Origin of the sequence: Bradyrhizobium sp. HKCCYLRH2047 (assembly GCF_051168175.1) — a bacterium.
Taxonomy (GTDB): domain Bacteria; phylum Pseudomonadota; class Alphaproteobacteria; order Rhizobiales; family Xanthobacteraceae; genus Bradyrhizobium.
Map to the genome: position 1 here is coordinate 1 of NZ_JBNPUM010000022.1, position 54,858 is coordinate 54,858.

Here is a 54,858-nt window from a genome sequence, read left to right on the forward strand (position 1 = left end):
AGCTCTCAACCCCGAGATCCGCAAGGACTCCGCCGTCCACGTTTCTCTTTCTTCATCTTTACTTGTCAAACAGCCCGCACTTGTTAGTTCGCTCGAACTACTTAGTGCATCATCTTCGATCGTCTGTTTCGCCGAAGAAGTCCCGATGTCCGGGGCGCTTCACATAGCCGATTTTCAGAGACCGTCAAGAGCATTTCTTGAAGAAAAACTCAGGAGCCAGTCAGACGAAAAGCAACGTCGGTCCCGAAAGTCGGGTGCCTCAGTCATCAGTGATGTCCGGCTGGCGTGGTGGTGAGATAGTGCGATGCCGCATCCCGCGCAAGAACTTTTTGCGACGGCTGTGCAGAAATGTGGATAGCGCTGTCGCCCCCACGCTCGAACCCCTCACACGCGGTTTCCGTTCCATTTTGGAACGGTGGGCGCGCGCAGCGTCGGGAATTGCCCGCCTTCGGTTGCACCGGCGCACGATACGAGCGCGGCATGGGCATGCAGGACGACATCCTTCCGCCGGACAAGGTTGGTCGAACAGACGCTGAGATTGCGGGTGTCGATTTCGACGGTCGCGATCCCCTCCCCGCCTGCGACGATCGCGGCGCGGACGCGGAAACGCCAATGGTTCCGCACCGAACACGCCGCTGAGCCCGGGATCGAAATTCGCGGCGTCGCACACATTCGCGAATGCGAACTGGCATTGCTCTCGCCACCGCGAACACCGAAGTGACGCCGGTGATACGGATCGGCGATATCCGCAAAGCCTGGCGGTGACGCGGCCGGGAATTGGCTCGCCGTCTCGGCCGGATTCGGTCAGCCCTATTGCCGCAAGCTCCGGAAATACCACCAGCCCGGCGCTCTCGCCTTCGCGGCCGCAGCCAGATCAGCGATGCGCGCGACGACGCCGGACGGAGCCGGTCGAGAGCACCCCCAACGCGACACGTCGTCCGTCCCGCGTCCCAAAAAAACGCCCGTCGGCCGTGAAGCCGAGGGCGCCCTCGCCACCAGCCAAACATGCTTCAATCCGCGCGGCCTTGGAAATGGTGTGATCGTGCTCGCGTCTCTGGACTGCCTTGCGCAACGCATGGTCGTTGCGGTCGCTCAGGACGTCGATCCTGTCGAGCGCGTCGCTGCAGCGATGCCTGCATCAATTCGGGTCCGCATGCCGCAAAAGCAGCCGCGGCATTGTTGCTCGGTCAACATTCGTTGCTCGGTCGACATTGCTGCTTGGTGACCTGCTGCGTGGTGACCTCCGCGGCGTCGCGCCACGTCGTCCGAGGCCGGCGCGAGACGGCGTCAACGCGACCGCGGCGGCGTGCTGCGTGCTGGGGCCGTCAGGAAGCGATCGAGCTCGACGATCGCTTCGGCCTCGCGGGCGCGCCGCAGCTGCCTGGCCTGTTCGATGCCCGGGGGCAGACGTTTCGCCCTGTCTCGCGCCTCGCGCGCCATCTCCAGCAACCGCTCACCCAGCGACATCGTCTGCTTGACACGCCGGCGCCGCTTCTTTTGACCTTCTACTTCCATGCGGGATTGCATCCAGTTTCATTGATGCGCATCGACAACTCTAGATCAGGCGATGCCGCGCGCATCAACATAGGTGAATCGGCCGTGACCAACGTCGTCCGGACGGCAGACCAGCAGCGGCCGGCCGCGCCGGGATCATCGACGGTAGCCGCGGCGCCGGCCCGCTCTCGGATCATTTGATATGCAGCGGCCCAGGTTTTCCGGCAGCTCTCTCAGGAACCAATCGAGCCGGTGTATGGTTCAAGGCATTCGACGAAAGGGGGTCACATGAAGCACAAGCAATTTGCGGCCCTGCCCTTTCGTATCGAGGCCGCGCAGCTCAGCATCCTGCTGATCACCACCCGGCGCAAGCAGCGCTGGTCGGTGCCGAAGGGCTCGCCGATCCTCCGCAAGGGTCCGCATCGGGTCGCGGCGATCGAGGCGTATGAAGAGGCAGGCTTGCGCGGCAAGATCGGCCGCCAGCCGCTCGGCCGTTTCAAGCACAGCAAGCGCAAGGGCAAGCGGAAGATCCCGTGCGAGGTCAAGCTCTACCCGCTGAAGGTGACCAAGCAGCATGGACGCTATCCCGAACGCGGGCAGCGGAAGCTGGCCTGGCTGCCCGCCGCGGAAGCCGCACGTCGCGTGCACCGGGCCAAGCTGCGGCGCCTCATCGAGAGCTTTGCCAGCGGGCACGCCAAGCAGCGTTGATCAAGCCGCTCGATCGCTTGAGCGCTCCAGATCCGAGACCAACGCCGCCGCTCAGGATTGCGTGAACTTGATGGTCGACACCGGCCAGCGCCCGTCATGACCGCTGAGGGCGATGCGCAACCCATGCAGCTCGTCGAGATACACCTGCTCGACGGTTCCCGCCTTGCCGTCGCTCAAGGCCACGCATTTCCCGATCAGCTCGGTCTGGGCGTGCTCGAACTCGCACAGAATGGTGAAGGCTCGCGTCTTGACGGCAACCATGATTGAACAGTCTGAGGGCTGATGGGAGCCGCAACGCTGCGGAGACAGGCCGGCGCTGGCGGATAGATCGGCTCGTCCCCGTCCCGGGTCAACCGCTCATCAAGTGATCGTGCACCGTGCAGACGGCATGCACGACCGGCTCAGCGGCACTCGAAATTCGCCGCGTCCTCGAGGCTGCCGCTGCCCTTGTAGGTCAGCACCTTCGGGAACGCGCAGAGATCGCGTGTGCGTCCGGGCCATGGCACATCGGGCGCGCGCCGCGCGGTGGCCCGGATCGCCTCGGGCGCCGCGGCCGTGCCCTCCACCCATCGGTCCAGCGCGCTCAGCAAGTCGAACTGATCGGTGGCGGGTCCGCCGCCGCAATGGTTCATGCCGGGAACCAGGAACAGCCGCGCGAAGCCGTCGGCATCAGGGCCGTATCTGGTCTTGAGCTGATCAAGATAGTCGACGGTGTCGAGCGCCGAGAAGATCGGGTCGGCCGTGCCGTGATAGAACAGCATCTTGCCGCCCTTCGCCTTGAAGGCGTCGAGATCGGTCGAGATCGCGGCCTCATATTCCATGCCGGCGTCGAAGCCGCCGGCGCCCTTCATCACCTTCCGCGGATCGCGGTCGAGATCGAAATTGCGCACCCAGGCGACGAGATCCTCCGGCGTCTCCGGCGGGCTCATGAAATCATAGGCGACGCCGCCGGGAATGAGCGTGAGGTTGCGCGCATTGGGCGGACTCGCTTTGGGCGTACCGAGCTTCCAGGCGCGCCAGCCGGGCGCGGCAAGGCCGGGATCATACGGCCAGCGCGCATAGATCAATCCGCCCATGGAATTGCGGCTGCCGTCGAACATCAGCCTGACGGCCTTCAGCTTTGGAGCGGACAGGCATTGCGCGCTCTCGCCCTCCTTGCAGGCGAGCACGGCCGGATCGAAGCGGCAGGCCATGACATCCTGCACCATGCCGTCCTTGGCACCGTCGGCGCCGTCGCAAGAGGCGGTCACGGCATCGGCGACGAGCTTCAGGTCGTCGTCGGTCAGCGCGCTGCCCACATCGGCCTTGCCGTCAGGTCCCGGAGGCGCGATCGCCAGCAGCGCCTGCTCCTGCGCGATCACGTCGATGCCGGCCAGCGGCACGCGATAGGCCGGGGCGCCGGCGATGACGCCGTCGAACAGCTCCGGGAAGCGCTGCGTCACCGCCATCGCCTGTCGGCCGCCGTTTGAGCAGCCGGCGAAGTAGGACCGGCGCGGCGCCTTGCCGTACAGCTTCTCGGCCGCGGCCTTGGCGGCGGCAGCCACCGGCGGGATCGAGCTGTAGCCCTTGTCCCGCCGCGCCTGCGGATCGAGGCCGAACAGATACGGCCCGAGCGGCCCCGGCTCCTCGAGATGGCCCGAGTCGGTCGAGGCGACGGCATAGCCGTTCGAGAGTCCGTTGGGCGGCGTCGCGCCGGTGAGCAGGCCGAGTGCCGGGCGCAGCACGCCGTCGACGCCGCCGCCGCCCTGAAAGACGAACTTGCCATTCCACGTCGCGGGCAATCGCAGCTCGTAGCCAACAGCATAGGGCTTGCCGTCGATGCCGGTACGCTCGTTGATCTTGCCCCGGATCAGGCAGTGATCCGGCGCGGGTGCGGTCGCGCCCGCAGGCGCGGGCGGCGCCAGTTGCACGCCGCCTGCAGCGACGAATTCCGCCGTGACGATGCGGCCGCTGCCGGAGAAGCCTTGCGCCAGCGTGGCGCAGCTCGCCTTGAACTCCTCCGCCTGCGCGGCCGCCATGGCGGACGTCGTCAGCAAGACCGCGGTCAGCGCCGTCACACGGATCGTCATCACGGTCGTCCTCACGATCGTCCTCACAGTCGTCCCCACACCTGCGGGCCAAAGCCCGTCACGCATCGTCGTTGCTTCGCGGCGCGCTCGATCGCTTCCGACCATAGCCAAGCCTGCGCCCGCCGCAAGCGGCCGTGCGCAGGGGTGCGATTGAAAACGTCGGCCGAAGCGTGCCATCTGATGGGCGTCGAGGAAGCGCCGAGGGACATCATGGCTGCGGACATCAGGTTGAATGCGTTTGCGATGAACTGCGTGGGGCACCAGTCGCCCGGCCTGTGGCGGCATCCGCGCGACCGGTCCTCCGACTACAATCGCCTGCCCTATTGGCTCGACCTCGCCAAGACCTTGGAGCGCGGCCGCTTCGACGGACTGTTTCTCGCCGATGTGCTCGGCGTCTACGATGTCTATGGCGGCAACCCCGACGCGGCGCTCCGTCACGCCATCCAGGTGCCGGTGAACGATCCGATGATGCTGATCTCGGCCATGGCCGCCGTGACCGAGCATCTCGGCTTCGGCGTCACCTGCACGCTGTCCTATGAGCCGCCCTACCCGTTCGCGCGGCGGATGTCGACGCTCGATCATCTGACCGAAGGCCGCATCGGCTGGAACATCGTCACCGGCTATCTCGACAGTGCCGCGCGTGGCATGGGCAAGGACCGCCAGACCGCGCATGACGACCGCTACGATGTCGCCGACGAATACATGGAGGTCGTCTACAAATTGTGGGAAGGCAGCTGGGAGGACGACGCCGTCAAGCGCGACCGGGCCAGCGGCGTGTTCACCGATCCCACGAAGGTCCACCGCGTCAGCCATCACGGCGAGAACTACCAGCTCGACGCCATCCATCTCTGTGAGCCGTCGCCGCAGCGGACGCCGGTGCTGTATCAGGCCGGCACCTCGCCGCGCGGCCGCGTGTTCGCCGGCCGCCATGCCGAATGCGTGTTCATGTCCGGCCCGTCGGCCAAGATCATCGCGCCGCGCGTCGCCGCGATCCGCCAGGCCGCCGCCGACGCGGGGCGCGCGGGCAGCGACATCGTCATCTTCAGCATCGCCACCGTCGTGCTCGGCGAAACCGATGCGGCGGCCGAGGCGAAGTTCGCCGACTATCGCCGCTACATCGACCACGAGGCGTCGCTGACCCTGATGTCGGGCTGGACCGGCGTCGACTTCTCGACCTACGAGCTCGACCAGCAGGTCCGCCACGTGCTCAACGATGCCGGCCGCAGCGCGATGGACAACGTCACGCGGGCCGATCCGGACCGGGTGTGGACCGTGCGCGAGGTTGCCGAGCATGTCGGCATCGGCGGCATCGGCCCGGTGTTCGTCGGCGGGCCTGCGAAGGTCGCCGATCTCATCGAGAGTTGGATCGAGCAGACCGGGGTCGACGGCCTCAACCTCGCCTTTGCGCTGTCACCAGAGAGTTTTGCCGATGTCGCCGACATGCTGGTGCCGGAGCTGACCAGACGCGGCCGCTACAAGAAGGCCTACCAGCCGGGGACGCTGCGCGAAAAGCTGTTCGGCCGTGCCCGGCTCGCGGCCCCGCATCCCGCGGCGGGCTACCGGCCATAGCACAGCGCGTTTGGCCTCACGCGGACAGCCGCTGCAGCAATTGCGAAACCGCTGCCGCGATCGGCTTGATGATCGGCACGGCGAATTGCGGCTGCAGCTGATCGGCCGCCTGCGCCAGCGGTCCGCCGCCGATGATCACGGCCTGCGCACCGTCCTCCGCGATGCAGGCGCGCGTGGCTGCGGCCAGAGCCGACGCAAGCCGCGCCGGATCGGCGGCGAGCGCAGCCGGGTCGCCCTCGGTCAGCCGCGTCCCGGTGAACTGCGCCGACAGCCCGAGTCTCTCTGCGAGACCTGCGATGCTCGCGACCAGCGCCGGCGTCACCGTGGCGACGCCGAAGCGCCGCCCGCTTTGCGCAGCCTCGCGCATCGACGCCTCGCCGATCCCGGCCACCGGCATCGGGCAGAGCCCGCGCAGCTCCGCGGCGCCGGGATCGCCGAACGCCGCAACGATGATGCCATCGCAAGCATCGCGATGCGCGCAGCCGATGTCGACCACCTCCGCAGCCGATGCCGCCAGCGCCTCGGCATCGACGATCATGGCCGGCGCCCGCATCGCGGTCGCGCCGACCACCTCTGCCCGGCCGGCGCAGCAGGCGGCCGCAATCGACACCATCATCGCGGTGGTCGCGGCCGAGCTGTTGGGATTGATCAGGAGGATACGAAGCATGCAGGTCGGTCGCTCACGATGAGGGGACTTCCTCGTGACCAATCGCCGGTGGAACGTCAACTCCCGATCCCCTCGTTTTTGAGGACGACAGGCATCGCCGTTCGTCGCGCGCCGCTCACCCGATCCGCATCGACAGCTCGACATCGTCGCCGAACGGCACCGAGAGGTAGCCGTTGGCCGGCGAACGGATGTAGGCGAGATAATCCGGGCTGTCGTCGGCGTTGTCGGCCATGATGAACGCGCCCGCCCTGAGCCGGCTCTCGAGCAGCGCCAGGATATCGCCGTACAGCGGCTTGGCACCGTCGAGCAGCACCAGATCGATCGTCTCCGGAAGATCGGTGCTGAGCGTCCGCAGCGCGTCGCCTTCGCGGATCTCGACGAGATCGAGCAGACCGCCGGCGGCCAGATTGCCGCGCGCACGCGCGATCTTCGACGGCTCGAACTCGGTGGTGATCAGCCGGCCGCCGCCATTGTCGCGCAGCGCCGCGGCGAGGAACAGGGTCGAGATGCCGAACGAGGTGCCGAACTCGACGACGGTGCGGACCTCGAAGCTGCGCGCCAGCATGTAAAGCAGCACGCCGGTCTCGCGCGAGACAGGAAGCGGAAAGTCCTTCAGCTGCGTGTACAGCTCGACATGGCCGGACTTGCTGCGCATCAGCTGCTCGCCGCGTTCGGTCATGCCGGCAAACATCGGGCTCGTCTCCGGCCGCAGCAGCGTGGCCTCGGCGAGCAGGCGATCCAGCAGCGATGCCACTGGTTGGGTGGTGAGGGTGATCATGTTCGTTCTCCGTCCTCTGAGGTGGGTCGTTTGCGTCCAGGGCAAAATACGACTAATCATTCGCATTCGCTAATCGCATTCCGGACCACGCCATGGCCCCTGCTCGAAAAGCCCAGATTTCCGCGAGAAAACAGCCGCAACAGGCGCGCTCGGCCGACCTCGTCGCGGCCATTCTGCAGGCCGCCGTTCAGGTTTTGACAACCGAGGGCGCGCAGCGCTTTACCACCGCGCGCGTCGCCGAGAAGGCCGGCGTCAGCATCGGCTCGCTGTATCAGTATTTCCCGAACAAGGCGGCGATCCTGTTCCGGCTGCAGAGCGACGAGTGGCAGCAGACGACGCAGCTGCTGCACGGCATTCTGGAGGACACCAGCCGTCCGCCCTTGACGCGATTGCGCGCCCTCATTCACGCGTTCCTGCAATCGGAGTGCGACGAAGCCGCGGTGCGTGGCGCGCTCGACGACGCCGCCCCGCTCTATCGCGATGCGCCCGAGGCGCGCCGGGCCAGGACAAGCGGCCACCGCGCCATGCTCGCTTTCATGCGCGAGGTGCTGCCCGATTCCGGCCAGGCGGAACGCGTGCGGGCCGCCGACCTGATCAAGACGACGCTCAGCCAGGTGGGCAAGCACTTCTCGGAAACGCCGCGCAGCCGGGCCGAGATATCAGCCTATGCCGATGCGATGGCGGACATGTTCTGTGCGTATCTTTCCACCGCGAATAAGCCTCCCAGACGTAAGGCCGGGTAGTCCCGCAGCCGGCGCGTCTCCGCCTCTCCTTAGCGAAACTGAGTACCTCTGCACGACCACGGGCTGCCGCGACGCGACGTTGACGTGATGCCGCCGTATCCCAGATACGCCGCTGACTTGATGCAGCGCCGCAAGTCGGCAGCCGCAGCCAACGACAGACCTCCAGAGTCCGGGAGTGCCTGTAAAGGAGATCTCGGGACATGACAGAGGCACCCGACCGTGTCGCGAAATACCTAACCGGAAAGTCGCGCAAAACAAGAGAATGGGGTGATCTCGTGCAATGTGTTCATATACCGATCCCGGACCTGCAAGTTCAGTTCGATAGTCGGCTCGCAATCTTCACGAGGGCATCGGCCGTCGTGTTCTTGTAAGGCTGCGCGTACGCGATCTGCATGGCCTCGGCGAAGCTCGCCAGAGCATCGGCCATGAGGCCCGCCTTCGCCTGCGCGCCGCCGATTGACGCCAGGGCTTCGACCTGATCGGGCCCCCAGGTGACGTGTTGCGCCACCTGCTTCGCCTGGTCGACCCGGCCGGCTTCAGCCCGGGCCTTGGCAATCGATGCGAGCAGCTCGGAGCGACGATAGAGATTGTCCTCGGCCGAGGCAGCATCGATCGCTTCGGCGATCCGTCCGGCCTCGGCCAGCCCCTCGGCGACGACGCCGAGCCCTGGGGACATGATATCAGGACCCAGCCTGAGCGCCGACGCGTTCAGAAGGGCGTCCAGCGTCCTGCCCGCTCTCGCTTGCGCCTTGGCGATCGCGCGCAGTGCAACGCGACGGTCATAGTCGGTGCTGACGAGCTTGCCATCGCTCACGACCTTTGCGACATATCCCGCGGTAGCCATGGTCCCGCCGATCAGTCGGGTGACATGGAGGGCTTCGTCGATCTGACCGGCATCCGCTTGTGAGACGGCTATTTTCGACAGAAGCCCGTCGTTCGGTTGGAACGACAACGCAGCCTGGACGGCCCGGTCGAAGGACGCGATCGATTGTGTGGCCATGCCGGCCTTCGCTTGCGCCTTGGCAATGGCGTGCCAAGAGAAGGCGCGTGGTTTGTCCTGATCGATGGGCTCCGCGAGCGCGATGGCTTCGTCCAGGCGGCCGTTGTTCGCCCATGTCATCGCGATAAGACAGAGCACGGTGGCGCGCTGCTCGCGATCCGTGAAGGCGGCGACGAAATCCTGGACCTTGTTAGGGAGCTCGACTTTCACAGGCGAACCGGGCATCGTCGCCTCATCGGCGATGAGATCGGGCGTTAGCCGAGGCTCGAGAATGTGCCCGAGCACGATGCCGCGCTCCCAGCGGTCGTCGATCGAGCGCGCAACTTCCAAGGCCGAACCGATCGCACCGGCCCGTGCTAGCGCGACGCCAATGGCTGCATACGTCTGGGCTCGCTCCAACGAGCGCGAGACCAGTCTCGCAACCCGCATGGCGTCGGCGACTTTTCCCGCGCGGGCCTGCGCTTGTGCGATGATGGTGAGCGCCGGAATGAATTCCGAGGGATGATGAACTCCAGTCATCACTATGGGCGGCGGATACCGCTGTTCGACCGCCAGCACGGTTTGAAGCGCGGCCACGATCTTTTCGTCCTCTCCTCGCGCCACTGCGCTGGCGCGCAGGTCCCAGGTCACCCGGCGCATGATGAGGGCACGGTCCGGCAAGTCCTTGATCGCCTGCACCCGTCGAAGCGCATCGTCCAGCCGGCCGGCGTTCCCCTCTGCAATCGCGATCGCCCCGAACGCCGCGGCCTGTACGTGGCGGTTCTCGATCGATTTGGCGGTCTTCAGTGCGTCGGCGAGCGTGCCGGCCTGCGCCTGAGCCTGCGTGATGGCCTCGAATGCGTCGTCGCGACGATAGCTATCCTTCGCGATTGACTTCGCGGCCTGCACGGCCAGATCGATCGTCGTGGTGGCCTCAGTGAACAGGCCGGCCTTCAACTGTGCCTTGGCAATCTCGCCTAGCTTGTGCGCAGACAAATCCGGGTCGTCGATGGTGCCGGCGACCTTTGTGGCCTCACGTAGGACGCAGGCCCGTCTCGGGGCTATGCGGCATTCAGCCCAACTGGCGTCGGACGCGTTCGCGACCGATTGAGCGGCTGCACCGCATGCCAAGGCGAGGATAAACGGGCGGATGATGATCGTCCAGATCATGACGTTCCTGACTCCTGCCGCACTTTTGCACCATCGTGCTGTGGCCGGGAAATGGCAATGACTGGATGAGTTCCTGATGTCCGGTCAGTCGGTGTGCTCGACTTCTCCTTTGGGCTGAATCGGACGCCGCTGACTCGGTCGCTGAGGTTTGCTTTAGTCACGGCTGTCCTCCGAATGCGCCTGCTCCGCGGCTACTGCCCCCAATGGCTGCCGGTTTGCTGCACGGAGCAAGTCGCAGACGTCAGGCCAAATCCGCTCATGAGCTCCCGCGCTTCATTTCGGCCGGCAGTTGTAGGGACGTTCGATCGGACAACCCGCCCAAACCTCCGCGGAGAGTTACCAAAGATGGCCGGGACGACGCCCGGCCATGACGTGGAGGCAGAGGGGCACAAGCCGATTGTCATACGCCGAAGCTCCAGATCTTGCGTGACGAGCCTATTGCTTCTCCTCGCGCTTGCGCGAAAAAACGAAATTCGCCCGCGTTCTCAAGCTGATTTGCCCTGTCCAGTCCCCCAACAGAAAATATTCTTGTTTCTTTTTTTCGGAATTCATGGTTGTATCACCCCATCCCGCCCGATCGAGAGGGGCGCTTCGCGAACGTCACGAAACGTTGGTGTGGGATGCGATGGCCGGTTCTCGTCGCAGCGTGCGTCAAGCGCGCGGACGAACGAGGGGAGCCGGACGGCGAAATCGCGTGGTCCTGATACTCCGACGCTAGTATCAAGTTCGCGAAGATGCTTGCGTGTCTCGCGGATGACGGTGGCCAGAAAGCCCGGCGCACCGGGGAGATCGCGTATAAGCCGTAAGCCCATTGCGCAGGGAAGGCCGGATGTCCGGCTGATCCTGTGGTAACCGCCGCGTGCTTCCTTTTTGCACGCGGGCCATGGGTGTCAGTCGACGCCCGGCCTTCCCTGTGCCCTCTCATCGAAAGAGGGACAAACGGCAGACACATCTCGGACGCCATGCGCGCCGCGAGGATGCGAGCGGCTGTCCACCGGGTCTCTCACGCGCCAAGAAAACAAACTTCTCGCGACGCGGCCACATGAAGAACTTTCCTCTCCATCCGAATCGATCTGCAAAATTGCGCAACACTCCCGATCCTGCGAATGATCCGGGACAAGTGCACGCCATCGCCTGTTTGGGAGATCTCCGAATGACCCCGTCCTTCAGCGGACTGCGCCGCGCGCGATCCTCGCATCTCGCCCGCCGCGGCGTCCTGGTGATGGCGCTCGCCCTGCTCGGCGCGCTCGCTACGCCGCGAGCCGACGCCGCCGAGACGCTGCGCATCGGCTATCAGAAGTCCTCGACCCTGATTGCTCTCCTCAAGAGCAATGGCGAGCTGGAGAAGGTGCTGGCGCCGCTCGGCATCAAGGTGTCCTGGCACGAATTCTCCAGCGGCCTGCCGCTGCTGGAAGCGATCAACATCGGCAGCATCGATTTCGGCGCCGATGTTGCCGACACCGTCCCGGTGTTCGCGCAGGCCGCGGGCGCGAAGCTCGCTTATGTCGCGGAGGAAGCCGCCTCGCCGTCGGCGCAGGCGATCCTCGTGGCGACGGCATCGCCGACCAGGACGCTGGCCGACCTGAAAGGCAAGAAGATCGCGGTGACCAAGGGCGCGGGGAGCCACTATTTGCTGCTGTCGGCGCTCGCCAAGGCTGGTCTGACCTTCAAGGACATCACCCCGGCCTATCTGCCACCCGCCGACGGCCGCACCGCTTTCGTCAGCAACAATGTGGATGCCTGGGTGGCGTGGGATCCGTTCCTGACCAGCACCATCCGCCAGTCCGGGGCGCGCGTGCTCGCCGACGGCAGCGACGGGCTTGCCAGCTACAAGCGCTATTATCTCGCCGCCGCCGACTATGCCGCGGGGCATCGCGACGCGCTCGACGTCATCTACGGCAAGCTGGTCGAGACCGGCAAATGGGTGAAGGCCAATCCGGCCGCCGCGGCCGGCCAGCTCGCGGCGCTCTGGGGCATCGATGCCGCCACCGTGGAGGAGGCCAACAGCCACCGCTCCTACCAGGTCGGCGCGGTCACCGCGGCCGGCCTCTCGGAGCAGCAGAAGATCGCGGACGCTTTCCTTGCCGAGCGCGTGCTGCCGGTCAAGGTGGACACATCTGCGTTGGCGATCTGGACTCCCAAGGCGCCGTGAGCCACACAGGGGCCGAGGATTGTGCTCCGCAGCGAGGCGCGGCACGAGGCCCGACGACGGGCCTGAACGAAGGAGACCACCGTGACTGCCCATCTTCCCCCGCCGACCGATCGCACCACCGAGCATCCGGCGCATCGTATCTTCGTCGATCGCTGGTCGCCGCGCGGCTTCAGCGACGAGGCGCTGCCCGAGACGGAGCTCCTGACCTTCATCGAGGCGGCGCGCTGGGCCCCCTCCTCGTACAACTCGCAGCCCTGGCGCTTCCTCTACGCGCTGCGCGGCTCGGCCGAGTTCGACACCTTCCTGGCGCCGCTGGTCGAGTTCAATCGCGGCTGGGCGCAGCATGCCGCGGCGATCGTCTACGTGCTGTCGAAGAAGACCTTCATCCCGGCGGGGAAGACCGAGCCGGCACCGACGCGGACGCATTCCTTCGATGCCGGAGCGGCCTGGGCCAATTTCGCCAACCAGGCGGCGGTGTCCGGCTGGGTCACCCACGGCATGAGCGGCTTCGATGTCGCCGCCGCGCAGACGGCGCTCGGCGTCCCCGACGGTTTCGCCGTGGAGATCGCGATCGCGGTCGGCCGCAAGGGCGATGGCGACAAGCTGCCGGCCATGCTCAAGGAGCGCGAGAAGCCGAGCGCACGTCTCTCCATCGCCGAGATTGCCTCGGCCGGCCTTTTCCCCCAGCGCTTCGCCGGCTGATCGATGCGTGAGGGGCGGCACACCGCGCCGCCCCTGACGGACGGCGAAATCTGTGGCAGAAGACGCGTTCTGCTTGAGGAGAGTTGATCCGCATGCCGCCGCCGAAACCGCCCGCCTTCGAGACCCTGAGCCTGCACGCGGGCCAGCACCCGGATCCCGCAACCGGCGCCCGCGCAGTGCCGATCTACCAGACCACGTCCTATGTGTTCGACGACACCGAGCACGCCGCGGCGCTGTTCAATCTCGAGCGCGCCGGCCACATCTATACCCGCATCTCCAACCCGACCACCGCCGTGCTCGAGGAGCGGCTTGCCGCGCTCGAGGGCGGCGTGGGCGCCGTCTGCACCGCGAGCGGCCAGGCGGCGCTGCATCTCGCCATTGCCACGCTCTTGAATGCGGGCGATCACATCGTCGCCTCCTCCTCGCTCTATGGCGGCACCATCAATCTGCTCGCCCACACGCTGCCGCGCTTCGGCATCACCACGAGCTTCGTCAAGCCCAGGGATCACGACGGTTTCCGCGCCGCGATCAAGCCGAACACGCGGCTGCTGATCGGCGAGACATTGGGCAACCCCGGCCTCGAGGTACTGGACATTCCCAAGGTCTCGGCGATCGCGCACGCGTCCGGCGTGCCGCTCCTGATCGACAACACCTTCGCGACGCCCTTTCTCAGCCAGCCGATCACCCAAGGCGCCGACATCGTGATGCACTCCGCCACCAAATGGCTCGGCGGCCATGGCATCGCGATCGGCGGCGCGATCATCGATGGCGGCCGGTTCGACTGGCGCGCCTCGGCCAAGTTCCCGCAGCTCACCGAGCCCTATGCCGGCTATCACGGCATCGTCTTCGACGAGCAGTTCGGCGCAGCCGCCTTCATCATGCGCGCGCGCACCGAGGGCCTGCGCGATTTCGGCGCCTGCCTGTCGCCGACCAACGCGTTCCACCTGCTTCAGGGCGTCGAGACCTTGCATCTGCGCATGGAGCGGCATGTTGCCAACACCGCCGCGGTGCTGGCGGCGCTGACGGCCAACAAGGCCGTCGACTGGGTGCTGCATCCCTCGCTGGAGACGCATCCGGACCATGCGCTCGCCAAGGCGCTGTTGCCGCGCGGCGCCGGCTCGATCATCTCGTTCGGCATCAAGGGCGGACGTCCGGCGGGGCGGAAATTCATCGAGAGCCTGAAGCTGATCAGCCATCTCGCCAATGTCGGCGACGCCAAGACGCTGGTGATCCACCCCGCCTCGACCACGCATCAGCAGATGGACGCAGCCCAGCTCGCCGCGGCAGGGATCGGCGAGGAGCTGATCCGGCTCTCCGTCGGCATCGAGGCGGCCGGCGACATCATCGACGATCTCGGACAGGCGCTGCGCGCCTCGCAGAAGGTGTGAGCCATGCAGCTGTCGATCGGAGATCATGAGGTCTTCGCCGCCACGGGCGGCCGCGAGTTCGATTCGTCCTTGCCCGCCGTCGTCTTCATCCATGGCGCCGGCTTCGATCATTCGGTCTGGGCGCTGCACAGCCGCTGGTTCGCCCATCACGGCTTTGCCGTGCTGGCGCCCGACCTGCCGGGCCACGGCCGCTCGGCCGGCCCGGCGCTGCCGACCATTGCTGCGATGGCCGACTGGATCGTCGCGCTCTTGCAGGCGGTGCACGCCAAGCCTGCGCACCTGATCGGCCACTCGATGGGCTCGCTGATCGCGCTCGATGCCGCGGCCCGCCATCCCGATCGCGTGTCGGCGCTGAGCCTGATCGGCACCGCGGCCACGATGACAGTCGGGCCTGACCTCCTGAACGCCGCCGAAGCCAATGATCACGCCGCCATCGACATGGTCTCGATCTGGGGCCTCGGTTTTGCCGCCGAGCTCGGCGGCAGCCGCGCGCCGGGGCTGTGGATGCATGGCGGCGCGCAGGCGACCCTGGAGCGCTGCGCGCCAGGCGTGCTGTTCAACGATCTCTCCGCCTGCAACGCCTATCAGGATGCGCTGGCGGCGGCGGCCAAGATCAAGGTGCCGGCGCGGCTGATCCTCGGCGAGAAGGACATGATGACGCCGCTGAAGGCGGGCAAGGCGCTGGCGGCTGCGATCGCGCAATCGCGCACCATCGTGCTGCCCGGTGCGGGGCATACGATGATGACAGAATGTCCGGATGCGCTGCTCGATGCGCTGATCGCGTAGCTTGCGGTCACGGTTCCCCTCTGGGATGCGACCTCGTGCCGCCGACATGCTCCGTCGCGGCGCGGAACGGAGGACGGCGGCGAGCCGTTGCCCTCCGCATAACGAACAGAAAGGAGCACGCAGATGGATCTGCGCAAACTTTTCACGGTCGCCACCATCGGAACGATGACGCTCGCGACCGCATCGCCGCTCGCCGCCGCGCCGTTGCTGCCGAACCATCCGGCGCCGGCCGCCGCCACGCAGAACGCGACCGAGCTGCAGCAGGTGCAGTATCGCCACTGGCGCGGCGGCTACGGTCATCACCACGGCTATTACGGCCATCGCTATGGCGGGCACGGCTACGGTGCGGGTGCCGCGGCCCTGGGCGGTCTGGCGGCCGGCGCGATCATCGGTGGCGCGATCGCCAACAGCCGCGCCGAGGCCGCCAATGCCCAGGCCTATTGCGCCCAGCGCTTCCGGTCCTACGACCCGGGCTCCGGCACCTATCTCGGCAATGACGGCCTGCGCCATTCCTGCCCGTAACGACACCAGGGTCGATGCCGGTCTCCGGCATCGACCGCCACCTGGACCAATGGCGCGCGACAAAACGTCCGTCGCGACGACTGCAACGAAGATCGTCTCTTCCGGTTGAGCATGACCCAGAATCAACGGGAGACACCAGGATGGTCACCTTCAAAGCCGCCGCGACGCTCGCCATCGCCGGCGCACTTTCTCTGTCCACGCTGCACTCGGTCTCGGCTGCGCCGCTGACGTCGCTGTCAGCAGCCGCCAAACCGGGCGCCGAAAGCTCGCATGCCGTCCAGGTCCGCTACGGCGGCTGGCATGGCGGCTGGGGCGGCGGTGCCGCGATCGGCGCGGGGCTGCTGGCGGGGGCCGTGATCGGATCAGCGATCGCCGCGCCCTCCTATTATGGCGGCTACGCGCCCTATCCCTATTACGGCGGGTATCGCTACGCCGCCTATCCCTACGGCTATGGCGGCTACTACCCGGCCTACCGCCCCTATTACGGCGGCTATGGCTACAGCTACGCGCCGCGCCCGGTCTATCGCAGCTACGGCTATTCCTATGGCCCGCGGCCGTGGCGGCACAGCTACGGCTATTACCGCGGTCCGGGTTGGGGCCATCATCATGGCTGGCACGGCGGCCGTCATTTCGGACACCGCCACGGCCATGGCGTGATCCGCACCCATCATCGCTGGTGACGTGAGTTCGCCGGTGCGTGGGGATCGCCCGACGCACCGGCACGTCAATGCGCAACCTCCGCCGCGCGGATGACGGACTCGTCATGATCGCGCCACGGCAAATGCTGCCAACGCCTCATTGCGCCGAGCGCCATCACCCACCAGATCTGCGCGAGACCCATGACCGTGGCGACGAAGGCGCAGACGACTCCAGTGCGAAATTCCTCGGCAGCTCGGCGTCCTGATCATCCTCTTCCCGCAGATGGAGCTGCTGAGCTTTCGCGTTTTCCTTGATCCGCCCATTCCCATCCCGCCGACCGCAATCGGTGCCGCTGTCTCAGCGCAGGTAACTGGCGAGGTTCAGGCTCTGGATCTTGGAGATGGCGGTATAGCTCGCCGTGAGCTGGGCCTGATATGTCGAGAGCTGGGCGGTGACCGCAGCGACGTCGACGCTGGTCAGGTCGGTCGCCAGGCTCTCGGCATAGCTCTTGTAATCGGTCTGCTGCGACTTCGCGCTCTCGATCCGGGACGCCGCATCGGAGAGCTTGGCCTGCACCGTCGCGACGTCGTCCACCGCCTGATCGGCAAGCGTCAATGCGGAGGTGACGTCGGTTCCGGAGAGGGGCGAGCTGTTGGCGACGAACTTCAGGACCCGCATGACCTCCTCGAACGCCGGGTTGTCGGCGGTGACGCCATAGGTGACCGACTGCCCATCGGAAACCCGGACCGAGGCCAGCTCGCCGTCGCCCCGATAGTAGCTGCTATCCGTCGTGGTCAGCGATCCCGTGCCGGAGGCGAAGCTCGACGTGTCGACCGCCGCCGTCGCGGTTCGTCCGCCGCCGAACAGATACTGCCCGTCATACTGGGTGTTCAGGATGCCCGCCATCTGCTGCAGCAACTGCTGCGCGCTGCTGATCGCGGACGTGGTTCCCGTGCTGCTGCCGGAGCTCGCAGCACTCAGCGCCGTGCGCAGCTGACTGACGATGTCCGACACCTGTCCCACGGCGGAATACATCACCTGCACCTTGCTGTCGGCCAGGGTCGCGGCATCGATATAGGACTGCGCCCGCGTGACCGACACCTGCAGATTGACGACGTGCTGGGTGTCGGCGCCATAACCGGCGAGATACTCGGTCTTCAGCCCCGAGGCCTCCTGCACCTGGAGGTTGGCCATGGTCGCCTGCGTCCGCAGCGCGCTCGCGATCATCTGGTCGGAGTTCGAGAATGTCGCAATCCGCATCGTCATGATAGGCGCTCCGGACTAGGTCGACTGCACGGCAGTGAGCAACGACGAGAACATGCTGTTGATCACGGAGATCAGCTGCGAGGCGGCAGCGTATTTGTTCTGCAGCGAGCTCAGCCGCGCCGTCTCCTCGTCGAGGTTGACGCCCGACTGCGAGGACAGCGAGCTCGCATAGCTCGACTGGGCCGTCGATCTCGCGGTGTAGGCCGTCGCGGCCTGCGACGCCTTGCTGGCCACATTGGCGACGATCGCCGCGGCATAGTCGGCAAACGAACCGCTCGTTGCGCCCAGGCCGCCGGCCGAGGCGAAGCTGGTCGAGCCGGTCAGCTTGTCGATGAGCGCGTTGATGACCGTCGCCGAGCCGGCCGTCAGCACCTGGCTGCCGGTCGTCAGGGTCGCGGAGCCGTCGAGCGTGCCGGTCGGAAGACCGGCAGCGCCGCTCAGGATGCTACTGTTGACGGCAAAATTGGCCGCGCTCGTGCCGGTGACGAGGTCATTCATGCCGAAATAGCCGGCGAAGCCGCTGCCGCCGATCGCGCTGGTCATGTCGTTGATCGCGATGCCGTTCGACGACGACGTGGCGCTGATCGACAGGTGCCCGCTGGAATCGATCGAGGCGGAGACGCCGGAGATGCCGTTGAGCGCTGTGACCAGATCGCCCACCGTCGCATAGGACGACAGGTCGAGATCCTGATACGAAACGAGATTGCCGCTCTGGTCAGCCACGGCGATGCGGACCGTTCCGGATGCCGCCAGGGCCGTCGTGCTGCTGACGCTCGCCGATCCGGTCAGGGTAGTCGGAGGTGGAACGGCCGACGCGCTATCAGTGATCGAATTCAGCGCCGATTTCAGCTGCGAGGCCAGTTGATCGAGCTGGGTCTGCGCGGCCGGCAGGGTTTCGTCCCGCAACGTGACCAGCGAGCCGATCTTGCCCGACGTGATCTGGGACGTGACGTCGACGCCGTCGACCGTGATGCCGCTGAAGCCGCCGGACGCATAGCTCGACGCCGCCGAGACATTCGCCGAGGCCGTATAGCTCAGTGTGTGCGCCGAGCTGTCGACCAGAGCCCGCCCCGACGAGGTATAGACCTGAAGATCGCCGTTCGACGCCGTGTAGTAGCTGACGTTCATGTAGGACGACAGGTCCTGCAGCGCCGCGTTGCGCTCGTCCTCGAGATCCGCGGTCGATTGGCCGGACGCCGCCATCTTCCGGATCTCGACGTTGAGATCGGCGACCTGCTGCAGGTCGTCGTTGACGCTCTGGACCGACGACGCGATGTCCTTGTCGGCATTGGCGCGCAGCGTCTGCACGCCGCTCGACGTGCTGCGCAGCTGGCTGGCGAAATCGTCCAGCGCGCTGACCACGGCCGATTGCAGCGACACGCTGCTGGGCGAACTCGCCAGCGACGACAAGGCGGACTCCAGCGAGGCCAGCGAGTTTGCCAGCGACGTTCCCGTCGTCGAGGTGCCGGACGTGGACGCGCTGCCGAACAACTGCTGGAGTTGCGTCAGGTAATTGTTCGTGGTGTCGGCCGCGCCGAGCTCGGAGTTGGCTCCGATCAGGGATTTCAGCAGCAGCTTGTCGACATTGCTCGAAATGCCGGTAATGGAAACGCCGGTTCCAACTCCCCCGGTCACGTTCGTGACCTGGTTGGCCGTCTTCTGCGTATACCCCTTCGTGTCGGCGTTCGAGATGTTCGACGACGCCACGCTGATCTGCAGCTCCGTGGCCGAGATGCCGCTGAAGGCGACCAACCGTGCTATGTCGAGCGACATTGCCCTACTCCCGCTGCTGGCTGGCCATCACGCCCTCACATTGGTTCCGCACGATGTCGCACGCGCGGTACGACGTCCACCGGCTCCATAGGGGGAGGCATTTGCGATCTGCTCGCGGATCGCCTGCATGACCGCCTCGATGCGACGATTGCTGGCTTCGATCGCGGCCCGCAGCCGCACGAGGTTCTCATCCATCGCGCCACGCAGGTTGAGGATGTGCTCCATGAGCTGCTCGCGCAGGACGCGGTCGCGGACGTCGAGGCTTGCCGTCTGCCTGGCGCATTCGGCCACCCGCTGCTCGAACAACCCGGCCAACCGGTTCTTGTCGTCGAGCTGCTTCGAGCGCGAGGCCGGCAATCCCTTGGCGAGCTCCACATTCTCCTCCGACACCACCGCGATGAGTTCGTCGATCAGCGCGATCAAGGTCCGCACCTCGTCCTCGCTTGCGGGCCGTCGATCGGCCTGAATTGCGTGTTTCATCCTGTCGCTCCCCTCTTACTGTTCACGCTGCGGTCGGCGACTGATCTGCGCGACGCGGGCATAGGTATTCAGCGCCGTCACCCTCACGGTGGCGACCTTGAGTTCCTCGTCGAGCAGCGCACATTCGCGAAGCAGCTTTCGTCGGACCGTTTCGATATCGTCGATCAAGGCCAACAGTTGCACGCGGTCGTCCTTGCCGGCGGTCGCGGCGCGCAGTCTCAGCCGCCGCAGCTTCTTCAGCAGAACCTCGCCCTCGCCGAGCCGCTCCCTCTTGAGGTCGGCCATGATCACCTCATCGACGAGATCAGGGTGTCGTACATCTTGTTGACGGCCGAGATCACCTGCGACGCCGCCGAATAGGCCTGCTGAGCCGAGATCATGCTGCTGAACTGGCCCGTGGTATCGGTCGTGCTCGACTCCAGCTCGCTACCGTAAATGGTCCCTGCACCATTCTCGCCGGATGCCTGCAGGGTCGCGTTGCCCGATGTCGCCGTCGACGTGTACATGCCGCTGCTATGCGCCACGAGGCCATTGGGATCGGCGAAGGTCGCCACCGCGATCTTGTAGATCGGAACCGTCTGGCCGTTGGAATAGGTCGCCTCGACAAGACCGTTCTTGCCGACCGAAATGCTGCTCAGCGTTCCGAACGAGATGCCGTCGGAATTGGCGCTGAAATTGGAGACGCTCGGCGTCGTGCTGCCGGACGACAATTGGGTCAGACCGTCGGTGCCGCCGCCGGTGGTGCCGAAGCTGAGCGTGATCGAGCTCGCCGCGGCGCCGTTGTTCCAGGTGATGCCGAGATTGGTCGAGGAGACCGTGCTCAGCGAGCCGTCAGAGTTGAAATCGATCGTATAGGTGCCGCTCGTCACGGTGCCGTCCGACGCCGTGGCAGGCGCGACATCGACAGTCCATTCGTTCGCCGTCGCCGACTTGGTCCAGGTGACGTTCAGCGTATGCGACTGGCCAAGCGAATCGTACACCGTCATCGAGCTGCTGAAGGTGTCTCCGCTCGCAGCATCGGCCGGCAGGTTGGCCGCAAGCGACGTCTTGGTCGTCGCCCCACCATTCGTCAGCGCCACCTTGGTATTGACCGGCTCGAGGCCGTTGCCGACCACGTTGCCGCTCACATCTGTGCGCCAGCCTTCGAGATAGTAGCCGTCGTTCTCGAGATAGCCGGCATTGTCGGTCGTGAACGCGCCGTTGCGCGTGTAGAAGGTCTCGCCTCCGGCCGAAGTCGAGTTGGTCGCGACGAAGAAGCCCGAGCCCTGGATGGCGACGTCGGTCGCGTTGGTGGTGGCGGCCAGCAGCCCCTGCTGCGTGATGTTGGCACGGCCGGAGACCGAGACGCCCCCCGAGGAATAGGCTTTCGAGCTGCTCGATGCCGTCACCAGCTGCTCGAACAGGCCGGACGTGGTCTTGTATCCGGTCGTATCGGCGTTGGAGATGTTGTCGCTGATCATGGCGAGCGACGAGCTCTGCGCGTTGAGCGCCGAGATCGCCGATGACAGGGCTCCAGAAAGACTCATGATTGTACTCCGGGTAATGCGGTCAGGAGGTGACGCCGATGATGTTGCTGGCGCTGACAGGAACGCCGCCGACGGTGAGCGACGGCGTGCTGGTCGAGGTGTCGATGCCGGTTACGGTCCCGGTGACCGTCGTGTAGTTGAGGACCGAGGTGCCCGCGGAGTCCGTCGCCGTCACGGAGATCGTGTACTGGCCGCCATTGCTGAGCTGATTGCCGCTGGAATCGGTGCCGTCCCAGGTGATCGAATTGGCGCCCTTGTTGCCGGTCCCGGTGCCTGTCCAGACCGTGCTTCCGGAGGAATCCTTGATCGAGATCGAAACGTTTGACGCTGCTGACGACAGCGAATAGCCGAACGTCGCCGAGCCGTTCGAGAGGACGGCAGTGTCACTCTTGGCCTCGACGGTGTGGCCGATGTAGTTCACCGAATTCAGCGTCACCAGGCTCGAGAACGAGCCGGCCAGCGAGGTCATGCTGCTGTTGAGCGACTGCTGCGAGGTGAAATTGGCGTAGGACGTCATCTGGTTGATGAAGTCGGTCACGCTGGTCGCGTTGAGCGGATCCTGGTTCTGCAGTTCGCTCACCAGCAGCTGAAGAAAGTCGGTCGAGCTGAGCGTCGTACGCGATGTGTCGCTGGACGATGATGTCGATGAGGTGGTCGCGGTCGACGAACTCGCGGCGGTGACGGTCATGGCAGAACTCCGGCTCGCGCCGCGAGCGGCGGCGGGACACAGCACGACCACGCGGTCGTGAAGGCGTTTGCTGATCAAACGGCCAGAGCGCCGATTCCAGGCGCACAATTAGTCGATCGAATTAGTTGATCCGACGGCAGAATTTGCCGCCGCGCTGTTGCGCAGAGGCGGCAAAAATCGCCTGGTGCGAAGCCCCGATCTGCATCGGCGCCACGGCTCGCCGTCGTCGCACTCGGGCGCCCTCGATTCGCGCGCAAGCGAGCTCAAGAAACTGAGCGAGATGACAGTTGCGATGGTGTTGCGGTTCCAGCGGCGAAGTCCGACCGGCCGAAGCGCAGCCGCGCAAGCGCGGTCCTGGCTAAGGCTCAGCCAGGCTGATGGGCGTCAGCCGGCGGGGTTGCCGCTTCCTCTTGGGCCAGGCGATGGGCCGCAGCAAGGATGCGCGACGTCAGGCCGGCGGGTGCACGAACCGGCGGCGACGACAGCGCCTCACGAACGAGACGTGCCTCGGATAGCAATCGATCGGCTTCGGGAGAGGACGCAAGCAGATCAGCAGCGGATTGACGCTGCTCCGCCGGCCAGCGCGAGAGGTCCTCACCCAGCCTGCCGATCAGATCCTCGAATTCCCTGACGTCCATCGTCCGCCCAATCCAGCGCTTCCAGCTTGGTCATAAAGCATTCAGCCCGCGAACGAAATTGATATCGGCAATTGTGACGATCGACCGCAACCAAGCTCTGGAAACTCCGTACTTTTCGGGAGTCGTATGCACGCGAGGCCGCACTGGATACCGAAACGGGAGACAATGCAGCCCATTTCTGATCGATTTCTCAAGATTTCCGCAGCGCGGCGAGTGCCCGATTCGGCGAGATCTACCGACGGTTGGCCGAATCAGCAGCCGCTCGCTTTCCCCGGGCCGCCACATCGACAGCCTCCCACGCCTGCCGCAGTTCCAGCAGGCTTTCGGTGATCCGCTGGAAATTCTCGCGCATGTGAGGTCGACCATAGGCCCGCAGCGCGGCCACGATCAGGGCGTTGTAGGTTCCGAACAACTGGTCGGCGACCGGTCCGCCGCGCGTGGAATCGAGGTGCAAGCTCAACCCGCGCAGGATCGCCGTTGCCCGGGTCAGGTGGGCATGCCCCTCCTCGAAGCGACGCACCTCCTGCGCCTGCACGGATTTCTGCAGGCAGGTGACCGCGCCGTTGAGCAGCATGATCACGGCCCGCAGCGGCGGAACCGCGACGGCCGTGCCGCGGTAGGCCTGACTTGCAAATTGCGCCATCGAACTCTGGGTCATCAGTTACTCGAACTCGAATTGAGGAGGGCTTTCAGATAGGTCAGCGTATTGTTGGCGCTCTCGATCGCGGCTTGGTACTTGGCGTATTGCGCCGTGAGCTGGGTCTGGAACGTCGCAGCCGAGCTCTTAATGTCGTTGACCTTGGCCTGCATCGTCTCGTCCTGGGACGTCAGATTGTCGATCAAAGTCTGCAACGAGCCGGTGCTGGACGATGCGGTCTTGGCGATCTGGTAGATCTGGGTTGCAAGCCCCTGGGTCGAGGTCACCGTGATCGATTGCGAGGTCGAGCCGGTATAGGTGAAAGCCATGCCGGCATAGATCGTCCCGGAATTGCCCACGATCGTGTTGCCGCTGACCGTGAACAGCGAACTGTCGCCACCGACGGATGCGGCCGAGAGATTCCCCGAGGCATCCACCGTCAGATCCAGGGTGAACGACTGCGGCGACGACCCGGTATTGACGACGCTGAGCTGGCTCGACGAGGTCTTGGTCTGCGCCGACAACAACGTCGTCACACCGCTCAAATTGGTGCTCAGGATCGTCGACAGCGTGCCCGTATCGAGTTCGAGTTCGTTCTTTTCGTTGAACGAGAGACCAAGGTCCGCCATCGTCAGCCCGCCGACGGACGTTCCGAGCACGGTCTGAAGCGAGTTCATGATGTCGCGCATGGTGCCGTCGCCGAACAGCACCGAGCTGGATGAGGCGGTTCCGTCGGAGTTGGTGGTCTGCTGCGCAATCACGGCATCGCGGAACGCATTGTAGTCGGTGACGAAGGTCTGCAGCGCCGACGAGATCTGGCTCGTATCGGCGCCGATGGCGACGGTCAGCGTCGTTCCGGAGGGTGTCGCCTGCAGCAGATCGAACGTGACGCCGCTGAGCACGTCGGTGATGTCGTTTGTGTTGCGGGTCAGGCTGATCCCATCGAGCGTGAACTCCGCGGCCTGGGCCGTCTGCAGCACCGTCGCGAAGGCTCCCGAGCTGTCGGTCACCCCGAGCTTGTTGAGGATGTCGTCCCCGGACGAGCTTGCATAGGTGATGTCGGCGGCATCCTGGGTCCCCGTCAGCACCAGTTGATAGGACCCGCTCGATACCTGGACGATCGACGCCTCGACATCGGTCGTGGAGGTCTGCGCGTTGATCGCGTCGACGACATCCTGCAGCGACATGCCGCTGGTGATGGTGATGTCGGCCGTGCTGCCTCCGGACAGGCCGAGCGAGAACGTGCCGGAATAGCCGAGGGCCGCGGTCTGGCTCGACTGCGTCGTGCCCGTCACCTTGTGCGCCGTGGCGACCTGGCCGATCGTCAGCGTGTGGCTGCCGGTCGCGGCTCCATTGCTCACCGACATCGACAGCGCCGATGAGGCGCTGACGTCGCCGGTCGCGCTGATGGTGGCGGCCCGCGTGGCGAAGGCGTTGGTCGCAAGCGAGTTCACCATCGATGTCGCCAGCGACGACAATCCCGATGACAGTGTCTTCAGTGCGGTCTGCAGCGTCTGGTACGCCGTGATCTTGGCTTCATTGGCGGTGATCTTGGTCGAGATCTGGGTCGCCTGGGTGAGCTTGGCATTGACGGCGGACTCGATCAGCGCGGTCCAGTCGATCGTGCTCGTGGTGCTCGTTCCCGACGTCGTGAGCGAGCTGCTCGAACTCGTCGATGATGAAGAAGACGATGTCGTGCTGCTCGTGCTCGAGGTTGCGCTGCTCACCGTCATCCGTCGTCGTCCTCCGAGGAAAAAGCCGGACCGGCGAGGCGCCGGCCCGGCAGATCACGGCTCAGCCCAGCAGCTTCAGGAGGTACTGCGGGATCTGGTTGGCGGCGGCTTCCGCCGATACCGCGGCCTGGGTCTTCACCTGCGCCGACGACAGCTTCGCCTGCTCCGAGGCGATGTCGACGTCCTTGATGGCGGAATTGGCCGATTGCAGGTTCTGCGTCTGCGTCGAGATCGAATCGGCCGAGAAGTTGAAGCGCGACTCCTGCGCGCCGATGTCGGCACGCGCCTTCGACACGGTGTCGATCGCGGTGTCGAGAGTGGTCAAGGCTGCGGTCGCGCCGGTCTGGGTGCTGACGTCGAGCGACGAGACGCCGAGCGTGCTCGCGGTGAGATCCGACAGCGTGATGTTGATGGTGTCGGACGCGGACGATCCGACCAGAACCGAGACGCCCGACGAGAACGTGCTGGTGCCGTCGAGCAGGCTCTGACCGCTGTAGCGCGTTCCGGTCGCGATCGACGAGATTTCGCTGATGAGCTGCGAGAATTCCGACTGGATGTAGGTGCGGCTGGTTCCGACCGTGGTGCCCGATGCGGACTCGGAGGCCAGCGACTTCATGCGCGCCAGGATGTCGCTGATGTTCGACGCGCCGCCATCCGCGGTCTGCAGGATCGACGTCGCCTGGGCGGCGTTGGTCGCGGCCTGCTGCAGCGTGGTGATGTCCGAGGAGATGCGCGTGGAAATGGCGAGACCGGCCGCGTCGTCCGAGGCCGACGTGATGCGCGAACCGCTCGACAGCTTGGAGAGCGAGCTCGTCTCCTGGTTGGAGTTGATGTTCAAGTAGCGGACGGCGGAGTTGGCGGCGATGTTGGTGGAAATTGCGGGCACGGTGAGGACTCCTGAGTGATCGGCAAAGCACGCCGCATCGTGGAAGGACTGACGGTGCGGATCGGCCCCGTCTGACCGATCAAACGGAAGCGCCTGCGGGAATCAGGCGGGAATTCTCCCGCGCCGGGAATTTTATGGTTAGCAATCGGTGAAGGCGCCGCGAATGTCGCGCTCGTGACGCCGCAGCATGTCGCGCAGATGCTGGCGACCCCGCTTCAACAGCGACTCCACGGCGGCCACTGTCGTGTCCATCACCTCGGCGATTTCGCCGTTGCTCATATTCTCGTGATACGACAGGATCACGGCGATCCGTTGCTGCTCCGGAAGCCGCTGCATCGCTCCTTCCAGGAGGTCGCTGAGCTCCGCACGCTCGATGACGCTCACGGCATCCGGCTTGCCGTCCGCAACCTCGGGCACCACATCGACATTCTCGGTCCGCGGCTTGCGGCGGATGTCGATGCAGCGGTTGCTGACGACGCGATAGAGCCAGGTCGAGAATTTGGCACGGCCGTGCTGCCACCGCCCGCGATGAGTCCAGACCTTCAGCATCGTATCCTGAACGACGTCCTCGGCGTCGGCGGCATTGCCGACGATGCGCAACGCAATCGCATAGGCGCGGTCGATGTGGCGCTCGACGAGAAGGCGAAATGCGAGCTCCTCTCCGGTGGCCAGCCGGTCGAGCAGATCCTTGTCCTCGTCGAAGACCATGGTCTCGCCCGGCGGCGCAGAGTCTGGAACGGTGCTGACCGACTCGCTCGACGGCAGCACCACCGCGACGTCCGGGGACCCCGGCTCCTTCGAAGATACGCCATCGGCCGGGGCCCAGACGTCCAGCGCGTAGCTCATTTCCGCATCTCCAACCCGCAATGCCGAATGCGGTATTCGCAGACGGCTTCCGATCGTTGAACGCTGTGATCGAGAGAAGCAGGCGAAGATTTTTCGTGATTTTTCAGGTAGTTAGATGGAATGTTTTGCCTAGGGACAGGCAAATTCTGCCGCACGCGGATCGAGCGCTCGACGATCATTGAGAAGGAGAGGCCGATGTTCGGCATGGCGCGGGTTCATTCCGGAAGACGAGTTCAGCAGAAAACGCGGGCTGCAACGCTTACTAACAGCATCCCTGGATGCGGACCGCGCACACCAAATCTGCGGTCGATCAAGATCCGGAGTTCTTGCGAAACGATCATCTCGCCCGGCAATTTTTTCCGAATCACCTCGACGAAATTATCGCATTTTTCGACTCTGTCAGTTTCCGCAGACGCGATTTTTGAATCTCGTGACGATTTTTGCGACAAGGCGCGCCTGATCTGTCGTGCTCGTACGTTGTAGTTGCTGATGGAACGACAAATGAAGCGATCGACGTGATGCGTCGCGCGCCGACGACGCACGCGTAGGTGTCAATCGATGTCTGTAGCGTCACCGAATGTTGCTCAATGTTTCGATCGACGTCGACTTTCGTGAGTATCGTCGCGTTCGATATCTCAGCGCGAAGCGCGCGATCCGCGCCCGCGACTGCTTTTTAATGCCCGATTTCGTACTTCGGCGTCGACCAAGCGCTATCAGATCGAAAGCGAATGCCCGTACGTCTTCTTACGCATCCACGATGTTGATTCATCTGTGCGGGCTTCGCGCGGCGCGCCGGCAACATTGCGAAACGAAGTTCGCGTTTTCCGTGTCGAGAGCTTCGTCCTGCTCGCATCATCGCAAGTGACCGACGCCGGCGCATGCGTGATCGACGCGCCTGATTGGCCGACGTGGTCCGTTTGATTGTGCAGGAGGACCCGGCATGATGCGACAAAACCCGAAAGCCATCGACGACGACCCGACGCAAGCCTTGCGCGCTCGAGGCGTCAGGCTCGGTCAGCAGCAAGGTCTTCGTCTGCAGTGGCTGTCGCGGACATTCGGGCCGCTGGTTCACTGCGACGAACGTCCATCGCCTGGCCGCGGCCGCACGATCGTCCTGCTCGATCCGCCAACCGGCGCGGGTGCGGAGCTGCTGTACGGCACGCTGACCTCGCACGATGCCGTGGCGATCCCTTTCGGCGAAAACCCCGCGTTCGATTTCCTGAAGTCCAAGTTGACGGCGTTCGGCACCGTCGGCACCTCGGCCGACGGTCCGCATGAATTGTGGTGGGGCGGCCGCGACTGGCCTGCTCCGGAGACGGCACCCGCAACTACGATGCGTGTCGTGTCCTGCCATCCGACGACGGTCGGCGACTTGCACGTCTATCATCTCAGACGCTCGCTGCAGCGGCTCGGGCTCCCATTCGACATCGAGGCGATCGATTGCCGCCCCGGCGAACGCCTGAGCGCTGCCGACAAGGCCGACTTCGTCGCGCGGATGTGGCAGCGGCACCGCGAGCCGCTGTTGTACGTCGAGGCGGACGTGATGTTTCAAGCCGCCCCGGGCCTTCCTCATCTGGCCGGCTGCGACTTCGCCGTCCATAAGTGGAACGGCTGGGAGATGTCGCCGCGCACTCTCTATTTCGGCCGCTCCAAGGCGGCCGAGACCATGCTGACGACCTGGCGCGAGATTGCCTCGTCATATCCCGATGTCTGGGACGGCTATCTGATCGACCAGGCCTGGAGTGCGGTGACGTCCCAGATCGCACTCGATACGGTCTGGCTTCCCCGCAGCTACCATGCCGTTGCAGGGGAAGCCGGAGTCGGCAACGCGACGATCGTCCACAATCTGAAGCCGACAAACGCTGATCTCGGCCCCGACCCGGACTTCGCCGAAGTGGCACGCTCGCCGCGGCGGGCGGGGCGCGTCGGCGCGCTGGAGTCGCTGCTCGTGGTGCGCTCGAAAGTAAAATCTGGCCGGGGCGTCACGGTCATCCTGCGCGATGTCGAAGGTAGCAGCGCGCGCGCAACGGCCGACAGCATCGAGCGGCTGACGAGCGCCTTCGTCGCCGATTGCGGCGGCTTTGGCCGCCTCGAGCTTTCGCTGTGCTCGTGGGCGCCGGAGGTTCGCATGGCGCGGCGGGCCGCTTTGCTGGCCGACAACATGGTACTCGAGATCGTCCCCGGTCAGGAGCTGCCGGCCGATCTGTTCGCCGCCACCGCCGCCTCGGAAGCCATGCGCCGGCCCGCCAGCTTCAACGCCCATCGCCACTGACGCCAGCCAGGACAAATCATGTTCGACACCATCATTCTTCTCACCGGCAGCCGTGACCAGCAGCTCGCGTTGTCCGAGCTCCTGCGGGCGCACAACCCTGCCCTCGCATTCCGCTGCGCGGTCAGCCTGCAGGACCTCGAAGCCATCGAACGCGACGTGCTCGGCAGATCCCGCCTGCTTGCGTTCACGACCGGCGTCGTCGTGCCTGCCGCCATCCTTCAGGCGCTCGGTTACGGCGCCTACAATTTTCATCCGGGCCCACCGGATTATCCCGGCTGGGCGCCGGCCCATTTCGCAATGTACGACGGTACGAAGCGCTTCGGCGCGACGGCCCACGCGATGGAGACCCGGGTCGACTGCGGCGCGATCGTCGGTGTCGAGCCGTTCGACATCCCCCAAGGCGTGGATGTCCGCGGCCTGGAGCAGATGGCGTTCGTGCGGCTCGCCTATCTGTTCTGGCGGATGTCGCGCGACCTCGCCTGCCAGGCCGGCCCGCTGCCGGCGCTCGGCACCGGTTGGAGCGGCACCAAGAGCACGAGGCAGATGTACGCCGCCCTATGCGACATGCCCGCCGACATCGATCGATCCGAGATGGCGCGCCGCATCCACGCCTTTCACGACGATTTCCGCGGCATTCCACTGACCGTCAACCTGCACGGCACACGGTTTCAGCTCATGCGCGCCGAGGCCGCCGTCGGCGAGCCGATGACGGTTGACGCGCCGGCGTTGGCGCTCGCGTCGTGACCTAGCGCTTGAGCGGCTTGATCACGGTCTGGTCGAGCCGCGTTTCCCAGCCGTGACGTTCCAGCTCGGGATCGTCATGCTCCTCCTGCGGCCAGCCGACGCAGAGATACGCAATCAGGCTCCAGTCCGACGGCAATTCGAGCGCGCGACAGACAGCCTCCGGGTCCAGGATCGACACCCAGCCAACGCCGAGACCTTCCGCGCGCGCCGCCAGCCAGAACGTCTGGATCGCTGCGACCACCGAGTAGCGGAGCGTTTCCGGCATCGTGGCGCGGCCGAGACGGTGCCCGGTGGCAGCGCCTTCGTCGGCACAGACGGCGAGATGGACCGGCGCCTGCGTCAAGCCTTCCAGCTTGAGGCTTGCATAGAGCGCGCGCCGCTCACCATCATAGCCGGCGAGCGCCGCCTGGTTCGCATGCTGGAAGTTCTCGATCACCGTCGCGCGGCGTTCGGCGCTCTCGACGAGCACGAACCGCCAAGGCTGGCAGAAGCCGACGGACGGCGCGTAGGACGCGAGAGCGAGCAACTGCTCGATCAGCTCAAGGGAGACCGGATCGGCGCGGAAACGGCGGACGTCGCGACGCCAGCGCACCAGCTCGGCAAAGCGCTGCCGGAATGTCGCGTCGAACTGCGGAGGGCTTCGGCCTGGCTCGCTCATGCGCCCTCCCCGCTCAGGACGTGCAGGAACGATCCGGTCACCGACCCGCGCCGGGCGCCGCGCTCGGCGATGACGCCGCCCGAGGCATCGCGGCACGCGATCAGCGGATCGTCTGCCTCGCTCAGGATGGTTGCATAATGGAATTCGTGGCCGTGAACGACGGCCCCTCTCGGGCCGAGGCTGCAGTCGACCAAGAGCGTCGCTTGACGATAGCCGAGATGCAGGCGGCGTCGCGCGAACGACGTTTCCAGTGACAGCAGCCCAGCCATCACATGCCGGACACCATGGGCATCTTCGAGTCCCGCGCCTAGCGTCATGTAGCCGCCGCACTCGCCGTGGATTGGCACGCCGCGCGAGGCCATCGCGCGCAACGCGTCCAGGAACGACCGCGCCGAGGCCAGCCGTCCCGCATGCAATTCGGGATAGCCGCCTGGCAGCCACACCGCGTCGGCTGCCGGATCAGGAGCCTCATCGTTCAACGGCGAGAACGGGATGGCCTCCGCGCCCTGAGCGCGCCAGTGCCGCAGCAGATGCGGATAGCTGAACGAGAAGGCCGCATCTGATGCGAGCGCGATGCGCTGTCCGGGCGGTTTGATGCCGAGGCTGGAGCTCTGCGCGGCGAGGCCAGGCGCCCGAATCGGATTTGCGAGAGCAAGCACCGCGTCGAGATCGACCGACCCGGACACGCTTGCCGCAAGACGCTCGAGATGGGCCTCGATGGCCGTGATCTCCTGGGCCTGGACCAGCCCGAGATGGCGTTCGGGCAAGGTCAGTTGCGCGTCCCGCGCCAGCGCGCCGAGCACCTCGATTCCGACGGTCGCAAACGCCGGCTCGATGAGCGCCCGGTGCCGCTCGCTCGCGACCCGATTGAGGATCACCCCGGCCACGTGGACATCGTCGCGAAAACGCGCGCAGCCGAGCGCGACGGCGGCGGCCGTCTCGGTCTGCCCGCTGACATCGAGAACGAGCACGACCGGCCAGCCGGTCAGGGCTGCAAGATCCGCAGCCGAGCCCCTGCCCGCGCGCCCGGGATGCGACGCGCCATCGAACAGGCCCATGACGCCCTCGACGATGGCGATATCGGCGTCGGCGGCGACGCCGCAGGCAAGCCCGAGCAGCTGCGGCGCGGACATCGCCCAGCTGTCGAGATTGTAGCTCGTCCGTTGTGCCGCAGCCGTGTGATAGGCGAGATCGATATAGTCCGGGCCGCATTTGAAGGGTTGCACGCGCGCGCCGCGCCGGCTGAGTGCACGCAACAGCCCGAGCGTGACGGTCGTCTTGCCGGCGCCCGAACGCGGCGCGGCGATGATGATTCCGCTGGGCGCCGCCGTGCTCATGGCCGTAACGCCGCCGAGGCATGGCAAAATGTGCTATGCGAACCGACATGATGGACATCGCGGATCCGCCGAACCGACCGCTGAAGCGTGGCTGGACGACCGGCAGCTGCGCCACGGCCGCAGCGCGCGCCGCCTACGAGCTGCTGATCACGGGCAACTGTCCTGCCATGGTCGAGATCGCCCTGCCTGGCGGACGTCGCGTCGGCTTTGCGATCGCGATGCATGAGGCCGACGGCATCAAGGCCACCGCGGGCGTGGTCAAGGACGCCGGCGACGATCCTGACGTCACGCATGGTGCGCTGGTCAGAGCAACCTTGCGGCGCGGTGCAGACAATTCCGGCGTAACGTTCCGCGCCGGCCCCGGCGTCGGCACCGTGACACGACCGGGATTGCCGCTGCCGCCGGGAGAGCCTGCGATCAATCCGGTGCCGCGCGAGATGATCACGGCGGCGATTGGCGAAGCCTCGGCAAAGCTCGGTGCGACAGGCGACGTGGCCGTCGAGATCTCCATTCCCGGCGGCGAGGAGCTCGCCAGAAAGACGCTCAACCCGCGGCTCGGCATCGTCGGCGGCCTGTCGATCCTCGGCACCACGGGAATCGTGGTGCCGTTCAGCTGTGCTGCCTGGATCCACTCCATCTATCGCGGCATCGACGTCGCGCGCGCGGCCGGCCTGCCGCACATCGCCGGCGCGACGGGAAGCACATCCGAGAAGGCCGTGCAGCGGCTCCATGGCCTGCCGGAGACGGCGCTGATCGACATGGGCGATTTCGCCGGCGGCATGCTGAAATATCTGCGACGGCATCCGGTCGCTCGCGTCACCGTGGCCGGCGGCTTCGCCAAGATGACCAAGCTCGGCCAGGGCCTGCTCGACCTGCATTCGCGCGCCGGCGAGGTCGATCTCGGCTGGCTGGCGAACACGCTGCATGACGCGGGTGCGCCGGCCACGCTGGTCACGAGCGCACGCACGGCCAACACCGCGCTGCAGGTGCTGCAGGAGTCCCAGCGGGTCGGGTTTCCTGCCGGAGAGGTGGTCGCGCTCGCCGCCTGGACGACGGCGCGGCGTGCGCTGGGCGACAACGACATGGCCCTCGACATCGCCGTGTTCGACCGCGACGGCCGGCTGGTCGGACAAAGTCATGGACCGGCTCACTCCCCTCTCCCGCGGAAGCGCCGCTGATAGTCGGCATCGTACAGCGCGCTGTTGCGAAAATCCTTGGTTGCGAGTGCGCGGCCCACCAGGATCAGCGCGGTCCGCTCCACGGCGGAAGCCGCGGCCTGGCCGACGATGGTCGCCAGCGTGCCGGTCAGGACCAGCTGGTCCGGCCAGCTCGCGCGATAGACGATCGCGACCGGACAGTCGTCACCGTAATGCGGCCGCAGCTCCTCGACGACCTTGTCGAGAACGTGGATCGAGAGATGGATGGCGAGCGTGGCGCGCGACTGCGCGAACAGCGAAAGCTGCTCCGTGTCCGGCATGGCCGACGCGCGGCCGGAGGTCCGCGTGAGCACCACCGATTGGGCTAATCCCGGCAAGGTCAATTCGCGACCAAGCGCGGCCGCCGCCGCCGCGAACGACGGCACACCGGGTGTGATCGTGTAGGGAATCCGCAATGCATCCAGGCGCCGCAATTGCTCGCCGAGCGCGCTCCAGATCGAGAGATCGCCGGAATGCAGCCGCGCCACGTCGTCGCCCGCGAGCGTGGCGCGCTCGATCTCGGCCACGATCTCGTCGAGCGACATCGGTGCCGTGTCGACGATACGTGCGCCGGGCGGGCAATGATCGAGCAGCGCTCGAGGGACCAGCGAGCCCGCATAGAGACATACCGGACAGCGCGCGATCAGGTCACGGCCGCGCAAGGTGATCAGGTCCGGGGCGCCGGGACCGGCGCCGATGAAGTGCACCGTCATGGCGCACGCTCCGCATCGATGGCCGCCTCGCCCTCCGCCAGCGCGCAGGTCGCTACGGCGTTTGCGACGCGCGCCAGGACCAGCCGGGCATTCGCGCCGGCGGCAGCGAGCGCCGCCGTCTCGGCAACCGAAGGTACACCCTTCAGGCGCCTGACGCGATCGCTTCGCGTGATCGCGCGATCGGCGACAGCCGTCATGTCAGCAAGATCGACTCCGACGAGCGGACGGCCGAGCCGCTGCGCGGCGGACACCACGCCAGGCTCGCTGACCTTGTCCGCCGCCGTGGCGAGCACCGCCACGTCTGCCGGGGCGAGGCGCGCCAACGAGAGCGCCTGTGCGATGACCGCCTCGATGTCTGCGACGCTGGCGGCGCGGCGGCAACCGATCCCGAGCGCGATCATGGTTTCGTCACCCGCCACTGCGTGATCGGCATGGCCTGCCGCCAACCATGCATGCGGCCGACCGGCTCGATGCGCGAAACCGCGATGCGGATCAGTTCACCGCCATGCTGGCCGAACAACGCGCTCAGCCGCGCCTCGCCTTCGAGCGACACCACGTTGGCGACGAGGCGGCCGCCGGGTTTCAGCCGCGACCAGACGGCTTCGAACACACCCATTTCCGAAATGCCGCCGCCGATGAAGACCGCATCGGGCGCTTCCAGATCCGCCAGCACCGCCGGCGCGCGTCCCATCACCAGCTTCAGCTCGGGAGTGCCGAGCGCCAGCGCGTTGCGCATCGCCCGGTCGGCCCGGTCCTGCCGCGCCTCGATCCCGATCGCGCGCAGCGAGCCGTGCCGCAGCAGCCACTCGATTGCCACCGCGCCCGAGCCCAGCCCGACGTCCCACAGCAGTTCGCCTGGACGCGGCGCCAAGGCCAACAACGTCACGGCGCGCACGTCGCGCTTGGTGAGCTGGCCGTCATGCTCGAACAGGTCATCGGCAAGACCAGCGGTCAGCGGGATCACGGGTGCATCGGTCTCGGCATCGACCTCGACCGCGATCGTCGTCAGCGGATGAATATCAGAGAGATCGAACGCGTCGGCCAGCGCTCTGCGCACCCGCTCATGCGCGCCGCCGATCGCTTCCAGCACCGTCAGGCGCGAGCGTCCCATGCGGCGCGAGGTCAGCAGCGCGGCGAGCCGCGCGGCGGTGGATCCGTCCCAGGCCAGTGCCAGAATGCGCGCGCCCGGCGCGAGATGGCGGATAATCCCTTCGAGCGGGCGGCCGTGCAACGTCACCTGCGCCACATCCTGCAGCGGCCAGCCGAGCCGCGCCGCCGCGAGGCTGAAGGCCGAGGGCTGCGGGACGCAAAGCATCTCGGCGGACGCGAAGCGCTGCATCAGCTGCTTGCCGACGCCGTAGTTGAAAGGATCGCCGCTTGCGAGAACGACGACGGGCTGTCCCCGTCGCGCCGCGATCTGGTCGAACGCGAGCTTCAACGGGCTGGGCCAAGCCAGCCGTTCCCCCGCGATCAACGGCGCGGCAAGCTCGAGATGGCGCGCGCCTCCGACCACGAGCGCCGCCTGCGCGATGAGACGTCGTGCGGACGTCGAGAGACCGTCAACACCATCCTCGCCAATCCCGACGATGGACAGCCAGCGCTGCGCGTTGCAAGTTGCGGCCGAGTTCACCATGGACACTGCCCCGCATGCGTATTCTCATTCTTGGCGGGACGACCGAGGCTTCGGAGCTGGCGCGGCTGCTCGCCGGCGACGACCGGTTCGCAGCGACGCTCTCGCTCGCCGGCCGCACCGCCGCGCCCAGACCGCAGCCGCTGCCGACGCGCATCGGCGGCTTCGGCGGCATCGCCGGACTGGAAGCCTGGCTGCGGGATCATGCGATCGACGCCGTCATCGATGCCACGCATCCCTACGCCGACCAGATCTCGCGCCATGCGGTCGCAGCCTGCCATGCGCTGTCGGTGCCGCTGGCGTCGATCCGGCGCGCGGCCTGGCAACGCCAGGCCGGCGACCGCTGGATCGAAGTCGGCAGTGCCGACGACGCGGCTTCCGCGCTCGGAACGGATCCGGCGCGTGTATTCCTCAGCCTTGGCCGCCTGGAGCTCGCAGCCTTCGCAGCAGCCCCGCAGCACCACTACGTCGCGCGAACCATCGACCCGCCTGGCGACGTCGCGTTGCCGCCCGACATTCGCTTCGTCCACGATCGCGGGCCGTTCGACGAGCCGACAGAGCAAGCCTTTCTGATCCAGGAGCGCATTGCCTTTGTGGTATCGAAGAACTCCGGAGGCGCGGCCACGTATCCGAAGATCGCAGCCGCGCGGCGGCTCGCGATTCCCGTGGTGATGATCGCAAGACCCGACAAGCCGCATGGCATCGCGCTGGACGGCGCGCGAGCCGCATTGCAGTGGCTGGAGGCACAACTGGTTCATGCCCCGCCCTCAACCTCACGGCGCAGCGTATAGACAAACGGCGACTTTCCCTCGCGCGCGATCAGGCGCGTGGCGCTCGATCCGATCAGCACGAGCGTGCGCATGTCCGCCTTGCCGGGATCGACCTCGCCCAAGGTGGTGATGATCCGTCCGACATCACCACTGCCCGCGGCCCTGACCATGACGACGACGGTCGAAGCCGGCTTGATCTGGCGCAGCAGCGCGAACGCCTCGCCCAGCTGATGAGGCCGCGCTTTGGACAGCGGATTATAGAGCGCAATGACGAAATCGGCCGCGGCGGCCGCCTCGAGGCGGCGACGGATGGTCGTCCAGCTCTTGAGATTGTCGGAGAGCGAGATCGCGCAGAAGTCGCCGCCGAGCGGCGCCCCGACCTCAGCCGCGGCCGCCAGCATGGCGGTGACGCCAGGCTCGACGCGGATGTCGAGGTCGCGCCAAGCCGGCGGTCCCGCCTCGACCGCCTCGAACACCGCCGCGGCCATCGCGAACACGCCGGGATCACCGCCCGACACCACCACGACCTGCTTGCCGTCGCGTGCGAGCGCCAGTGCGTGGCGCGCACGGTCGAGCTCGACGCGATTGTCGCTGGCGTGCCGGATCTGGCCCGGACTCGTCGAGGTCACCCTGTCGAGATACGGTCCATAGCCGATCAGATCGGTCGCGCTTGCGATGGCGGCCGCGGCGGCGGGCGTGATCAATTCGGCCCGCCCCGGGCCGACGCCCACGATGGTCAGCGTGCCCGTCATAGCCGTCGCCCCTGCCCGGGGATCAGGATCATCGAGAAATAGGGACCGCGGTCCAGCTCCACCTCGGCCAGCGGCGCGACGCGCTGCGCCTCCATCGTGCCGCGCTCGACATAGAGCGCGCGATCGAGCAATCCGGCGCTGATGATCGCGCGCTTCACCTTGGCGAGGTTGCGCCCGACCTTCATGATCACGGCAGCCTCGCAACGCGTCAGCCGGTCATGCAGGACGTCCTCGCCCAACGTGCCCGGCAGCACCGAGAGGACGTCGTCGCCCCAGGTGATCGGAACATTGGCCTTTGTCCAGCAGCCGGACATGCCGGTGACGCCCGGCACCACCTCGACCGGATGATCGTGCTCCAGTCGCCGCCACATATGCATGAACGAGCCGTAGAAGAACGGATCGCCTTCCGACAGCAGACCGACCGATCGCCCCGCCGCCAGATGCGCGGTGATGCTGTCCGACGCGCGCCGATAGAAATCGGCGATCTCTGACTGATAGGACGGGTCGGCGACGGGCAGTTCCTCCGTGACCGGATATTCGAGCCGCAGCTCGTGGCGGCCGGCTTCCATCAAGGGCGTCACGATCCGACGCGCGTTGCCTTCCATGCCGCGCTTGGCAAAGAACGCCACCACATCGACGGACCGGACCAGGCCGGCGGCGCGCAAGGTCAGATAGCGAACGTCGCCCGGACCGACGCCGATGCCGTACAGCGTGCCGGGATGAGCCGAGCCCGCGATGGTGTCTAAGAGGCTCATTCGACGTCGCTCGCGATGGCATTCACCGCCGCGACCGCCATCGCGCTGCCGCCCTTGCGGCCCTTCACGATCAGATACGGCACCCGGCCATCGGCCGCGAGCGCCTCCTTGGACTCCCGCGCTCCAACGAACCCAACCGCCGTCCCGATCACCGCAGCCGGTCGCGGCGCGCCCTGATCGAGCATGTCGAGCAGATGAAACAGCGACGTCGGCGCATTGCCGATCGCCACCAGGGCGCCGCCGAGATGCGGCCGCCACAGCTCCAGCGCCGCGGCGGATCGGGTGGTCCCAAGCTTCGCGGCAAGCGCGGGCACCTCGGGCGCCTCGAGCGTGCAGATGATCTCGTTCCTCGCCGGCAGCCGCGCCCGCGTGATCCCCTGCGCCACCATCTTGGCATCGCACAGGATCGGCGCACCGCGATCGAGCGCCGCCCGCGCCTCTGCGGCGAAATGTTCGGACATCGCGATGTCGGAGGTGATCTCGACCATGCCGCAGGCATGGATGATACGCACGGCGATCTTCTCTTCCAGTCCCTGGAAGCGCGACAGGTCGGCCTCGGCGCGGATGGTCGCGAACGAGCGGCGGTAGATCTCCGCGCCGTCCTTGATGTAGTCGCGGAGCTCAGACATCGGCCTTTTCTTTCGTTTCGAACAGCCCGCCGCCATCGATCTCGGAGGGATCGAGCATGCCGCAGGGCTCGCTCTTCACCGTGCCGTGGCGGACGATGTGATAACCTTTGGCCTCGCCGACCAGCACGACGTCCGCGGCCGCCGATCGCGCGCAGCCCTTGGCGCAGCCGGAGACGTGCAGCGTGCCGTTGAATCCCGTCCGGGCCATCGCATCGGCGATCATGCGGGCATGCTGCCGCGTCGCCAATTCCGTGGACGGACAGCAGCCGGCGCCCGAGCAGGCGTCGATGCGCATCAGTGGATCGGCGTCGTCGACGACCAGGCCGAGCCGGGCTGCGTCCGCCACCAATTGCCCTGCACTCACGGCGCCCGCGACGACATATAGCGCGCGCCATGGTGACAGGCGGACCTCGGCGACATCATGTGCCGCGAGCACGGCCGTAAGCCGCGCCAGCGCGTCGCTATCGATGCGGCCGAACGGCACGCCGAGACCGACGGCGCAGGTTTGATCCGTGAGAGCAATGACGCCGCAATGTCGCTGCCCCATGGCGGCTGACGGTGGCGCGATGTCGGAAACGTCAAGGTTCAGCTCTGCGCTGACCGCGGCGATCGCGGACGGCGGCAACGTCGCGGAGCGGCGCGTGGGGCTAAGTTGCAGCACCAGCCGCGCGAGGTGAACGGCCGTCGATGCCGCGTCGATCACGGCTGTCGTTCCGAGCCACACGGGATCATCGGAACCCGCAATGCCGACGGCGACACGCCTCCCCCGAGTGCCGCCACAGGCGACGAGACGAACATCCGCGGCGAGCTCCGTCAGCGGCAGCCGGCCGCCGCCGTCCAGCGCAAAGCCGAACTTGGGCGGCAGCGCATGGAGCGTCTGATCCGAGGCCAGCAACGTCTCCAGCTCGGCCGCGACGGGTCGCATGTCGGCCCGTTCGGCCGGGTCGTGTCCCGCCAGCGGATTGACGACGATGTTGCGGATGGCTTCGAGCTCGGCGCTGTCATCGAGCAGGCCGAGCGATGCCATCAGCTCCCACAGCGGCACGAGCGTCTCGGACGATACGCCACGTATCTGCAGATTGGCGCGGCGCGTGAGGTCGATCTCGCCGTTGCCGTAACGCCGCGCGGCCTCGGCAAGCTCGCGCAGCGTCGACACCGGCAGCGCGCCGCCATGCGGCCGGACGCGAACGATCAACCCGTCGCCGCTCGGCATCGGACGCCGCGCGCCCGGACACCAGCCCTTGATCTCGACCGCGGCGCTCACGACACGCTCTCCTTTTGCGTGAGGCGCGCGCGAGCCTGCACGATCTCGTCAGCGACCGCATTGCGGCGCGGCACCCAAAGCCGCCGGCGCAGCGCATCCTCGAACCGCGAGACGATCGCGGCGACGGCCGCAGGATTGCGCGCGACCATGCCGTCCAGCACAGCTTCGTCACGCAGCAGCGCGCCATGCGCCAGATCGAACAGGTGCTCGGCGACGGCATCGGAGGTGGCCGCAAAGGCATAGAGCGCGTCGACGCCCTGCGCGATCTCGGCCACGCCGCGATAGCCGTGAGCGAGCATTCCGTTGATCCACCGCGGATTGGCGAGACGGCCGCGGACCACGCGGGCAATCTCCTCGCTGAAGCTCCGCGCCGTCGGCGCCTCCGGACGGCTGGTGTCGAGATGCAGCAGCGCGGGCGACGCGCCAAGCGACGCTGCGGCGGCGGCAAAACCTCCGGCGAAATCGGCGACCTCCTCGCCATCGAGCAGGTCGCGCTCACGATCGTCCTGCGGATGCACGAGGGCATCGGCGCTGCGGACGCGGGCGCGAAACGTGTCGGAGGCCGACGCGCCGTCATGCGCTCCGCCAAAACTGTAAGCGGTGCTGTCGAGATACGCCTCGCCGAGCTGCGACCGGCTCGTCCAGTCCATCCCGAGCGCGAGATCGGAGGCAACGGCGCCGTAGCTGCCGGGCGCGCCGCCGAACACGCGCGCCAGGCTCTCGCCGCGCCGCCGGGCCGCGGCCAGCGGATTGTCGGCATCGTCCTCGTCGAGCGCCGCCACCTTCTGCACGGCGAGATCGAACAGCGCGATCTGCGCTTCGAACAGGTCGCGGAACAGCCCCGAGATCCGCAGCGTCGCATCGATGCGCGGGCGATCGAGCATCGCCAACGGCAGCACATCGACGCCCGTGACGCGATTGGAGTTGAGATCCCAGCGCGGCCGCACGCCGAGATAAGCCAAGGCCTGGGCCAGATCGTCACCGCCGGTACGCAGCGATGCTGACGCCCAGAGATCGAGCATGAGCGCGCGCGGATAGTCGCCATGGTCCTGCAGATAGCGCCGGATCACCTCGTCGGCGGCGCGCTGGCCAACCAGAGCCGCAGTGCGGGTCGGAATCGCGCGCGGGTCGATCGCGGTCAGATTGCGGCCCGTGGGCAGCACGTCGAGACGGCCGCGGCTCGGCGCGCCGGCGGGACCGGCGACGACGCGCCGGCCATCGAGCGCGGCGAGCAACGCGCTGCGCTCGGCCGCCGCGCTCCCGTCAATCCGGGCTGCGATGTCGGCGCGATCGATAGTCGCTGCCGCCTGTCCCGTGGCCGCAATGATCGCATCGGCCAACAGGCCGGTCGCCGCCGTGTCGGGCGCCTGCCCGAACACGTGCAGGCGGTCACGCACCGCGAGCTCCTTGATGTCGCAGAGCTGCGCATCGAGCTGCGCGATCGCCTCGCGTCCGGCCATGGCACGGTCGAGCCCGCAATCGGCGGCCAAGCCGCTCTGCCAGGCTCGCGCGACGATCTCCTCCTCGAGCAGCTTCAAGCGGCGTTTGTCGAGACCATCCGCCTCGGCATACTCCTCGACCAGCCCCTCCAGCTCCAGCAAGGGTCCGTGCAGGCCGGCCTGCGACAGCGGCGGCGTCAGATGCCCGAGCGTCAGTGCCGACAACCGCCGCTTGGCCTGCATCGCTTCGCCGGGATTGTTGACGATGAAGGGGTAGATCACCGGCAACGGGCCCAGCACGGCCTCCGGCCAGCACGCGCTCGAGAGCGCCAGCGCCTTGCCCGGCAGCCATTCCAGCGTGCCATGCGCACCCAGATGAATCAGCGCATCGATCCGCTCGGCCTCACGAAGATGCGCGTAGAGCGCGACGAAAGCGTGCCGCGGCGGCACGCTGGTGTCGTGATAGCCGGACTTGCGGTCGGCGCGATGGCCACGATCCGGCTGCAACAAAATCAGCAGTTTTCCTGTACGCAGCACCGGGAAACGGAACGCGCCATCCCGGAATGCCGGGTCGACATCTGCCTCTCCCCAGGTGTCGTGCAAGGCGCGCTGCAGATCATCCGGCAACAGCGCCAGTGCGGACTGATAGGCTGCGAGCGGCACGACGAGCTCATCTGCCTGGTCCCGCAGCAGCGCTTCGATGTCGTCGGCGATCGGCGCTGCGCGGCCGATGTCGTACCCGCTGTCCGCCAACAGCCGCGCGATCGCGGCCGCGCTTGCGCTGGTGTCGAGACCGACCGCATAGCCGCGGCGGCCGCCGCGTGCCGGATAATCGGACAGCACCAGCACCACGCGCCGTTCGCTGGCCGGCAGCGCGCGCAATTGCGCCCATCGCGCCGCGAGCCGGGCGACGTAAGCAATACGGTCCTGTTGAGGCACATAACGCATCGCGCTGAACTGCAGACGCTCGTCCGCCGGTGCCTCACCCTTGAACGCAATCGGGCGCGCCAGCAGCCGGCCGTCGAGCTCCGGCAGCACGACATTCATCGCAAGGTCCGTCGGCGACAGTCCACGCGCCGAGGAAGCCCAGGCTTCCTCGGTGCTCTGTGCCTGGATGATCTGCAGAACCGGCGCGTCCGCGAGGTCGAGCGCCGTTGTGCCGTCCTCGCGCTGCGCCGAGAACGCGGTCGCGTTCAAGATGACCGCAGGACGCCGGTGCCGGACCAGTCGCGCCAGCGCATCGCCGATGCTGGGATCCTTCAGGCTGGTCACCGCGACCGCGACCGCCGCCAGCCCTTCGGCTTCGATCGAACGCATCAATTCCGCAATCCCGGCCGTATCGGCGGCAAGCAGGCTCGCACGGTAGAACACGATCAGCGCGCTCGGCCGTGCATCATCGTGGCTGCAGAGGTCATCGATGCCGACCGCGCCGCGGTCGCGCGCGAAGCCGACGATGGAGCCGAGCGCGAGCGGCTCGCCAAACGGCGCGTCACCGCCAAGCAGGCTCGCGAGATAATGCAGCGCCTCGCGCGCATTGCCGACGCCGCCCTCGTGCAGATAGCCATAGAGCCGCGACGTCGCGTCGTGCGGCAAGGTCGAGAGCGCATCGAGCCGGTCGTCGGCGCGATCGTCGCCCGGCAGTGCCGCGAACAGGATGTTGCGGCTGCGGCACACCGACGCGATGCGCTCCAGCCCGTAGCGCCAATAGTCGAGCCCACCGAGACAACGCACGACGACGGCGCGCGCCCCGAGCACGACGCGGTCGACATAGAGATCGACCGACATCGGATGCTTCAGCCGCTTCAGGCTGGCGAGGCGCAGGCTGGGCAGCTCGGTCGACGTCGCGGTCCAGGCTTCGGCCAACGCCGACAGGTCGGTGTCCGAGAACGACAGCACGACGATCTCGGCCGGCGACTGCGCAAGATCCACGGCCTGTTCGAGGTCGTCGAGATCCCCGCCCGTTGTCGCCAGCAGGTGCATCGGTGACGCCTACCCTGTGATCAGGCTCTGGATGGCGGCGGCATCGAGGCCGCGCTCGCCGATGATCACCAACCGCCCCTGCCGCGATTCGCCCGAGCGCCACGGGCGCTCGAACTGATGCTGGATGCGGCTGCCCACGGCCTGCACCAGGAGGCGCAGCGGCTTGCCGGCAACTTCCACGAACCCTTTCACCCGCAAGACATCATGCGCATCGACGGCGGCCGCGATCCGGTCGACGAGCGCATCGGGCGAGGCCTGCGCCGGGACGTCGAGCACGAAGCTCTCAAAATCGTCGTGATCATGCTCGGCCTCGTTGTCGTGATGCGACGGCCGGGCGGCGAGATCGTCCTCCGCTGCGGCGCCGAGCCCGAGCAGCACCGACGCCGACAGCCTGCCATGCTCGGTCGCGATCACCTTGACCGCGCGCTGCACCTTGGCGGCGATCTCGGCGGCGACATCCTTGCGCTGCCCCTCGCTCATCAGATCGCTCTTGTTCATCACGACGAGATCGGCGCACAGCAACTGGTCCTCGTAGACCTCCTCCAGCGGGTTGTCGTGATCGAGCGAGGCATCGGTGGCGCGCTGCGCCGCGAGCGCTTCCGGATCGTCGGCGAAGCGGCCCGCAACCACCGCCGGGCCGTCGACGACCGCCACGACGCCGTCGACCGTGACACGCGTCGCGATCTCGGGCCAGTTGAAGGCCTGCACCAGCGGCTTCGGCAGCGCCAGCCCCGAGGTCTCGATCACGATATGCTCCGGCGGCTCCTTCTGATCCAGCAGGCTCCTGAGCGCGGGCACGAAATCGTCGGCGACGGTGCAGCACAGACAGCCGTTCGACAGCTCGACGATGCGATCCTCCGGACAGTCCGGCACGCCGCAGCCCTTCAGGATGTCGCCGTCGATGCCGACGTCGCCGAACTCGTTGACGATGATGGCGAGCCGGCGGCCGTTCGCGGTCTCGATCAGATTGCGCACCAGCGTCGTCTTGCCGGCGCCGAGAAAACCGGTGACGATGGTGCAAGGCGTCTTGGCGAACGACTTCGTCATGGCGATGCGATCTCTCGGTTTCAGCGTGGCGCCGACAGCGCAGGCACGCGCGCGACGGTGTTCTTGCGGATGTATTCCGGGCGCTCGCGCCAGGCCGGCAGGCCCGCATCATGGCGCTGATGCAGCTGCGCGAATGCCAGCACATCCCGCGCATGCAGATCCGGATCGAGCGCGCCGAGCACATAGGTCCATTTGCCCGGCGCTGTCACCGCAACCGTGCACGCACGATTGCAGTTCGACAGGCACTCGACACCGACAACGGTGACGCCGGCGCGCTGCGCGGCCGGCACCGTCTCGATGGCTGCGAGCAAACGGGCACCGGCCCGCGGCTCGTCCGGCGGCGCAGCTTCAGGCGCCTGCGTGCGGCAGGTGACGCAGACGAACAGCGTCGTCTCTCCAGTCTCCGATGCGATCATCAATCAGCCGATCACGCCGGCGGCCGTTGCGGCGGCAACGCCGCCCACCAGCACGATGGCAGCGCCCGCGAGCCGCAGCGCCAGCGGCGCAGCCGCCTTGGCCTTCGCCGACAGCAGCCTGGTGCCGAGGAACGCACCGGCCGCGATGACGGTCTGGATCACGAGCAGCCCGGCGAGATAGGCTCCAAGCGGAGAGTTCTCGGCGCCGACGATCGATTCACCCAGCGCATATCCGTGGACGAGGCCGGTCACGGCGAACAGGCCGGCAACCGGCAACACGCCGAAACGCCCACGCATCACCACCACCAGCCCAACCACGGCGGTGGTCAGGCCGACCAGCAGCTCGGCAGCGGGGATGTTGGCCTTGGCCACATGCAGGCCGACGCCCGCGATCATCGCGGTGGTGAAGGCGAGCACCGGCGCGAAGCCGCGGCCCAGAAGAGCTGCAACGATGCCTGCGCCCACGATCGCCGCCAGATGGTCGATTCCGATGATGGGATGGCCGAGGCCGGACAGCATCCCCTGCGCAAACGTCTGCGGCAGCTTGCCGCCCATCATGTGATGCGCGAAGGCGGGATCGGCGGCGAGCAGCAACAGGCTCGCGGCTGCAAAGGTCGTGGTACGGGTCAACTTCATGGCCGTCTCCGTCGCTTGCCGGCTCCCCAGAGGACCGGACGATGCGCTGCATCCGACGGCATCCCGCCCATCCCGGCGGGATCAGAACCAGCATCGCGACTCCCCGCGCGACGGGTCGGCCAACAGCAATGTCGACGGCAGGTCTCCTGGCTCTCGGGTCGCTGCATCAGGCCACCTTCCCGGTTTCCCAGTGGTGTCTTGGCCTCACACTCGCCGATTACAGTTGCGGGGGCAGCCACGGCCTTGGGTCAAGAACCCGCACCGTGTTCCCTAAATCTCTCCTTTCGGAGAACCGTCATCTGTTAGATACGGGTCGCGCCAAAGCCCGTCAATCGGAATCGTCCCCATGGCCCCTGCCCCGCCGCACCCCGTCCTGCCGCGCCTGACGCTGGTGCTCGGCGGCGCGCGCTCGGGCAAGAGCCGCCATGCCGAGGCGCTCGTCACCGCCCTTCCGCCGCCCTGGACCTATGTTGCGACGGCGCAGGCGTTCGACGCCGAAATGACCGACCGGATCGCCCAGCACAAGGCGCGCCGCATTGAGGGATGGCAGACGCTGGAAACGACACATGATCTCGCCGGCCTCATCCGGGCACATGGAGATTCGGGCACGCCGATGCTGATCGATTGCCTGACGCTCTGGCTCAGCAATGTGATGCTCGCCGACATGGACGTACCGGCCAGATGTGCCGAGCTGATCGATGCGCTCAGGAGCGCGAATGGCCCCATCGTGGCCGTGTCCAACGAAGTCGGGCTGGGCATCGTGCCGGACAATGCGCTGGCGCGCGCCTTTCGCGACGCCCAGGGTCGACTGAACCAGGACGTCGCGGCCGTGGCCGATCGCGTGATCCTGATGGCGGCAGGACTGCCGCTGACTTTGAAGTGACAAGGAGAACATGCCCGTGACCGAAAGCGCCGACGATTCCCGCCACAAGGCGAAGATGGAGAACCGCAAGGCGGTGCAGGATGCCGAGGTCGCCTCCAAGACCGTGGAGAAGGGCCTGCTCATCGTTCACACCGGCAAGGGCAAGGGCAAATCGACGGCGGCGTGGGGCCTGATGCTGCGCGCGATCGGCCGCGGCTTTCGCATTGGCGTCGTGCAATTCGGCAAGGGCGCGTGGGAGACCGGCGAGCGCAAGGCCATCGAGACGTTCGGCGACCAGGTGTCGTGGCACACGCTCGGCGAAGGTTTTACGTGGGAAACCCAGGATCGCGCGCGCGACGTCGCCGCGGCCGAGCGCGCCTGGGCCAAGGCAAAGGAGCTGATGGCGGATCCGTCGATCCGGCTGCTCGTTCTCGATGAGCTCAACATCGCGCTGCGCTACGATCATCTTGATATCGCCGACGTCGTCGCCACGCTCGCAGGGCGCCGTCCCGATCTGCACGTCGTCGTCACCGGCCGCAACGCCAAGCCGGAGCTGATCGAGGCCGCCGATCTCGTCACCGAGATGAACCTCGTGAAGCATCATTTCGCGGCCGGCGTGAAGGCGCAGGAAGGCATCGAGTACTAGGCTCATGAGCGCGCGCGCCATCATGTTCCAGGGCACCGGCTCCGACGTCGGCAAATCGCTGATCGTCGCAGGACTCGCGCGCGCGCTGACATTGCGCGGCCTGAAAGTAGCGCCGTTCAAGCCACAGAACATGTCGAACAATGCCGCCGTCACCGCGGATGGCGGCGAGATCGGCCGCGCCCAGGCGCTGCAGGCGCGCGCGGCGCGGCGGCCAATGACGGTGCACATGAACCCGGTGCTGCTGAAGCCGCAAAGCGAGATCGGGTCGCAGGTGGTGGTGCAGGGCCGCGTCATCGGCAACGCCAAGGCGTCGGCCTATCAGGCGATGAAGCCGCAATTGATGAATGCGGTGCTCGAGAGCTTTCACCATCTGGCTGCTGATGCCGACATCGTGCTGGTCGAAGGCGCCGGCTCCGCCTCCGAGATCAACCTGCGCGCCGGCGATATCGCCAACATGGGTTTTGCCCAGGCGGTGCAGATTCCGGTGGTGCTGATCGGCGACATCGACCGCGGCGGCGTCATTGCGAGCCTGGTCGGCACCCAGGCGGTGATCGCGCCCGCGGATGCCGCACGCATCGCGGGTTTCCTCGTCAACAAGTTCCGCGGCGATCCGGCGTTATTCGCGTCGGGCATCAACGAGATCGCGCAGCGGACGGGCTGGACGTCGCTCGGGCTCATTCCGCATTTTTCCGATGCGCGCCGCCTGCCCGCCGAGGATGCGCTCGGACTGGCTGAACGCGGATCATCGGAAGGACGCAGGCCGAAGGTCGTCATCCTCGCCTATCCGCGCATCTCCAATTTCGACGAGTTCGATCCGTTGCGGCTGGAGGACGGAATCGACCTGCAGTTCCTGCGCCCGGGCACGCCGATTCCTGGCGACGCATCCATCGTGATCCTGCCGGGCTCGAAGGCGACGATCGCCGATCTCAGCGCCCTGCGTGACGCCGGCTGGGACATCGATCTCATCGCGCATCTGCGCCGCGGCGGCCGCGTGCTCGGCATCTGCGGCGGCTATCAGATGCTCGGACGCATGATCAGCGATCCCGACGGACACGAGGGGGCATCTGGTTCTGTCACGGGACTTGGGCTGCTTGACGTCGAAACGACCCTGACCGACGACAAGGCGTTGCGCGAGGTCCAGGGCACGCTGATGGACGGTCAATTGTCGTTTCACGGCTACGAGATGCATATCGGCCGCACCGAGGGATTGGCGACACAGCGCCCCTTCCTGACCTTCTCCGATGGCCGGCGCGATGGTGCCATCACGGCCGATGGCCTGGTTGCCGGCTGCTACGTACATGGCCTGTTCGCCGACGACGGCCTGCGTAGCCACTGGCTGCGCGGCCTCGGCTCGACGACGAGCGGCCTCGTCTATGAGACCGATGTGGACACGACGTTGGATGCATTCGCGGCGCATCTCGAGCGCTACGTCGACGTTGACCGTATCCTGGCATTGGCGAGCAAACCCGCGCCCCCCGTGGCGACTACAGGATCCTGACCAGGACGAGGCCTGCGACGACCGCCGCCTGAACCAGACACGCCAGCCGATACAGCCGCAGGGCACGCCGGATGTCGGACGCGTCGAGATCGGCGCGCCCGTCTCCCATCCAGGCATCGGTGACGAGATGACCGTGATAGACGCGCGGCCCTGCCAAGCGCAATCCAAGCGCACCGGCCATCGCCGCTTCCGGCCAGCCGGCATTGGGCGAACGATGCTTCGATGCATCGCGTGCAACGTCTCGCAGTGCGGCCGAAGCCGAAGCGTTGGGGATGCAGACCGCAGCGGCTGCGATCCACAGCGCGGACAGGCGCGAGGCCGGCAGGTTGACGAGATCATCGAGCCGCGCCGCCGCCCAGCCGAACGCGCGGTGACGGTCCGAGAGATGACCGATCATGCTGTCGGCGGTGTTGAGAGCCTTGTAGATCAGGATGCCTGGAAGACCGCCGATGACGAGCCAGAACAACGGAGCCACGACACCGTCGGAGAAGTTTTCAGCCAGGCTCTCGACCGCGGCCCGCGCGACGCCGGCTTCATCCAGCCGCTCGGGATCGCGGCCGACGATCATCGCCACCGCCCCGCGGCCGCCGTCGAGTCCCTGCTGCTCCAGCCCCTCTGCAACTGCGGCGACATGCGTATCGAGACTGCGCTGGGCCAGCAGGCTGCTTGCCACCACACCAAGGATGATGGTTGCAACCGGCTCGCCGACGAGCGCCTGCACGATCCATGTTGCAACGAGGCCGGTGGCCATCAGCCCCACGACGAGCAGGCACACGAGCCCAATGCCACGCGCGCGTCGTGCGGCAAAGCCGTCTGCTGCCCTGTTCCAGCGGCGGTCGCCCCATGCTATCAGCGCGCCCACCCACATCACGGGATGACCGATCCGCTGCACCAGGACCTGGGGATAGCCCACGGCCGCCTCGACGAGGAGCGCCGTGAGCGCGAGAGAGACGAACATCGATCTCCGCTGAAGGAAAGGCATGTAAAGGAACGAGATGGACGACAGAGCGACTAGCACGCATAAGGATGAGCCGGAAGCGATCCTTCACGGCGGCGATCTCGCTGCGGTCAGCCGTCTCTACCCGGACGCACCGCTGCCGTGGATCGATCTGTCGACCGGCATCAATCCGATCCCTTACCCCGTGCCGACGGTCCCGGCTGAGAGCTGGACACGGTTGCCCAGCAAGCCCGACGAGGACGCGCTGCTGTCCGTTGCCGCTGCACGGTACCGCCTGCAGACACCCGCATCGATTGTTGCGGCCGCAGGCACCCAAGCGCTGCTGCAGATTCTGCCGCGCCTGCGCGCTTCGAGTTCGGTCGCTGTGTTTGCGCCGACCTACGAAGAACATGAGCTCTGCTGGCGCCGCTGCGGTCACCGAGTGCGTTTGGTCGACAAGGTCGATGCGCTGGCGGAAGCAGACGTCGCCATTGTGGTCAACCCGAACAATCCCACTGGACGATTGCTGCCACGCGCCACGCTCCACTTGCTCGGCGTGACGCTCGCGCGTCGCAACGGCCTGCTTGTGGTAGACGAAGCTTTTGCTGATTTCTGTCCCGTGGAGGCGAGCCTGATTCCGAGCTTGCCACCAGCCACTCTGGTGCTGCGATCGTTCGGAAAGGCTTACGGCCTGGCAGGATTGAGGCTCGGCTTTGCCATAACTTCCCAGGACCTGGCCGATCAATTGCGCCGTGCGCTGGGTCCATGGGCCGTGTCTGGACCTGCGCTTGCGATAGGTTCGATTGCTCTGGCTGACGACCAATGGCTGCGGGACGCACGCGTGAGGCTGGTGTCCGACGGACAACGGCTCGATACGATGCTGACCGCGTCCGGCTGCCAAATTCACAGCCTCGGTTCCAGGGCTCTTGGCGGAACACCCCTGTTCAGGCTGGTCGAGAACGCGAATGCTGCCGCATTGGCCGAGCGGCTCGCCCGGCACGGCATCCACGTCCGGCGTTTTCCGGCTCAGCCGAACTGGCTGCGCTTCGGCCTGCCGGGCGATGAGTCCGAGTGGCAGCGGCTGGCGCAGGCGCTCGGCGGCGCCTTCTAGCCGAGCACGCAGGCGGCAAGCAGCAGCGTTTCCGTGACCTCGATGCTGGCGCCATGGCAATCACCAGTGATGCCGCCGAGCCGCCATTGCCAATAGAATGCGACCGCCGGCAGGAGCACGATGGCGAGCAGCGTCGGGACCGCGCCGGCCAGCGCGGCGATCACGAGCACGCCGCCCCACGCGATAATGACATTCCAACCGACGCTGTTCGCGACGCTCGCGCCGAGCCCCGGCTTCAACGACAGCAGCGTCTTGGTGCAGACCAGCGTTCCCAGCCGTGCCCAAGCCGGGATCAGCAGCAGCGCCCAGGCCGTCGGGCCCGTGGCCAGCTCGGCGGTCAGCACCAGCTTGGCGGCGATCTGCAGCGATATCGCGACCACGGCGAAGCTGCCGGCATGGGGATCGCCGAGCACGGCGATGAAGCGTTCAGGCTTGCCATGCGCGGCGCCGAACGCATCAGCGACGTCGCCGAGCCCATCGAGATGCAGCGCGCCGGTGATCCAGATCCAGGCGACCAGCACGGCCAGCGCGACGATCCACGGATCGGCCTCATGAAAAAGGCGGGCGATCAGCGCCAGACAGGCGCCAATCACCAGTCCCGCGGCCGGAAACCAGACCGACGCCCGCGCAAGATCGTCCGGTCGCGACTCCGCGACGCGTGGGGTCGGCAGCCGCGTCAGGAACTGCAATGCAATCCAGAATTCACGAAGCGTCATGGCTGAATGATCTCGACGATTTCGCCCCAAGCTACACCATCATCGCCCTGCCCGGCTTCGAGTGTGATCCGCGTGCCGGGACAGATACGCAGGCTCCATAGCTGGCGCAGCGGCCAGCCGAGCAGATGCGACAGCGCGGCACGCACGGCGCCGCCATGCGTCACCACCAGAACCGGCGCAGGCTCGGACTTTGCCAGAATGCGATCAGTCGCGCGCGTGACACGCGCTCGCAGATCGACCCAGCTCTCACCGCCCGGTGCCCGGACTGTGGGATCAGCATGAAAGGCGTCGAGCAAACCTTTCCCCCCGGGCTCGGCGGCGAGGTCACGGCGGCTTCGCCCGTCCCAGTGCCCGAAATCGAGCTCGCTCCAGTCCGCATCGATGTCCAGCGCGCAGCCGGCCTGTCGCGCATAGTCCTCCGCCGCCGCACGTGCGCGCGCCAACGGCGAGCTGACAACGCTGCGCCAGATCCGGCTCTGCGTCTGCCGCCGGAATTGATCCCAGCCGAGGTCGCTGAGCGGCGGGTCGGTACGGCCGTCGAGATGGCCGTCCCGCCCCGTCGTCCCGTGCCGCAGCAGATCGATCCGCATCAGGGCTTGGCTCCTGATACAGCGGCCTCCGCGAAGGTCGCCATGCCCCCGTGAAGCGCACAAGCCAGCCGGATGATCGGCAGCGCGGTGGCGGCGCCGGAGGCCTCGCCGAGCCGCAGATCGAGGTCGATCAGAGGACGCGCGCCGAGCGCGTCGAGCACAATGGCGTGGCCGCGTTCGGCCGAGCGATGCGAGAACAGCAGCCACGCACGGCAGGACGGATTGAGGCGGACGGCAACCAGCGCCGCGACCGAGACGATGAAGCCGTCGACCAGCACCGGCCAGCGCCGCTGCGCGGCGGCGACGATCGCGCCGGCCATCGCGATGATCTCGAAGCCGCCGACCGCTTTCAGGATGTCCGCGACGGCCGCTCCCGCCGTGAGCCCGTGTCGCCGCAATGCGTCGACGATCACCGCGGCCTTCCTGGCCCGCCCGTCGGCGTCGAGCCCGGTGCCGCTGCCGACGGTGTCGACAGGCGCACAGGACAGCAGCGCGGCGGCGATCGCCGCCGCCGACGTTGTATTACCGATCCCCATCTCGCCGAAGATCACGAGTTGCGGCGCGTGATCGGCCTGCCGCACCACCGCCCGCCGTCCGGCTTCGGCCGCGAACGCAACCTCCTCCGGCGTCAGCGCCGCCTCGGTGCTGAAATCGCGGGTGCCGCGCCGCGGCTTGTCGACGACGACGCCGGGCACCGGCTCATGCGCCAGCGTCCCGACGTCGACCACCTCAAGCGGGCAGCCCAGACTGCGCGCCAGCACCGAGATCGCCGCACCACCGGCCGCGAAGTTGTGCAGCATCTGCACCGTCACTTCCGGCGGATAGGCCGACACGCCCTGCGCCGCGATGCCGTGATCCCCTGCGAACAGCACCACCGGGACCCTGTCGGCCCCCGGCCGTTCCAGGGCCTGCAGCGCCGCCAGTTCGACCGCCACCTGCTCCAATCGCCCAAGGGCGCCAAACGGCTTGGTCAACTGCGCCTGGCGTTCCAGCGCCGCCTGCCGATGGAGTTCGGACGGGGCCGCACAATCAAGGCTGATCCATTCAGGAAGCACCGCGGATCCTTTCAGCGTCACTCGGGTTCGGGACGATTGCCACCGCGAGACGGCCGAGACAAGCTCCGTGAGGCGCCCAATTGTCATCGAACCGTCATCGAACGTGACGACAGGTGGCTGCCCCACCCAGCCCGAAAGACGCTCATGGATTACTTCCGCCGCTTCACCTTCCTGTTCGCCGCGCCCGTGTTCGAGACCGACGATCTCGCCGGCGTCCGCTTCAACCAGATCATTGAGGAGATCCAGCGCTCGGGCTTCGAGGTGGTGCGCGCCCGCAAGCTGGAGGACGCCGAGATCGCGGTGCAGACGGATGCCGCGATCGGCTGCATGGTCGTCGATTGGGGCAAGAAGGGCCTGGAAGGCAAGACGGCGTCGCTGATCAACCTGATGCGCCGGCGCGGTCTGGACTTCCCGATCATCCTGCTGATTCGGCGCAAGCGCTTCGAGGACCTGCCGGTCGAGGTGCTCGATTTCATCGACGGCTATGTCTTCCTCTCCGAGGAGACGCCCGCCTTCATCGCCAAGAACCTGATCAGCCGGCTAAAGCAATATGCCGAGACGCTGAAGACGCCGTTCTTCGGCACGCTGGTCGACTATGCCGAGGAAGGCAACCAGCTCTGGACCTGTCCCGGCCACAATGGCGGCGTGTTCTACAGCCGCAGCCCGATCGGCCGGATCTTCGTCGAGCATCTCGGCGAGGCGGTGTTTCGCGACGACCTTGACAATTCCGTGCTCGATCTCGGTGATCTCCTGACCCATGAGGGACCGGCGCTGCGCGCGCAGAAGGAAGCGGCGCAAATCTTTGGCGCCGAGAAGACCTATTTCGTCCTCAACGGCACCTCGACCTCCAACAAGGTCGTGTTGGGCGCGCTGGTCACCGATGGTGACCTCGTGCTGTTCGACCGCAACAACCACAAGGCGGCCCATCATGGTGCGCTGCTCATCTCGGGCGGCGTCCCGATCTACGTCCCGACAGTTCGCAACCCCTGGGGCCTGATCGGCCCGATGCGCTGGGACCTGCTCGACGAGCAGCACCTGCGGCAACAAATCCGCGACAACCCGCTGGTGAAGGACCCCGACGCCTGGCGCAAGGAGCGGCCGTTCCGCGTCGCGGTGGTCGAGCAGTGCACCTATGACGGCACGATCCACAGCGCCGAGATGATCCTGAAGCGGATCGGCCACCTCTGCGACTACATCATGTTCGACGAGGCCTGGGCGGGGTTCATGAAGTTCCACCCGCTCTATGCCGGCCGCTTCGCCATGGGCCTCGGCGATCTCGGACCCGACGCACCAGGCATCATCGCCACGCAATCGACCCACAAGCAGCTCGCGAGCTTCTCCCAGGCCTCGCAGATCCACGTCAAGGACCGCCACATCAAGGGGCAGCGGCGGCGGATCGAGCATCGGCGCTTCAACGAGAGCTTCATGCAGCACGCCTCGACATCGCCGTTCTACCCGCTGTTCGCCTCGCTGGACGTCGGCGCGCAGATGATGAAGGGCCGCTCCGGCGAGGTGCTGTGGGACGACACGATCCGGCTCGGCATCGAATTGCGCAAGAAGATCCGGGCGATGCGCAGGGAATTCGAGGAGAAGGAGAAGGATCCGGCACGGCGCTGGTTCTTCGAGCCGTTCGTGCCGGATCGCGTCTCGATTCCCGATGCGGCCAATCCCGGAGCCAGCCACGATGTGGCCTGGGAGGCGATCTCGACCGACCAACTCGCGACCGACGCGTCCCTCTGGCAGCTCGCGCCCGGGGCCGCATGGCACGGCTTTCCGGATCTCGCCGCCGGCTTCACCATGACCGATCCGAACAAGCTGACCCTGCTGACCCCAGGCTTCGATCGCGCCACCGGAGGCTATGCCGACCACGGCATCCCGGCGCCGATCGTCGCGCAATATCTGCGCGAGAACCGCATCGTGGCGGAGAAGAACGATCTCAACTCGCTGCTGTTCCTGCTGACGCCGGGTGTCGAGGCCAGCAAGGCCGGAACCCTGATCAGCGGTCTGGTCGCCTTCAAGCGGCTCCACGATGACAACGTGCTGCTGGAGGACGCCATTCCGGAGTTCACCCGGAAGCGCTTTGCGCGCTACGGCAAGCTGCGGCTGCGCGACCTCTGCGGCGAGATGCACCGGTTCTATCGCGACGCCGAGGTGAGCGCGCTGCAGGCAAAGCAGTTCCAGCCGCAGCATTTGCCGGAGATCGCGATGTCGCCGCGTGAGGCAGCGCGTGCGCTGATGCGCAACGAGGTCGATTACCTGCCGATCGACCAGATCGCCGGGCGCGTTGCGACGACGCCGTTCGTGGTCTATCCGCCGGGCATCGCCACCATCGTTCCGGGCGAGCGGCTCTCCGCGCGCGCCCAGCC

Annotated in this window: 56 protein-coding genes and 1 riboswitch (1 of these 57 only partly in view); of the genes, 20 read left to right on the plus strand and 36 right to left on the minus strand. The window is 66.7% G+C overall.

Going from position 1 to position 54,858, the window contains the following annotated elements; all coding sequences use genetic code 11:
* Window positions 1–295 (plus strand): hypothetical protein (locus ACQR1D_RS30935; protein ID WP_434840426.1); only part of this gene is annotated, 295 nt, incomplete at its 5' end.
* Window positions 296–384: 89 nt separating this feature from the next.
* On the opposite strand, the gene ACQR1D_RS30940 is transcribed toward ACQR1D_RS30935, so the two are convergent.
* Window positions 385–672: a hypothetical protein gene (locus tag ACQR1D_RS30940; RefSeq protein WP_434840425.1), complete on the minus strand. Its 288-nt coding sequence runs from the start codon at window positions 670–672 to the stop codon at window positions 385–387.
* Between the two features lie 208 nt (window positions 673–880).
* Here ACQR1D_RS30940 and ACQR1D_RS30945 point away from each other — a divergent pair, with 208 nt between their 5' ends.
* The gene (locus ACQR1D_RS30945; protein WP_434840424.1) at window positions 881–1,225 is read left to right on the plus strand and encodes a hypothetical protein; all 345 of its coding nucleotides are present in this window, start codon (window positions 881–883) and stop codon (window positions 1,223–1,225) included.
* Between the two features lie 62 nt (window positions 1,226–1,287).
* On the opposite strand, the gene ACQR1D_RS30950 is transcribed toward ACQR1D_RS30945, so the two are convergent.
* Window positions 1,288–1,515 (minus strand): hypothetical protein, encoded by a 228-nt coding sequence (locus ACQR1D_RS30950; RefSeq protein ID WP_434840428.1) that lies wholly within the window; start codon window positions 1,513–1,515, stop codon window positions 1,288–1,290.
* A gap of 267 nt (window positions 1,516–1,782) precedes the next feature.
* On the opposite strand from ACQR1D_RS30950, the gene ACQR1D_RS30955 reads away from it, so the two are divergent.
* Window positions 1,783–2,202 (plus strand): NUDIX hydrolase, encoded by a 420-nt coding sequence (locus tag ACQR1D_RS30955; protein WP_434840423.1) that lies wholly within the window; start codon window positions 1,783–1,785, stop codon window positions 2,200–2,202.
* A 51-nt stretch (window positions 2,203–2,253) separates the two neighbouring features.
* Here the strand turns inward: ACQR1D_RS30955 and ACQR1D_RS30960 are convergent, their stop codons facing one another.
* Together ACQR1D_RS30960 and ACQR1D_RS30965 are read right to left on the minus strand one after the other, a co-directional pair.
* The gene (locus tag ACQR1D_RS30960) at window positions 2,254–2,463 is read right to left on the minus strand and encodes a PRC-barrel domain containing protein (RefSeq protein WP_434840422.1); all 210 of its coding nucleotides are present in this window, start codon (window positions 2,461–2,463) and stop codon (window positions 2,254–2,256) included.
* Between the two features lie 140 nt (window positions 2,464–2,603).
* The gene (locus ACQR1D_RS30965) at window positions 2,604–4,271 is read right to left on the minus strand and encodes a tannase/feruloyl esterase family alpha/beta hydrolase (protein ID WP_434840421.1); all 1,668 of its coding nucleotides are present in this window, start codon (window positions 4,269–4,271) and stop codon (window positions 2,604–2,606) included.
* A 210-nt stretch (window positions 4,272–4,481) separates the two neighbouring features.
* Here ACQR1D_RS30965 and ACQR1D_RS30970 point away from each other — a divergent pair, with 210 nt between their 5' ends.
* Complete coding sequence (locus ACQR1D_RS30970; protein ID WP_434840420.1) at window positions 4,482–5,840, plus strand: LLM class flavin-dependent oxidoreductase; 1,359 nt, start codon at window positions 4,482–4,484, stop codon at window positions 5,838–5,840.
* Window positions 5,841–5,856: 16 nt separating this feature from the next.
* Here ACQR1D_RS30970 and ACQR1D_RS30975 read toward each other — a convergent pair whose 3' ends face one another.
* On the minus strand, window positions 5,857–6,507 hold the full coding sequence (locus ACQR1D_RS30975) for an aspartate/glutamate racemase family protein (RefSeq protein WP_434840419.1): 651 nt from the start codon (window positions 6,505–6,507) through the stop codon (window positions 5,857–5,859).
* 115 nt (window positions 6,508–6,622) lie between these two features.
* Window positions 6,623–7,285 carry an O-methyltransferase gene (locus tag ACQR1D_RS30980; protein WP_434840418.1) on the minus strand — a complete coding sequence of 221 codons (663 nt, stop codon included), beginning with the start codon at window positions 7,283–7,285 and terminating at the stop codon, window positions 6,623–6,625.
* Between the two features lie 92 nt (window positions 7,286–7,377).
* On the opposite strand from ACQR1D_RS30980, the gene ACQR1D_RS30985 reads away from it, so the two are divergent.
* Window positions 7,378–8,028 (plus strand): TetR family transcriptional regulator, encoded by a 651-nt coding sequence (locus ACQR1D_RS30985; protein ID WP_434840417.1) that lies wholly within the window; start codon window positions 7,378–7,380, stop codon window positions 8,026–8,028.
* A 313-nt stretch (window positions 8,029–8,341) separates the two neighbouring features.
* Here the strand turns inward: ACQR1D_RS30985 and ACQR1D_RS30990 are convergent, their stop codons facing one another.
* The gene (locus ACQR1D_RS30990) at window positions 8,342–10,177 is read right to left on the minus strand and encodes a hypothetical protein (protein ID WP_434894267.1); all 1,836 of its coding nucleotides are present in this window, start codon (window positions 10,175–10,177) and stop codon (window positions 8,342–8,344) included.
* Between the two features lie 1,153 nt (window positions 10,178–11,330).
* Here ACQR1D_RS30990 and ACQR1D_RS30995 point away from each other — a divergent pair.
* The 6 genes from ACQR1D_RS30995 (at window position 11,331) to ACQR1D_RS31020 (ending at window position 16,407) form a co-directional block, all read left to right on the plus strand.
* Window positions 11,331–12,329: an aliphatic sulfonate ABC transporter substrate-binding protein gene (locus ACQR1D_RS30995; RefSeq protein WP_434894268.1), complete on the plus strand. Its 999-nt coding sequence runs from the start codon at window positions 11,331–11,333 to the stop codon at window positions 12,327–12,329.
* A gap of 81 nt (window positions 12,330–12,410) precedes the next feature.
* A complete protein-coding gene (locus ACQR1D_RS31000; RefSeq protein ID WP_434891075.1) occupies window positions 12,411–13,031 on the plus strand; it encodes a nitroreductase family protein in 621 nt (206 codons plus the stop codon).
* Between the two features lie 92 nt (window positions 13,032–13,123).
* The gene (locus ACQR1D_RS31005; protein WP_315805156.1) at window positions 13,124–14,419 is read left to right on the plus strand and encodes an O-acetylhomoserine aminocarboxypropyltransferase; all 1,296 of its coding nucleotides are present in this window, start codon (window positions 13,124–13,126) and stop codon (window positions 14,417–14,419) included.
* Window positions 14,420–14,422: 3 nt separating this feature from the next.
* Window positions 14,423–15,205, plus strand: a complete 783-nt coding sequence (locus ACQR1D_RS31010; protein WP_434882702.1) for an alpha/beta fold hydrolase — start codon at window positions 14,423–14,425, stop codon at window positions 15,203–15,205.
* 123 nt (window positions 15,206–15,328) lie between these two features.
* Window positions 15,329–15,727 carry a BA14K family protein gene (locus ACQR1D_RS31015; protein WP_434872405.1) on the plus strand — a complete coding sequence of 133 codons (399 nt, stop codon included), beginning with the start codon at window positions 15,329–15,331 and terminating at the stop codon, window positions 15,725–15,727.
* A 140-nt stretch (window positions 15,728–15,867) separates the two neighbouring features.
* Window positions 15,868–16,407, plus strand: a complete 540-nt coding sequence (locus tag ACQR1D_RS31020; RefSeq protein ID WP_434894269.1) for a hypothetical protein — start codon at window positions 15,868–15,870, stop codon at window positions 16,405–16,407.
* 316 nt (window positions 16,408–16,723) lie between these two features.
* Here the strand turns inward: ACQR1D_RS31020 and ACQR1D_RS31025 are convergent, their stop codons facing one another.
* The 12 genes from ACQR1D_RS31025 to ACQR1D_RS31080 all read right to left on the minus strand — a co-directional run bounded on the left by ACQR1D_RS31025 (window position 16,724) and on the right by ACQR1D_RS31080 (window position 27,045).
* Entirely contained in the window at window positions 16,724–17,632 is a 909-nt protein-coding gene (locus tag ACQR1D_RS31025; protein ID WP_434894270.1) for a flagellin, read from the minus strand.
* A gap of 15 nt (window positions 17,633–17,647) precedes the next feature.
* Window positions 17,648–19,405 (minus strand): flagellar hook-associated protein FlgK, encoded by a 1,758-nt coding sequence (gene flgK, locus ACQR1D_RS31030; protein WP_434894271.1) that lies wholly within the window; start codon window positions 19,403–19,405, stop codon window positions 17,648–17,650.
* 27 nt (window positions 19,406–19,432) lie between these two features.
* On the minus strand, window positions 19,433–19,885 hold the full coding sequence (locus tag ACQR1D_RS31035; RefSeq protein WP_315805150.1) for a flagellar protein FlgN: 453 nt from the start codon (window positions 19,883–19,885) through the stop codon (window positions 19,433–19,435).
* 15 nt (window positions 19,886–19,900) lie between these two features.
* Window positions 19,901–20,170, minus strand: a complete 270-nt coding sequence (locus ACQR1D_RS31040) for a hypothetical protein (RefSeq protein ID WP_315805149.1) — start codon at window positions 20,168–20,170, stop codon at window positions 19,901–19,903.
* Between the two features lie 2 nt (window positions 20,171–20,172).
* Window positions 20,173–21,411 carry a flagellar hook protein FlgE gene (gene flgE, locus ACQR1D_RS31045; RefSeq protein WP_434894272.1) on the minus strand — a complete coding sequence of 413 codons (1,239 nt, stop codon included), beginning with the start codon at window positions 21,409–21,411 and terminating at the stop codon, window positions 20,173–20,175.
* Between the two features lie 22 nt (window positions 21,412–21,433).
* Window positions 21,434–22,099, minus strand: a complete 666-nt coding sequence (locus ACQR1D_RS31050) for a flagellar hook assembly protein FlgD (RefSeq protein WP_315805147.1) — start codon at window positions 22,097–22,099, stop codon at window positions 21,434–21,436.
* Window positions 22,100–22,464: 365 nt separating this feature from the next.
* Window positions 22,465–22,737 carry a hypothetical protein gene (locus ACQR1D_RS31055; protein ID WP_315805146.1) on the minus strand — a complete coding sequence of 91 codons (273 nt, stop codon included), beginning with the start codon at window positions 22,735–22,737 and terminating at the stop codon, window positions 22,465–22,467.
* 232 nt (window positions 22,738–22,969) lie between these two features.
* Window positions 22,970–23,395 carry a flagellar export chaperone FliS gene (fliS, locus tag ACQR1D_RS31060; RefSeq protein WP_316182785.1) on the minus strand — a complete coding sequence of 142 codons (426 nt, stop codon included), beginning with the start codon at window positions 23,393–23,395 and terminating at the stop codon, window positions 22,970–22,972.
* Window positions 23,395–25,107 carry a flagellar filament capping protein FliD gene (gene fliD, locus ACQR1D_RS31065; RefSeq protein ID WP_434894273.1) on the minus strand — a complete coding sequence of 571 codons (1,713 nt, stop codon included), beginning with the start codon at window positions 25,105–25,107 and terminating at the stop codon, window positions 23,395–23,397. The genes fliS and fliD overlap by 1 nt, the downstream gene beginning before the upstream one ends.
* Before the next feature lie 61 nt (window positions 25,108–25,168).
* Window positions 25,169–25,993 (minus strand): flagellin, encoded by an 825-nt coding sequence (locus ACQR1D_RS31070; protein WP_315805143.1) that lies wholly within the window; start codon window positions 25,991–25,993, stop codon window positions 25,169–25,171.
* A gap of 138 nt (window positions 25,994–26,131) precedes the next feature.
* Window positions 26,132–26,839 carry an RNA polymerase sigma factor gene (locus ACQR1D_RS31075; RefSeq protein ID WP_315805142.1) on the minus strand — a complete coding sequence of 236 codons (708 nt, stop codon included), beginning with the start codon at window positions 26,837–26,839 and terminating at the stop codon, window positions 26,132–26,134.
* Window positions 26,836–27,045, minus strand: a complete 210-nt coding sequence (locus ACQR1D_RS31080; protein WP_315805141.1) for a hypothetical protein — start codon at window positions 27,043–27,045, stop codon at window positions 26,836–26,838. The genes ACQR1D_RS31075 and ACQR1D_RS31080 overlap by 4 nt, the downstream gene beginning before the upstream one ends.
* Window positions 27,046–27,779: 734 nt before the next feature.
* Here ACQR1D_RS31080 and ACQR1D_RS31085 point away from each other — a divergent pair.
* Window positions 27,780–29,111, plus strand: a complete 1,332-nt coding sequence (locus tag ACQR1D_RS31085; protein ID WP_316182782.1) for a hypothetical protein — start codon at window positions 27,780–27,782, stop codon at window positions 29,109–29,111.
* Between the two features lie 18 nt (window positions 29,112–29,129).
* Complete coding sequence (locus tag ACQR1D_RS31090; RefSeq protein WP_316182781.1) at window positions 29,130–29,855, plus strand: formyltransferase family protein; 726 nt, start codon at window positions 29,130–29,132, stop codon at window positions 29,853–29,855.
* Window position 29,856: 1 nt separating this feature from the next.
* Here the strand turns inward: ACQR1D_RS31090 and bluB are convergent, their stop codons facing one another.
* Complete coding sequence (gene bluB, locus ACQR1D_RS31095) at window positions 29,857–30,513, minus strand: 5,6-dimethylbenzimidazole synthase (RefSeq protein WP_316182780.1); 657 nt, start codon at window positions 30,511–30,513, stop codon at window positions 29,857–29,859.
* Window positions 30,510–31,850, minus strand: coding sequence for a cobyrinate a,c-diamide synthase (locus ACQR1D_RS31100; RefSeq protein WP_316182779.1), 1,341 nt, complete (start codon window positions 31,848–31,850; stop codon window positions 30,510–30,512). Before ACQR1D_RS31100 ends, bluB begins: the two co-directional genes overlap by 4 nt.
* A gap of 47 nt (window positions 31,851–31,897) precedes the next feature.
* Here ACQR1D_RS31100 and ACQR1D_RS31105 point away from each other — a divergent pair, with 47 nt between their 5' ends.
* A complete protein-coding gene (locus ACQR1D_RS31105; protein ID WP_316182778.1) occupies window positions 31,898–33,028 on the plus strand; it encodes a cobalt-precorrin-5B (C(1))-methyltransferase in 1,131 nt (376 codons plus the stop codon).
* Here ACQR1D_RS31105 and cobM read toward each other — a convergent pair.
* Genes cobM through cbiE form a run of 3 tightly spaced genes read right to left on the minus strand, consistent with a single transcriptional unit; the run spans window position 32,998 to window position 35,392 of the window.
* Window positions 32,998–33,759: a precorrin-4 C(11)-methyltransferase gene (gene cobM / locus ACQR1D_RS31110; RefSeq protein ID WP_316182777.1), complete on the minus strand. Its 762-nt coding sequence runs from the start codon at window positions 33,757–33,759 to the stop codon at window positions 32,998–33,000. The two genes, ACQR1D_RS31105 and cobM, sit on opposite strands and share 31 nt — an antisense overlap.
* On the minus strand, window positions 33,756–34,160 hold the full coding sequence (locus ACQR1D_RS31115) for a cobalamin biosynthesis protein (RefSeq protein ID WP_316182776.1): 405 nt from the start codon (window positions 34,158–34,160) through the stop codon (window positions 33,756–33,758). Before ACQR1D_RS31115 ends, cobM begins: the two co-directional genes overlap by 4 nt.
* Window positions 34,157–35,392: a precorrin-6y C5,15-methyltransferase (decarboxylating) subunit CbiE gene (gene cbiE / locus ACQR1D_RS31120; RefSeq protein ID WP_434840411.1), complete on the minus strand. Its 1,236-nt coding sequence runs from the start codon at window positions 35,390–35,392 to the stop codon at window positions 34,157–34,159. Before cbiE ends, ACQR1D_RS31115 begins: the two co-directional genes overlap by 4 nt.
* Before the next feature lie 14 nt (window positions 35,393–35,406).
* Between cbiE and ACQR1D_RS31125 the strand changes: the two genes are divergently transcribed.
* On the plus strand, window positions 35,407–36,180 hold the full coding sequence (locus ACQR1D_RS31125) for a cobalt-precorrin-6A reductase (protein ID WP_434894274.1): 774 nt from the start codon (window positions 35,407–35,409) through the stop codon (window positions 36,178–36,180).
* Here ACQR1D_RS31125 and cobJ read toward each other — a convergent pair.
* From cobJ to ACQR1D_RS31165, 8 genes are read right to left on the minus strand one after another with little or no spacing between them, the layout of a single operon-like run.
* Window positions 36,144–36,911 carry a precorrin-3B C(17)-methyltransferase gene (gene cobJ / locus ACQR1D_RS31130; RefSeq protein ID WP_315805131.1) on the minus strand — a complete coding sequence of 256 codons (768 nt, stop codon included), beginning with the start codon at window positions 36,909–36,911 and terminating at the stop codon, window positions 36,144–36,146. The two genes, ACQR1D_RS31125 and cobJ, sit on opposite strands and share 37 nt — an antisense overlap.
* Entirely contained in the window at window positions 36,908–37,666 is a 759-nt protein-coding gene (locus ACQR1D_RS31135; RefSeq protein WP_315805130.1) for a precorrin-2 C(20)-methyltransferase, read from the minus strand. The genes cobJ and ACQR1D_RS31135 overlap by 4 nt, the downstream gene beginning before the upstream one ends.
* Window positions 37,663–38,295, minus strand: a complete 633-nt coding sequence (locus ACQR1D_RS31140; protein ID WP_434840410.1) for a precorrin-8X methylmutase — start codon at window positions 38,293–38,295, stop codon at window positions 37,663–37,665. The genes ACQR1D_RS31135 and ACQR1D_RS31140 overlap by 4 nt, the downstream gene beginning before the upstream one ends.
* Entirely contained in the window at window positions 38,288–39,559 is a 1,272-nt protein-coding gene (gene cobG / locus ACQR1D_RS31145) for a precorrin-3B synthase (protein ID WP_434840409.1), read from the minus strand. Before cobG ends, ACQR1D_RS31140 begins: the two co-directional genes overlap by 8 nt.
* Window positions 39,556–42,978: a cobaltochelatase subunit CobN gene (cobN, locus tag ACQR1D_RS31150; RefSeq protein WP_434840408.1), complete on the minus strand. Its 3,423-nt coding sequence runs from the start codon at window positions 42,976–42,978 to the stop codon at window positions 39,556–39,558. The genes cobG and cobN overlap by 4 nt, the downstream gene beginning before the upstream one ends.
* A 9-nt stretch (window positions 42,979–42,987) precedes the next feature.
* Window positions 42,988–44,025 carry a cobalamin biosynthesis protein CobW gene (cobW, locus tag ACQR1D_RS31155; RefSeq protein WP_434840407.1) on the minus strand — a complete coding sequence of 346 codons (1,038 nt, stop codon included), beginning with the start codon at window positions 44,023–44,025 and terminating at the stop codon, window positions 42,988–42,990.
* Window positions 44,026–44,045: 20 nt separating this feature from the next.
* On the minus strand, window positions 44,046–44,441 hold the full coding sequence (locus tag ACQR1D_RS31160; RefSeq protein WP_315805170.1) for a DUF1636 domain-containing protein: 396 nt from the start codon (window positions 44,439–44,441) through the stop codon (window positions 44,046–44,048).
* 3 nt (window positions 44,442–44,444) lie between these two features.
* Window positions 44,445–45,077, minus strand: coding sequence for a HupE/UreJ family protein (locus ACQR1D_RS31165; protein ID WP_316182768.1), 633 nt, complete (start codon window positions 45,075–45,077; stop codon window positions 44,445–44,447).
* A gap of 119 nt (window positions 45,078–45,196) precedes the next feature.
* A riboswitch (cobalamin riboswitch) is annotated at window positions 45,197–45,389 on the minus strand.
* A gap of 34 nt (window positions 45,390–45,423) precedes the next feature.
* Here ACQR1D_RS31165 and cobU point away from each other — a divergent pair.
* From cobU to ACQR1D_RS31180, 3 genes are read left to right on the plus strand one after another with little or no spacing between them, the layout of a single operon-like run.
* Complete coding sequence (gene cobU / locus ACQR1D_RS31170; RefSeq protein ID WP_434840406.1) at window positions 45,424–45,960, plus strand: bifunctional adenosylcobinamide kinase/adenosylcobinamide-phosphate guanylyltransferase; 537 nt, start codon at window positions 45,424–45,426, stop codon at window positions 45,958–45,960.
* A 16-nt stretch (window positions 45,961–45,976) separates the two neighbouring features.
* On the plus strand, window positions 45,977–46,585 hold the full coding sequence (cobO, locus tag ACQR1D_RS31175; RefSeq protein WP_042339416.1) for a cob(I)yrinic acid a,c-diamide adenosyltransferase: 609 nt from the start codon (window positions 45,977–45,979) through the stop codon (window positions 46,583–46,585).
* A gap of 4 nt (window positions 46,586–46,589) precedes the next feature.
* Entirely contained in the window at window positions 46,590–48,083 is a 1,494-nt protein-coding gene (locus ACQR1D_RS31180; protein ID WP_434840405.1) for a cobyric acid synthase, read from the plus strand.
* Here the strand turns inward: ACQR1D_RS31180 and cbiB are convergent.
* Window positions 48,070–49,041, minus strand: a complete 972-nt coding sequence (cbiB, locus tag ACQR1D_RS31185; protein ID WP_434840404.1) for an adenosylcobinamide-phosphate synthase CbiB — start codon at window positions 49,039–49,041, stop codon at window positions 48,070–48,072. The two genes, ACQR1D_RS31180 and cbiB, sit on opposite strands and share 14 nt — an antisense overlap.
* Window positions 49,042–49,078: 37 nt before the next feature.
* Between cbiB and cobD the strand changes: the two genes are divergently transcribed.
* Window positions 49,079–50,131: a threonine-phosphate decarboxylase CobD gene (gene cobD, locus ACQR1D_RS31190; RefSeq protein WP_434840403.1), complete on the plus strand. Its 1,053-nt coding sequence runs from the start codon at window positions 49,079–49,081 to the stop codon at window positions 50,129–50,131.
* Here cobD and cobS read toward each other — a convergent pair.
* The 3 genes from cobS to cobT are packed head-to-tail and all read right to left on the minus strand — an operon-like array spanning window position 50,128 to window position 52,492.
* Window positions 50,128–50,847: an adenosylcobinamide-GDP ribazoletransferase gene (gene cobS / locus ACQR1D_RS31195; RefSeq protein WP_434840402.1), complete on the minus strand. Its 720-nt coding sequence runs from the start codon at window positions 50,845–50,847 to the stop codon at window positions 50,128–50,130. The genes cobD and cobS overlap by 4 nt on opposite strands.
* Window positions 50,844–51,437 carry a histidine phosphatase family protein gene (locus tag ACQR1D_RS31200; RefSeq protein WP_316238651.1) on the minus strand — a complete coding sequence of 198 codons (594 nt, stop codon included), beginning with the start codon at window positions 51,435–51,437 and terminating at the stop codon, window positions 50,844–50,846. Before ACQR1D_RS31200 ends, cobS begins: the two co-directional genes overlap by 4 nt.
* A complete protein-coding gene (cobT, locus tag ACQR1D_RS31205) occupies window positions 51,437–52,492 on the minus strand; it encodes a nicotinate-nucleotide--dimethylbenzimidazole phosphoribosyltransferase (RefSeq protein ID WP_434840401.1) in 1,056 nt (351 codons plus the stop codon). Before cobT ends, ACQR1D_RS31200 begins: the two co-directional genes overlap by 1 nt.
* A 144-nt stretch (window positions 52,493–52,636) precedes the next feature.
* Between cobT and ACQR1D_RS31210 the strand changes: the two genes are divergently transcribed.
* Window positions 52,637–54,858: the 5' portion of an Orn/Lys/Arg decarboxylase N-terminal domain-containing protein gene (locus ACQR1D_RS31210; RefSeq protein WP_434894275.1), read on the plus strand. The gene runs 136 nt beyond the window's last position; the window shows 2,222 of its 2,358 coding nt (coding positions 1–2,222); it begins with the start codon at window positions 52,637–52,639; the stop codon falls past the right edge of the window.

Coding starts and splice junctions, on each gene's coding strand:
- ACQR1D_RS30940 (WP_434840425.1), bottom strand. CDS start 672: ATGTGTGCGACGCCGCGAATTTCGATCCCGGGCTCAGCGGCGTGTTCG.
- cbiE (WP_434840411.1), bottom strand. CDS start 35,392: ATGGTGAACTCGGCCGCAACTTGCAACGCGCAGCGCTGGCTGTCCATC.
- cobM (WP_316182777.1), bottom strand. CDS start 33,759: ATGACGGTGCACTTCATCGGCGCCGGTCCCGGCGCCCCGGACCTGATC.
- cobU (WP_434840406.1), top strand. CDS start 45,424: ATGGCCCCTGCCCCGCCGCACCCCGTCCTGCCGCGCCTGACGCTGGTG.
- ACQR1D_RS30955 (WP_434840423.1), top strand. CDS start 1,783: ATGAAGCACAAGCAATTTGCGGCCCTGCCCTTTCGTATCGAGGCCGCG.
- ACQR1D_RS31085 (WP_316182782.1), top strand. CDS start 27,780: ATGATGCGACAAAACCCGAAAGCCATCGACGACGACCCGACGCAAGCC.
- ACQR1D_RS31040 (WP_315805149.1), bottom strand. CDS start 20,170: ATGGCCGACCTCAAGAGGGAGCGGCTCGGCGAGGGCGAGGTTCTGCTG.
- cbiB (WP_434840404.1), bottom strand. CDS start 49,041: ATGTTCGTCTCTCTCGCGCTCACGGCGCTCCTCGTCGAGGCGGCCGTG.
- ACQR1D_RS30950 (WP_434840428.1), bottom strand. CDS start 1,515: ATGGAAGTAGAAGGTCAAAAGAAGCGGCGCCGGCGTGTCAAGCAGACG.
- ACQR1D_RS31125 (WP_434894274.1), top strand. CDS start 35,407: ATGCGTATTCTCATTCTTGGCGGGACGACCGAGGCTTCGGAGCTGGCG.
- ACQR1D_RS31180 (WP_434840405.1), top strand. CDS start 46,590: ATGAGCGCGCGCGCCATCATGTTCCAGGGCACCGGCTCCGACGTCGGC.
- ACQR1D_RS31090 (WP_316182781.1), top strand. CDS start 29,130: ATGTTCGACACCATCATTCTTCTCACCGGCAGCCGTGACCAGCAGCTC.
- ACQR1D_RS31055 (WP_315805146.1), bottom strand. CDS start 22,737: ATGGACGTCAGGGAATTCGAGGATCTGATCGGCAGGCTGGGTGAGGAC.
- ACQR1D_RS31135 (WP_315805130.1), bottom strand. CDS start 37,666: ATGAGCCTCTTAGACACCATCGCGGGCTCGGCTCATCCCGGCACGCTG.
- ACQR1D_RS31115 (WP_316182776.1), bottom strand. CDS start 34,160: ATGATCGCGCTCGGGATCGGTTGCCGCCGCGCCGCCAGCGTCGCAGAC.
- ACQR1D_RS30995 (WP_434894268.1), top strand. CDS start 11,331: ATGACCCCGTCCTTCAGCGGACTGCGCCGCGCGCGATCCTCGCATCTC.
- bluB (WP_316182780.1), bottom strand. CDS start 30,513: ATGAGCGAGCCAGGCCGAAGCCCTCCGCAGTTCGACGCGACATTCCGG.
- flgE (WP_434894272.1), bottom strand. CDS start 21,411: ATGAGTCTTTCTGGAGCCCTGTCATCGGCGATCTCGGCGCTCAACGCG.
- ACQR1D_RS31165 (WP_316182768.1), bottom strand. CDS start 45,077: ATGAAGTTGACCCGTACCACGACCTTTGCAGCCGCGAGCCTGTTGCTG.
- ACQR1D_RS30960 (WP_434840422.1), bottom strand. CDS start 2,463: ATGGTTGCCGTCAAGACGCGAGCCTTCACCATTCTGTGCGAGTTCGAG.
- ACQR1D_RS31075 (WP_315805142.1), bottom strand. CDS start 26,839: ATGAGCTACGCGCTGGACGTCTGGGCCCCGGCCGATGGCGTATCTTCG.
- ACQR1D_RS31080 (WP_315805141.1), bottom strand. CDS start 27,045: ATGCCGAACATCGGCCTCTCCTTCTCAATGATCGTCGAGCGCTCGATC.
- ACQR1D_RS30945 (WP_434840424.1), top strand. CDS start 881: ATGCGCGCGACGACGCCGGACGGAGCCGGTCGAGAGCACCCCCAACGC.
- ACQR1D_RS31005 (WP_315805156.1), top strand. CDS start 13,124: ATGCCGCCGCCGAAACCGCCCGCCTTCGAGACCCTGAGCCTGCACGCG.
- ACQR1D_RS30985 (WP_434840417.1), top strand. CDS start 7,378: ATGGCCCCTGCTCGAAAAGCCCAGATTTCCGCGAGAAAACAGCCGCAA.
- cobW (WP_434840407.1), bottom strand. CDS start 44,025: ATGACGAAGTCGTTCGCCAAGACGCCTTGCACCATCGTCACCGGTTTT.
- ACQR1D_RS30980 (WP_434840418.1), bottom strand. CDS start 7,285: ATGATCACCCTCACCACCCAACCAGTGGCATCGCTGCTGGATCGCCTG.
- ACQR1D_RS31200 (WP_316238651.1), bottom strand. CDS start 51,437: ATGCGGATCGATCTGCTGCGGCACGGGACGACGGGGCGGGACGGCCAT.
- ACQR1D_RS31140 (WP_434840410.1), bottom strand. CDS start 38,295: ATGTCTGAGCTCCGCGACTACATCAAGGACGGCGCGGAGATCTACCGC.
- ACQR1D_RS31105 (WP_316182778.1), top strand. CDS start 31,898: ATGATGGACATCGCGGATCCGCCGAACCGACCGCTGAAGCGTGGCTGG.
- fliD (WP_434894273.1), bottom strand. CDS start 25,107: ATGACGGTGAGCAGCGCAACCTCGAGCACGAGCAGCACGACATCGTCT.
- ACQR1D_RS31100 (WP_316182779.1), bottom strand. CDS start 31,850: ATGAGCACGGCGGCGCCCAGCGGAATCATCATCGCCGCGCCGCGTTCG.
- ACQR1D_RS31025 (WP_434894270.1), bottom strand. CDS start 17,632: ATGACGATGCGGATTGCGACATTCTCGAACTCCGACCAGATGATCGCG.
- ACQR1D_RS31035 (WP_315805150.1), bottom strand. CDS start 19,885: ATGAAACACGCAATTCAGGCCGATCGACGGCCCGCAAGCGAGGACGAG.
- cobD (WP_434840403.1), top strand. CDS start 49,079: ATGGACGACAGAGCGACTAGCACGCATAAGGATGAGCCGGAAGCGATC.
- ACQR1D_RS31020 (WP_434894269.1), top strand. CDS start 15,868: ATGGTCACCTTCAAAGCCGCCGCGACGCTCGCCATCGCCGGCGCACTT.
- cobS (WP_434840402.1), bottom strand. CDS start 50,847: ATGACGCTTCGTGAATTCTGGATTGCATTGCAGTTCCTGACGCGGCTG.
- ACQR1D_RS30965 (WP_434840421.1), bottom strand. CDS start 4,271: ATGACGATCCGTGTGACGGCGCTGACCGCGGTCTTGCTGACGACGTCC.
- ACQR1D_RS31050 (WP_315805147.1), bottom strand. CDS start 22,099: ATGACCGTCACCGCCGCGAGTTCGTCGACCGCGACCACCTCATCGACA.
- ACQR1D_RS31015 (WP_434872405.1), top strand. CDS start 15,329: ATGGATCTGCGCAAACTTTTCACGGTCGCCACCATCGGAACGATGACG.
- cobJ (WP_315805131.1), bottom strand. CDS start 36,911: ATGACGGGCACGCTGACCATCGTGGGCGTCGGCCCGGGGCGGGCCGAA.
- ACQR1D_RS30970 (WP_434840420.1), top strand. CDS start 4,482: ATGGCTGCGGACATCAGGTTGAATGCGTTTGCGATGAACTGCGTGGGG.
- ACQR1D_RS30990 (WP_434894267.1), bottom strand. CDS start 10,177: ATGATCTGGACGATCATCATCCGCCCGTTTATCCTCGCCTTGGCATGC.
- flgK (WP_434894271.1), bottom strand. CDS start 19,405: ATGTCGCTCGACATAGCACGGTTGGTCGCCTTCAGCGGCATCTCGGCC.
- cobN (WP_434840408.1), bottom strand. CDS start 42,978: ATGCACCTGCTGGCGACAACGGGCGGGGATCTCGACGACCTCGAACAG.
- fliS (WP_316182785.1), bottom strand. CDS start 23,395: ATGACCCAGAGTTCGATGGCGCAATTTGCAAGTCAGGCCTACCGCGGC.
- ACQR1D_RS30975 (WP_434840419.1), bottom strand. CDS start 6,507: ATGCTTCGTATCCTCCTGATCAATCCCAACAGCTCGGCCGCGACCACC.
- ACQR1D_RS31160 (WP_315805170.1), bottom strand. CDS start 44,441: ATGATCGCATCGGAGACTGGAGAGACGACGCTGTTCGTCTGCGTCACC.
- ACQR1D_RS31010 (WP_434882702.1), top strand. CDS start 14,423: ATGCAGCTGTCGATCGGAGATCATGAGGTCTTCGCCGCCACGGGCGGC.